General features: G+C 72.2%; 59 protein-coding genes (1 of these 59 only partly in view). 29 read left to right on the top strand and 30 right to left on the bottom strand.

Annotated features, from left to right (window positions below):
- Positions 1-107: 107 nt before the first annotated feature.
- The 3 genes from ABZ860_RS11815 to ABZ860_RS11805 form a co-directional block, all read right to left on the bottom strand.
- Positions 108-1,220 carry a polyprenyl synthetase family protein gene (locus ABZ860_RS11815; RefSeq protein ID WP_357218548.1) on the bottom strand — a complete coding sequence of 371 codons (1,113 nt, stop codon included), beginning with the start codon at positions 1,218-1,220 and terminating at the stop codon, positions 108-110.
- A gap of 149 nt (positions 1,221-1,369) precedes the next feature.
- A complete protein-coding gene (locus ABZ860_RS11810; RefSeq protein ID WP_357218545.1) occupies positions 1,370-2,224 on the bottom strand; it encodes an ABC transporter permease in 855 nt (284 codons plus the stop codon).
- On the bottom strand, positions 2,221-3,207 hold the full coding sequence (locus ABZ860_RS11805; RefSeq protein ID WP_357218542.1) for an ATP-binding cassette domain-containing protein: 987 nt from the start codon (positions 3,205-3,207) through the stop codon (positions 2,221-2,223). The genes ABZ860_RS11810 and ABZ860_RS11805 overlap by 4 nt, the downstream gene beginning before the upstream one ends.
- A gap of 74 nt (positions 3,208-3,281) precedes the next feature.
- Between ABZ860_RS11805 and ABZ860_RS11800 the strand changes: the two genes are divergently transcribed.
- On the top strand, positions 3,282-3,917 hold the full coding sequence (locus tag ABZ860_RS11800; RefSeq protein ID WP_357218539.1) for a TetR/AcrR family transcriptional regulator: 636 nt from the start codon (positions 3,282-3,284) through the stop codon (positions 3,915-3,917).
- A 3-nt stretch (positions 3,918-3,920) separates the two neighbouring features.
- On the opposite strand, the gene ABZ860_RS11795 is transcribed toward ABZ860_RS11800, so the two are convergent.
- Positions 3,921-5,243 carry an MFS transporter gene (locus ABZ860_RS11795; RefSeq protein WP_357218537.1) on the bottom strand — a complete coding sequence of 441 codons (1,323 nt, stop codon included), beginning with the start codon at positions 5,241-5,243 and terminating at the stop codon, positions 3,921-3,923.
- 177 nt (positions 5,244-5,420) lie between these two features.
- Between ABZ860_RS11795 and ABZ860_RS11790 the strand changes: the two genes are divergently transcribed.
- From ABZ860_RS11790 to ABZ860_RS11775, 4 genes are all read left to right on the top strand, one after another.
- Positions 5,421-5,933: a VOC family protein gene (locus tag ABZ860_RS11790; RefSeq protein ID WP_357218535.1), complete on the top strand. Its 513-nt coding sequence runs from the start codon at positions 5,421-5,423 to the stop codon at positions 5,931-5,933.
- Between the two features lie 73 nt (positions 5,934-6,006).
- Positions 6,007-6,429: a Zn-ribbon domain-containing OB-fold protein gene (locus ABZ860_RS11785; RefSeq protein ID WP_357218532.1), complete on the top strand. Its 423-nt coding sequence runs from the start codon at positions 6,007-6,009 to the stop codon at positions 6,427-6,429.
- Positions 6,426-7,553 carry a thiolase gene (locus ABZ860_RS11780; RefSeq protein WP_357218530.1) on the top strand — a complete coding sequence of 376 codons (1,128 nt, stop codon included), beginning with the start codon at positions 6,426-6,428 and terminating at the stop codon, positions 7,551-7,553. The genes ABZ860_RS11785 and ABZ860_RS11780 overlap by 4 nt, the downstream gene beginning before the upstream one ends.
- Complete coding sequence (locus ABZ860_RS11775; RefSeq protein WP_357218528.1) at positions 7,447-7,935, top strand: Uma2 family endonuclease; 489 nt, start codon at positions 7,447-7,449, stop codon at positions 7,933-7,935. The genes ABZ860_RS11780 and ABZ860_RS11775 overlap by 107 nt, the downstream gene beginning before the upstream one ends.
- Before the next feature lie 161 nt (positions 7,936-8,096).
- Here ABZ860_RS11775 and ABZ860_RS11770 read toward each other — a convergent pair whose 3' ends face one another.
- Positions 8,097-8,435 carry a hypothetical protein gene (locus ABZ860_RS11770; protein WP_357218525.1) on the bottom strand — a complete coding sequence of 113 codons (339 nt, stop codon included), beginning with the start codon at positions 8,433-8,435 and terminating at the stop codon, positions 8,097-8,099.
- A gap of 10 nt (positions 8,436-8,445) precedes the next feature.
- A complete protein-coding gene (locus ABZ860_RS11765; protein ID WP_357218522.1) occupies positions 8,446-8,889 on the bottom strand; it encodes a VOC family protein in 444 nt (147 codons plus the stop codon).
- Between the two features lie 88 nt (positions 8,890-8,977).
- On the opposite strand from ABZ860_RS11765, the gene ABZ860_RS11760 reads away from it, so the two are divergent.
- A complete protein-coding gene (locus ABZ860_RS11760; RefSeq protein WP_357218520.1) occupies positions 8,978-9,427 on the top strand; it encodes a helix-turn-helix domain-containing protein in 450 nt (149 codons plus the stop codon).
- A 46-nt stretch (positions 9,428-9,473) separates the two neighbouring features.
- Here ABZ860_RS11760 and ABZ860_RS11755 read toward each other — a convergent pair whose 3' ends face one another.
- Positions 9,474-9,779, bottom strand: a complete 306-nt coding sequence (locus ABZ860_RS11755) for a helix-turn-helix transcriptional regulator (RefSeq protein WP_357218518.1) — start codon at positions 9,777-9,779, stop codon at positions 9,474-9,476.
- Between the two features lie 563 nt (positions 9,780-10,342).
- Here ABZ860_RS11755 and ABZ860_RS11750 point away from each other — a divergent pair.
- Entirely contained in the window at positions 10,343-10,591 is a 249-nt protein-coding gene (locus ABZ860_RS11750) for a hypothetical protein (RefSeq protein WP_357218515.1), read from the top strand.
- Here ABZ860_RS11750 and ABZ860_RS11745 read toward each other — a convergent pair.
- Positions 10,553-10,780: a hypothetical protein gene (locus ABZ860_RS11745; RefSeq protein WP_357218512.1), complete on the bottom strand. Its 228-nt coding sequence runs from the start codon at positions 10,778-10,780 to the stop codon at positions 10,553-10,555. The genes ABZ860_RS11750 and ABZ860_RS11745 overlap by 39 nt on opposite strands.
- Before the next feature lie 62 nt (positions 10,781-10,842).
- Between ABZ860_RS11745 and ABZ860_RS11740 the strand changes: the two genes are divergently transcribed.
- Positions 10,843-12,012, top strand: coding sequence for a hypothetical protein (locus tag ABZ860_RS11740; protein WP_357218509.1), 1,170 nt, complete (start codon positions 10,843-10,845; stop codon positions 12,010-12,012).
- Positions 12,013-12,054: 42 nt separating this feature from the next.
- On the opposite strand, the gene ABZ860_RS11735 is transcribed toward ABZ860_RS11740, so the two are convergent.
- From ABZ860_RS11735 to ABZ860_RS11720, 4 genes are all read right to left on the bottom strand, one after another.
- Complete coding sequence (locus ABZ860_RS11735; RefSeq protein WP_357218506.1) at positions 12,055-13,128, bottom strand: hypothetical protein; 1,074 nt, start codon at positions 13,126-13,128, stop codon at positions 12,055-12,057.
- A 39-nt stretch (positions 13,129-13,167) separates the two neighbouring features.
- The gene (locus tag ABZ860_RS11730) at positions 13,168-13,560 is read right to left on the bottom strand and encodes a cellulose binding domain-containing protein (RefSeq protein WP_357218503.1); all 393 of its coding nucleotides are present in this window, start codon (positions 13,558-13,560) and stop codon (positions 13,168-13,170) included.
- Between the two features lie 343 nt (positions 13,561-13,903).
- Positions 13,904-16,018, bottom strand: a complete 2,115-nt coding sequence (locus tag ABZ860_RS11725; protein WP_357218501.1) for an acetate--CoA ligase family protein — start codon at positions 16,016-16,018, stop codon at positions 13,904-13,906.
- Between the two features lie 2 nt (positions 16,019-16,020).
- Entirely contained in the window at positions 16,021-17,190 is a 1,170-nt protein-coding gene (locus ABZ860_RS11720; protein ID WP_357218498.1) for an acyl-CoA dehydrogenase family protein, read from the bottom strand.
- A gap of 158 nt (positions 17,191-17,348) precedes the next feature.
- On the opposite strand from ABZ860_RS11720, the gene ABZ860_RS11715 reads away from it, so the two are divergent.
- The gene (locus ABZ860_RS11715) at positions 17,349-18,029 is read left to right on the top strand and encodes a helix-turn-helix domain-containing protein (RefSeq protein ID WP_357218495.1); all 681 of its coding nucleotides are present in this window, start codon (positions 17,349-17,351) and stop codon (positions 18,027-18,029) included.
- Between the two features lie 36 nt (positions 18,030-18,065).
- On the opposite strand, the gene ABZ860_RS11710 is transcribed toward ABZ860_RS11715, so the two are convergent.
- Together ABZ860_RS11710 and ABZ860_RS11705 are read right to left on the bottom strand one after the other, a co-directional pair.
- Positions 18,066-18,911 (bottom strand): MaoC/PaaZ C-terminal domain-containing protein, encoded by an 846-nt coding sequence (locus tag ABZ860_RS11710; protein WP_357218492.1) that lies wholly within the window; start codon positions 18,909-18,911, stop codon positions 18,066-18,068.
- A gap of 1 nt (position 18,912) precedes the next feature.
- Positions 18,913-19,836, bottom strand: a complete 924-nt coding sequence (locus ABZ860_RS11705) for an SDR family oxidoreductase (RefSeq protein WP_357218489.1) — start codon at positions 19,834-19,836, stop codon at positions 18,913-18,915.
- A gap of 117 nt (positions 19,837-19,953) precedes the next feature.
- On the opposite strand from ABZ860_RS11705, the gene ABZ860_RS11700 reads away from it, so the two are divergent.
- Entirely contained in the window at positions 19,954-21,417 is a 1,464-nt protein-coding gene (locus ABZ860_RS11700; RefSeq protein WP_357218487.1) for an MFS transporter, read from the top strand.
- Here the strand turns inward: ABZ860_RS11700 and ABZ860_RS11695 are convergent.
- From ABZ860_RS11695 to ABZ860_RS11685, 3 genes are read right to left on the bottom strand one after another with little or no spacing between them, the layout of a single operon-like run.
- The gene (locus ABZ860_RS11695) at positions 21,410-22,387 is read right to left on the bottom strand and encodes a pirin family protein (RefSeq protein WP_357218485.1); all 978 of its coding nucleotides are present in this window, start codon (positions 22,385-22,387) and stop codon (positions 21,410-21,412) included. The genes ABZ860_RS11700 and ABZ860_RS11695 overlap by 8 nt on opposite strands.
- A complete protein-coding gene (locus ABZ860_RS11690; protein ID WP_357218483.1) occupies positions 22,384-22,719 on the bottom strand; it encodes a GNAT family N-acetyltransferase in 336 nt (111 codons plus the stop codon). Before ABZ860_RS11690 ends, ABZ860_RS11695 begins: the two co-directional genes overlap by 4 nt.
- Before the next feature lie 23 nt (positions 22,720-22,742).
- Positions 22,743-23,513 (bottom strand): pirin family protein, encoded by a 771-nt coding sequence (locus ABZ860_RS11685; protein WP_357218480.1) that lies wholly within the window; start codon positions 23,511-23,513, stop codon positions 22,743-22,745.
- A gap of 96 nt (positions 23,514-23,609) precedes the next feature.
- Here ABZ860_RS11685 and ABZ860_RS11680 point away from each other — a divergent pair, with 96 nt between their 5' ends.
- The gene (locus ABZ860_RS11680) at positions 23,610-24,062 is read left to right on the top strand and encodes a MarR family transcriptional regulator (RefSeq protein ID WP_357218478.1); all 453 of its coding nucleotides are present in this window, start codon (positions 23,610-23,612) and stop codon (positions 24,060-24,062) included.
- Here ABZ860_RS11680 and ABZ860_RS11675 read toward each other — a convergent pair.
- The 5 genes from ABZ860_RS11675 to ABZ860_RS11655 form a co-directional block, all read right to left on the bottom strand.
- A complete protein-coding gene (locus tag ABZ860_RS11675; RefSeq protein WP_357218476.1) occupies positions 24,059-24,664 on the bottom strand; it encodes a CBS domain-containing protein in 606 nt (201 codons plus the stop codon). The genes ABZ860_RS11680 and ABZ860_RS11675 overlap by 4 nt on opposite strands.
- Before the next feature lie 12 nt (positions 24,665-24,676).
- A complete protein-coding gene (locus ABZ860_RS11670; protein ID WP_357218474.1) occupies positions 24,677-25,813 on the bottom strand; it encodes a CapA family protein in 1,137 nt (378 codons plus the stop codon).
- A 1-nt stretch (position 25,814) separates the two neighbouring features.
- Entirely contained in the window at positions 25,815-26,528 is a 714-nt protein-coding gene (locus tag ABZ860_RS11665; protein ID WP_357218472.1) for a hypothetical protein, read from the bottom strand.
- Positions 26,529-26,629: 101 nt separating this feature from the next.
- On the bottom strand, positions 26,630-27,442 hold the full coding sequence (locus ABZ860_RS11660; protein WP_357218470.1) for a methyltransferase domain-containing protein: 813 nt from the start codon (positions 27,440-27,442) through the stop codon (positions 26,630-26,632).
- Positions 27,443-27,466: 24 nt separating this feature from the next.
- Positions 27,467-29,623 carry an MMPL family transporter gene (locus ABZ860_RS11655; RefSeq protein ID WP_357218467.1) on the bottom strand — a complete coding sequence of 719 codons (2,157 nt, stop codon included), beginning with the start codon at positions 29,621-29,623 and terminating at the stop codon, positions 27,467-27,469.
- An 87-nt stretch (positions 29,624-29,710) separates the two neighbouring features.
- Here ABZ860_RS11655 and ABZ860_RS11650 point away from each other — a divergent pair, with 87 nt between their 5' ends.
- From ABZ860_RS11650 to ABZ860_RS11615, 8 genes are all read left to right on the top strand, one after another.
- Positions 29,711-30,328: a TetR/AcrR family transcriptional regulator gene (locus tag ABZ860_RS11650; protein ID WP_357218465.1), complete on the top strand. Its 618-nt coding sequence runs from the start codon at positions 29,711-29,713 to the stop codon at positions 30,326-30,328.
- A gap of 32 nt (positions 30,329-30,360) precedes the next feature.
- Positions 30,361-31,314, top strand: a complete 954-nt coding sequence (locus ABZ860_RS11645; RefSeq protein ID WP_357218462.1) for an ATP-dependent DNA ligase — start codon at positions 30,361-30,363, stop codon at positions 31,312-31,314.
- A gap of 36 nt (positions 31,315-31,350) precedes the next feature.
- Complete coding sequence (locus ABZ860_RS11640; protein ID WP_357218459.1) at positions 31,351-32,967, top strand: MFS transporter; 1,617 nt, start codon at positions 31,351-31,353, stop codon at positions 32,965-32,967.
- 17 nt (positions 32,968-32,984) lie between these two features.
- Positions 32,985-33,623 (top strand): helix-turn-helix domain-containing protein, encoded by a 639-nt coding sequence (locus ABZ860_RS11635; protein ID WP_357218456.1) that lies wholly within the window; start codon positions 32,985-32,987, stop codon positions 33,621-33,623.
- An 82-nt stretch (positions 33,624-33,705) separates the two neighbouring features.
- The gene (locus ABZ860_RS11630) at positions 33,706-34,275 is read left to right on the top strand and encodes a toxin-antitoxin system HicB family antitoxin (RefSeq protein WP_357218453.1); all 570 of its coding nucleotides are present in this window, start codon (positions 33,706-33,708) and stop codon (positions 34,273-34,275) included.
- Between the two features lie 90 nt (positions 34,276-34,365).
- Entirely contained in the window at positions 34,366-35,211 is an 846-nt protein-coding gene (locus ABZ860_RS11625) for a DUF4097 family beta strand repeat-containing protein (protein ID WP_357218451.1), read from the top strand.
- A gap of 27 nt (positions 35,212-35,238) precedes the next feature.
- Complete coding sequence (locus ABZ860_RS11620; protein WP_357218449.1) at positions 35,239-36,213, top strand: ATP-binding cassette domain-containing protein; 975 nt, start codon at positions 35,239-35,241, stop codon at positions 36,211-36,213.
- Positions 36,210-37,013: an ABC transporter permease gene (locus ABZ860_RS11615; protein WP_357218447.1), complete on the top strand. Its 804-nt coding sequence runs from the start codon at positions 36,210-36,212 to the stop codon at positions 37,011-37,013. The genes ABZ860_RS11620 and ABZ860_RS11615 overlap by 4 nt, the downstream gene beginning before the upstream one ends.
- Before the next feature lie 44 nt (positions 37,014-37,057).
- Here ABZ860_RS11615 and ABZ860_RS11610 read toward each other — a convergent pair whose 3' ends face one another.
- A complete protein-coding gene (locus ABZ860_RS11610; protein WP_357218444.1) occupies positions 37,058-37,882 on the bottom strand; it encodes an SAM-dependent methyltransferase in 825 nt (274 codons plus the stop codon).
- 120 nt (positions 37,883-38,002) lie between these two features.
- Between ABZ860_RS11610 and ABZ860_RS11605 the strand changes: the two genes are divergently transcribed.
- Together ABZ860_RS11605 and ABZ860_RS11600 are read left to right on the top strand one after the other, a co-directional pair.
- Positions 38,003-38,380: a VOC family protein gene (locus ABZ860_RS11605; protein ID WP_357218441.1), complete on the top strand. Its 378-nt coding sequence runs from the start codon at positions 38,003-38,005 to the stop codon at positions 38,378-38,380.
- Between the two features lie 113 nt (positions 38,381-38,493).
- Positions 38,494-39,363 carry a hypothetical protein gene (locus tag ABZ860_RS11600; RefSeq protein WP_357218439.1) on the top strand — a complete coding sequence of 290 codons (870 nt, stop codon included), beginning with the start codon at positions 38,494-38,496 and terminating at the stop codon, positions 39,361-39,363.
- Positions 39,364-39,388: 25 nt separating this feature from the next.
- On the opposite strand, the gene ABZ860_RS11595 is transcribed toward ABZ860_RS11600, so the two are convergent.
- Positions 39,389-40,252: an aldo/keto reductase gene (locus tag ABZ860_RS11595; RefSeq protein ID WP_357218436.1), complete on the bottom strand. Its 864-nt coding sequence runs from the start codon at positions 40,250-40,252 to the stop codon at positions 39,389-39,391.
- Between the two features lie 116 nt (positions 40,253-40,368).
- On the opposite strand from ABZ860_RS11595, the gene ABZ860_RS11590 reads away from it, so the two are divergent.
- The 4 genes from ABZ860_RS11590 (at position 40,369) to ABZ860_RS11575 (ending at position 45,345) form a co-directional block, all read left to right on the top strand.
- A complete protein-coding gene (locus ABZ860_RS11590; RefSeq protein ID WP_357218433.1) occupies positions 40,369-41,241 on the top strand; it encodes a LysR family transcriptional regulator in 873 nt (290 codons plus the stop codon).
- A gap of 104 nt (positions 41,242-41,345) precedes the next feature.
- Positions 41,346-41,489 carry a hypothetical protein gene (locus ABZ860_RS11585; RefSeq protein ID WP_357218430.1) on the top strand — a complete coding sequence of 48 codons (144 nt, stop codon included), beginning with the start codon at positions 41,346-41,348 and terminating at the stop codon, positions 41,487-41,489.
- A 112-nt stretch (positions 41,490-41,601) separates the two neighbouring features.
- On the top strand, positions 41,602-43,614 hold the full coding sequence (locus ABZ860_RS11580) for a glycosyltransferase family 39 protein (protein WP_357218427.1): 2,013 nt from the start codon (positions 41,602-41,604) through the stop codon (positions 43,612-43,614).
- Positions 43,615-43,740: 126 nt separating this feature from the next.
- Positions 43,741-45,345 (top strand): acyl-CoA synthetase, encoded by a 1,605-nt coding sequence (locus ABZ860_RS11575; RefSeq protein WP_357218786.1) that lies wholly within the window; start codon positions 43,741-43,743, stop codon positions 45,343-45,345.
- Here the strand turns inward: ABZ860_RS11575 and ABZ860_RS11570 are convergent.
- The 3 genes from ABZ860_RS11570 to ABZ860_RS11560 all read right to left on the bottom strand — a co-directional run bounded on the left by ABZ860_RS11570 (position 45,333) and on the right by ABZ860_RS11560 (position 47,652).
- A complete protein-coding gene (locus tag ABZ860_RS11570) occupies positions 45,333-45,974 on the bottom strand; it encodes a methyltransferase domain-containing protein (RefSeq protein ID WP_357218425.1) in 642 nt (213 codons plus the stop codon). The two genes, ABZ860_RS11575 and ABZ860_RS11570, sit on opposite strands and share 13 nt — an antisense overlap.
- Before the next feature lie 124 nt (positions 45,975-46,098).
- Complete coding sequence (locus tag ABZ860_RS11565; RefSeq protein WP_357218423.1) at positions 46,099-46,959, bottom strand: HAMP domain-containing sensor histidine kinase; 861 nt, start codon at positions 46,957-46,959, stop codon at positions 46,099-46,101.
- Between the two features lie 135 nt (positions 46,960-47,094).
- Complete coding sequence (locus tag ABZ860_RS11560; protein ID WP_357218420.1) at positions 47,095-47,652, bottom strand: cysteine hydrolase family protein; 558 nt, start codon at positions 47,650-47,652, stop codon at positions 47,095-47,097.
- 123 nt (positions 47,653-47,775) lie between these two features.
- Between ABZ860_RS11560 and ABZ860_RS11555 the strand changes: the two genes are divergently transcribed.
- A complete protein-coding gene (locus tag ABZ860_RS11555) occupies positions 47,776-48,204 on the top strand; it encodes an Rrf2 family transcriptional regulator (RefSeq protein ID WP_357218417.1) in 429 nt (142 codons plus the stop codon).
- A 73-nt stretch (positions 48,205-48,277) separates the two neighbouring features.
- Entirely contained in the window at positions 48,278-49,462 is a 1,185-nt protein-coding gene (locus ABZ860_RS11550; RefSeq protein WP_357218414.1) for an FAD-binding oxidoreductase, read from the top strand.
- 104 nt (positions 49,463-49,566) lie between these two features.
- On the opposite strand, the gene ABZ860_RS11545 is transcribed toward ABZ860_RS11550, so the two are convergent.
- Positions 49,567-50,412 (bottom strand): SAM-dependent methyltransferase, encoded by an 846-nt coding sequence (locus ABZ860_RS11545; protein WP_357218411.1) that lies wholly within the window; start codon positions 50,410-50,412, stop codon positions 49,567-49,569.
- Between the two features lie 96 nt (positions 50,413-50,508).
- Positions 50,509-51,966: a GH1 family beta-glucosidase gene (locus tag ABZ860_RS11540; RefSeq protein ID WP_357218409.1), complete on the bottom strand. Its 1,458-nt coding sequence runs from the start codon at positions 51,964-51,966 to the stop codon at positions 50,509-50,511.
- Between the two features lie 398 nt (positions 51,967-52,364).
- On the opposite strand from ABZ860_RS11540, the gene ABZ860_RS11535 reads away from it, so the two are divergent.
- Positions 52,365-53,390, top strand: coding sequence for a LacI family DNA-binding transcriptional regulator (locus tag ABZ860_RS11535; RefSeq protein ID WP_357218406.1), 1,026 nt, complete (start codon positions 52,365-52,367; stop codon positions 53,388-53,390).
- Between the two features lie 108 nt (positions 53,391-53,498).
- On the top strand, positions 53,499-53,804 hold the full coding sequence (locus tag ABZ860_RS11530; protein WP_357218404.1) for a DUF6401 family natural product biosynthesis protein: 306 nt from the start codon (positions 53,499-53,501) through the stop codon (positions 53,802-53,804).
- A gap of 73 nt (positions 53,805-53,877) precedes the next feature.
- Here ABZ860_RS11530 and ABZ860_RS11525 read toward each other — a convergent pair whose 3' ends face one another.
- A protein-coding gene (locus ABZ860_RS11525) for a hypothetical protein (RefSeq protein WP_357218402.1) crosses the window boundary here: on the bottom strand, positions 53,878-54,473 show its 3' portion. The gene runs 577 nt beyond the window's last position; only the last 596 of its 1,173 coding nucleotides appear in the window; its start codon lies beyond the right edge, outside the window; its stop codon occupies positions 53,878-53,880.

Genomic DNA, 54,473 nt, shown 5'->3' with positions numbered 1-54,473 from the left:
CACTGGGTGCATCGCGTGCCCGTGCGGCCGCACGGCCACGCGCGGAGGCGGCCGGAGCGTTCCGGCGGCGGGAGTCATGAGAGAGGCGGGCGTGCCGATCGCGCGCCTCACCGGACGCGACGGGTCAGCCGCTCGGTGAGCTCCGCGAGTGCCCGTGTCGCATCCGGGGCGATCGCGCAGTCGCGCAGCGCCTCGAGCGCCTGCCCGGCCCGCAGGGCGATGAGGTCCTCGACCTCGCCGAGGGCGCCGGTGTCCACGATGATCTGCCTGAGCTCGGCCGCCCGCCGTTCGTCCAGGTCTGGGGCGCCGTGCCAGGTCCGCAACCGATCCCGTTCCGGCCCTCGCGCCCGCGCGTACGCGTACGCCATGAGCACGGTCCGCTTCCCCTCGCGCAGGTCGTCGAGGACCGGCTTGCCGGTCACGGCGGGGTCGCCGAAGACGCCGAGGACGTCGTCGCGCAGCTGGAACGCCTCTCCGAGCGGCAGGCCGAACTGGGAGTAGGCCTCCAGCAGGGCGGGCGGGGCCCCGGCGAGCGCCCCGCCGATCTGCAGCGGGCGCTCCACGGTGTATCGGGCCGTCTTGTAGCGGATCACCGTCAGAGCCTGTTCGACGTCCGCGTCCGCGCGGGCGTGCGCCAGGATGTCGAGGTACTGCCCGGTGACGACCTCCGTGCGCATCCGGTTGAACAGCTCGCGCGCCGCCCGCCCCCGCACGTCGCCGGCGGCGGCGTCCGCGAGCAGTTCGTCCGCCCACGCCTGCGCGAGCACTCCGAGCAGGATCGCGGCGGACCGGCCGAAGGTCTCCCCGCCCGTCCACCGCGGAGTGCCGGCGAGCCCCCTGTGGATGGTCGGGCGCCCCCGGCGCAGCTCGCTGCCGTCCATGACGTCGTCGTGGATCAGCAGGCCGGCGTGGTAGAGCTCCAGCGCCGCGCCGGTGATGACGGCCCGGTCCTCGTGCGGCTCCTCGCCGCCGGCGCCCCGCCAGCCCCAGTAGCACAGCAGCGGCCGGATGCGCTTGCCGCCCTCGACCACGAACTCGCGCAGCAGCCGGTAGCCCTCGGCGACGTCCGGATCGCCGACCGGCGGTCGCCGCGCGTCGAGAAAGCCGGCGAGCAGCTCGTCGACCCGTCCCCGGACGGCGCTCGTGACGGCGGCGACGCCGCCGGTGTCACCGACGCCGGTGATCCCCTTGATGGACGTGTCCACGGTGTCCGCGGTCATGCACGGCCTCCTCGCTCGGCGAGCCGGTATCCCTTGCGGAAAGTTACTTAATGAACACGCAAAGTAGAACCGGTCGTTCCGATAGTCGGAACTTCTCGCCGAGCCGCACCCGCCCGCCCGGCTCAGCGCGCTCTGCCGGACAGGGCTCCTTAGTCGGCTTTGCCGAATTGTGCGATCGCGATCGCGAGCAGGGCGAGCCCGAGGACGGCGAGGACGGCCACCTCGACGGCGATGGGCACGTGCCACGCGCCCCACGTCAGCCCCGGCGCGAGCCGGTCGCGTACGGCGGGCGCCAGGTTCAGATGCGCGAAGACCAGCCGCCTGATGGGATCCACGGCGTACGAGAGGGGGTCGATCCGGTTGAGCGCGGTCAGCCACGCGGGCAGGTTCGAGGCGGGGAACATCGCGCCCGACATGAAGTACAGCGGCATGATCAGCAGCTGGTTGAGCGCCATGAACGACTGCATCTGCCTGACCCGCACGGACATCGCGACCCCGAAGGCCGTGATGGTGAAGGCCAGCAGCACCTGGATGCCGAACACGCCGAGCATCAGGCCCGGCGCGTACGGCACGCCCACGGGACCCGCGATGCAGATGACGACGAGTCCCTGGAAGGCCGCGACCGTGGCCCCGCCCAGGCACTTGCCGAGGACGATGGCCCCGCGGGACACCGGCGCCACCAGCATCTCCCGCAGGAAGCCGAACTCCCGGTCCCAGACGATGGAGGCGGCCGAGGACATGGCGGTGAACAGGACGGCCATGGCGAGGATGCCCGGGTAGAGGAAGGTGCGCAGGCCGAGCCCCCCGGTGCCGCCCGAGGTGAGCTGCGACAGGCCGGTGCCGAGGACGAACAGGAACAGGAACGGCTGCACGAGAGAGGTGAGGATGCGCAGCGGCCCGTTGAAGAACCGGATGATCTCGCGCTGCCAGACCACCTTGACGGCGCGCAGCTCGCTCGTCGCGCTGCGCCCGGGCACCCGGACCGCCGTGACGGGCAACGTCATCGCCTGCCTCCTCGCGCGGCCGCGAGCGCGCCCAGGCCGCGAGCGCCGCCGGTCGCCTCCGCGTCGCGGATCGACCGGCCCGTGTACGACATGAACACGTCGTCGAGGCTGGGCCGGGCCACGCTGACGGACCGGATCGGCAGCCCCGACCGGGAGAACAGCTCCGGCACGAATCGCTCCCCCTCGTCCACGTGGAAGACCACCGCTTCCCCGAAGGCGACGGCCCGGATGCCGAACCGCTCGTCCAGGGCGGCGACGGCCGCCGCGCCGTCGTCGGTCTGGATCTGGACGCGGTCCTTGCCCACACCGGCCTTCAGCGCGGCGGGGGTGTCGAGCGCGATGATCCGGCCGCCGTCCATGATGGCGATGCGGTCGCAGTGCTCGGCCTCGTCCATGTAGTGGGTGGTCAGGAAGACCGTGATGTCCTCGGCCTCCTTCAGCTCCCGGATGTAGGACCAGATGGAGCTCCTGGTCTGCGGGTCCAGGCCCACGGTGGGCTCGTCGAGGAACAGCACCCGCGGCGAGTGCAGCAGGCCGCGGGCGATCTCCAGCCGTCGTCTCATGCCGCCCGAGAACGTCGCGACCTTGGCCGCGCGCCTGTCCCACAGCCCCACCATCTCGAGCACGCCCCGCAGCCGTGGACCGACGTCCGCACGGGGCACGCCGTACAGGTCGGCGTGGAAGCGCAGGTTGCGCTCGGCCGTCAGGTAGCCGTCGAGCGTCGGGTCCTGGAACACCAGCCCGATCGAGCGCCGCACGCTGTCGCGTTCGCGCACCACGTCGTGCCCGGCCACGCGCGCCTCGCCGGCCGAGGGCGTGGTCAGGGTGCAGAGCATGCTGATCGTCGTGGACTTCCCGGCGCCGTTCGGGCCGAGGAAGCCGAAGATCTCCCCTCTGCGCACGGTCAGGTCGATGCCGCGTACGGCCTCGACGTCGCCGTAATGCTTGGCCAGGCCGGTGGTCTCCACCGCCGGATGCGTCATCCCGCCTCCCGATTGAGTACACTTGGTGTAACAGTACACCAGGTGTAACCAAGGGAGGCCGATACGCTGTGCCCATGAGTGCGGGCGGACTGCGGGAGCTGAAGAAGAGCCGGACCCGGCAGGTCATCGCCGACACCGCGAACGCGCTCTTCCGGGCCCGGGGGTTCGACGAGGTCACCGTGGACGAGATCGCGGCGGCCGCCCAAGTGTCGAAGAAGACGGTGTTCAACCACTTCCCGACCAAGGAGGACCTGGTCTTCTACCGGGCCGAGGACCGGGAGGCCATGTCGCTGGCGGCGGTCACCGACCGCCCTGCCGGGGTCTCCATCCTCGACTCCTTCCGCGCGCTGTGCCTGGCGCAGACGAGGCTCGTCGCGGGGATGCGGCGCGACCTCGTCCACCCGCGCAGCTTCTTCGACCTCGTCAGCGGCAACCCGTCGCTGGAGCGGAAGATGCACGAGGTCAACGAGCGCATCACCCGGGTGCTCGCCGACGCGCTGGCGGCCGAGGCGGGCGCGGAGCCCGGCGACCCGCTGCCCCGCATCGTCGCTTCGACGCTGGTCGGCGCGCAGCGGGCGCTCTACCGGCGGCTGCGCCAGCGAGTCCGGGAGGGCGGGCCCGACGAGGAGATCGAGCGCGCCCACCGCGCGGACGTCGAACGGGTCTTCGACCTTCTCGGCAAGGGCCTGGGCGGCTACCCGCCGGCCTGACCTCTACTCGGCCACCGCGACCCTGGCCTCCGAGCCGTCCACGGTCTCGGCGCGCTCGCGCCGCCAGGGCCCGTGGAACAGGAAGACGGCGGGCGCGAACAGCGCCAGGCACACCAGGGAGACCACCAGCCAGGTCTGCCAGCTCGTGGCCTCGACCACGTGCGGGATGACCAGCAGGCCGACCACGGCGATCGCCTTGGTGAGGAAGCCGAACAGCCCCCAGGCCGTGCCCTGCAGCCGGGGGTCGACGTCCTCGGCGTCCTCGGAGTAGTTCGCCATCCACGGCCCGTACGCGACGCCGAGCGAGCCGCCGAGCAGCGCGCCGACGATCATGAGCATGCCGCTGGAGACGTCCTGGCCGCCGAGGAGCGAGGCCAGGTAAGCGGTGACGAGTACGGCCGCCACGGTGCCGCCCAGTGTGAACGGCTTGCGCAGCTGGGTGCGGTCGGACAGGCGGCCGGCGACGATCAGGGTGATCAGGTTGAGGCTCCAGAAGCACGCCATGATCGTGGAGGCCTCGGCGGCCGTGATGCCGAGCGCGCCGACCAGCATGGTCTGGCCGAAGAGCGTGAGCGTGATGTAGAGCACCAGCCACAGCGAGATGCCGACCACGTGGGCCCAGATGTTGCGCCGGACGAACAGCGAGGTGGCCCTGGCCGGCCTGGTGAGGTCGACGACGTCGGCGGCCTGGCGCTCGGTGTGCTGGATCTGCGCGCGCAGTTCCGGCGACAGGTCGGCGATGTTGAGGGCGATCACGATCGAGATGACCAGCGAGAAGCAGCCCATGATGACGAACTGCGACCGCCAGGAGTCGTCGAAGATCGGCAGCGTCCAGCCCGCGACGGCGGCGGCGAGGAAGTTGGCTCCCACCGGACCCCAGGTCCAGAAGCCGAACGCCTGGGCCCGGCCGAGACGCGGCGAGAAGTCGCGCACCAGCGGCGCCGTGCTCGCCATCGCCACTCCGTCGACGAAGGCCAGCACGATCCTGGCGATCAGCAGGTCCCTCGAGCTGTGCACGAGCGTCATGGCGAAGCAGCACACGGCGGTCAGCAGCATCAGCGGGACCAGCAGGCGCACCCTGCCGAGCCGGTCGGTGAGCCTGCCGCCGATCGCCGACGCGACGGCCCCCGCGACCGCCGCCGCCCCGGACACCGCGCCGTACGTCGCGAGGGACATGTCGAGGTCCTTGAGGAGCAGCGGGACCACCGGGGCGATCTGCGCCTCATAGGAGCCGATGAGGACGGCCAGCACGGCCATCGTGAGGATCTTCATGCGACGCGCACCCGTGGGGTACTCGTCGAGCTCGCGTACGTAGGACAGGCCCATTGACACGCCTTTCTCGTCAGCCCCCGTCCCGGCCATGAGTTCTAGAAGTCAGCTCTAGAATTCATTTCCACGAATGCTCCGCCTCCTCACGGCCAGAGTCAAGGGGCTGTGAGCATGTGTTTCTCCGGGACCGGATGACTAGAATGAGATTCTAGGATTTCGATCGAAGGAGGACGGGTGGACATCGCCGAGGAACTGGCCGGGCTGGACGCGGCCTTCGACCACACCGCCGTCGCCGCGCCGCGCATCAGGGACCTGCTGCCGATCTACCGCGACCTGCTGGGAGGGGTCTACCTCGGCGGGGGCGACAACGTGGTGAACGGCTACCGGACGCTCCAGCTCAGGTACGCCAACGGGAGCAAGATCGAGCTGATGGAGCCGCTGGCCGGATCGTCGTTCTTCGACAGCTTCTTCGACCTCACCCGCGGCAGAGGCGGGGTCCACCACCTCAACTTCCACGTCACCGATATCGAGGCGGCCGTGGCGGCGCTGCGCGAGCGCGGCTACCGGCTGTTCGGCCTCAACCTCGCCGACCCCCGCTGGCGCGATGTCTTCCTCCACCCGAAGGAGGTGCACGGCGTCCTGGTGCAGCTCGCCCAGCCGGGGCCGCGCAACCCCGAGCCGGTGCCGTCCCTCGACGACCTGCTGGCCGGTCGAGGCCGGCGCGGCAACGGCGTCCCGAGCCCCTGACAACGACCCCTCGCCAACTTTAGATTGGAGTTCTAGAATCCGACTCTAAGACTCACTCCGCCTGAGGAGAACGATGACCGCATCGCACAAACCCGTCCCCAAGCCCACGCCGGACACCCAGCCGTTCTGGGACGGCACGGCGGAGGGATGGCTGCGGATCCAGCGCTGCCGCGCCTGCTCGCGGCACTACTTCTATCCGCGGCCCGCCTGCCCGCACTGCGGCTCCGACGACGTCGCGTGGGTGACGGCCAGCGGCAGGGCCACCCTCTACTCGTACGTGATCAGCCATCGTCCGGCTCCCGGCTTCGAGCAGGACGGGCCGTACGCGATCGCGGTCGTGGAGCTGGAGGAGGGCGTGCGGATGATGACGAACATCGTCGGCGTCGAGATCACGCCGGAGAACCTGCCCCTCGACATGGAGCTGCGCGTGGTGTTCGAACAGCGCGGCGACGTGCATGTGCCCCTCTTCGAGCCCGCCGGAGGTCCGGCCCGATGAACATCGTCATCGCGGGCGCGGCCGAGACCGACGAGCTCGGCAAGCTCCCCCACATGTCCACCGCACAGCTCCACCTCCAGGCCGCGCGCAACGCGCTCGCCGACGCCGGGATGACCAAGGACGACATCGACGGCGTCGCCACCGTCGGCATGCCCGGCCCGATCCAGATCGCCCACGCGCTCGGGATCGCGCCGGCCTGGCTCGACGGCACCGGGGTGGGCGGCTCGTCCTTCCTCTTCCACGTACGGCACGCCGCCGCGGCCATCCGGGCCGGGCTGTGCACGACCGTGCTCATCACGCACGGCGAGTCCGGGCGGTCGCGGGTCGGCGCGCCCCGGCCGGCCCTCGGCCCCGACTCGTTGATCGGCCAGTTCGAACTGCCGTACGGCGTGCTCGGCCCGCCCACCATGTTCACGCTGACGGCCCTGCGCTACATGAAGGAGACCGGGCTCACGCACGAGCAGCTCGCGGAGGTCGCGGTCGCGCAGCGCCGGTGGGCGCACCGCAACCCCCGGGCCATGTTCCAGGACCTGATCACCGTCGAGGACGTGCTCGCCTCCCGGATGGTCGCCTACCCCTTCCACCTGCTGGAGTGCTGCCTGGTCACCGACGGCGGCGGCGCGCTGATCGTGACGACCGAGGAGCGCGCCCGCAGGTCGCCGGTCCATCTGCTCGGCTCCGGCGAGTCCGCCGAGTCGCCGATCATCTCCCAGATGGAGGACTTCACCACCTCCGCCGCCTTCCGCCGCTCCGGCGAGGCCGCCTTCGCCGAGGCGGGCATCTCCCACGACGACGTCGACCACCTCATGATCTACGACGCCTTCGCGCACGTGCCCATCTACGGGCTGGAGGATCTCGGCTTCGTCAAGCGCGGCGAGGCCGGGCCGTTCATCGCCGAGGGACACACCTCCCCCGGCGGCCGCCTGCCGCTCAACACCAACGGCGGCGGCCTCTCCTACACCCACACCGGCATGTACGGGATGTTCGCCATCCAGGAGTCCGTACGGCAACTGCGCGGTGAGGCCGCCGCCCAGGTGCCCGGCGTCGAGGTCGGCGTCGTCCTCGGCAACGGCGGCATGTTCGCCTCCGCCGCCACGCTCGTCCTGTCCAGCCGTCGCCCCTGAGCGGTCGCCACCCTCCGGCCCCGCACCCTCCGGCCCGGCCGCCGGAGGGTCGACGGCGGAAGGCCATCGAGATCATCGCCGGCTAGTGGTCTACTGTCCGACTCCTCCACCTGATCACCAAACCGCCGGCAGGCGACTGGCCAACCTGCTGGAGCGACATGCCCGCGCCGCCATGAGCAAGGGGCATGAGTGTCTCACCGTCAACAACGACGTGGATCCGCGCCTGAGGGACCTGCCGTCGCTCAACCGCAGGCCCGATGTCGCGCTCCACCGGTGCCTCGACCGAGAGCGGGGCGAGCGTCTGCGCGCCGAGCACGCGCTGCTCGTCGTGGAAATCGTGTCTCCGGGATCGGAGACCCAGGACACCCGACACGCTCGGTGAGTACGCCAAGGCCGGTATCCCGCACTACTGGATCGTCCGTCACCCTCTCGAAAGACGAGCCCGGTGAGGCTCCCGTCGTGAGCAACCCGATCCCCATCACCATCGATTGGGCGGAACTGCAGTTCTGAAACAGCGATCCGGTCTCCCGTTTGGCGACCTGCTTATACAGGGAGGGCGTCTCCGGGGAAGCCGTGGCACGGGTGCACCTCGCAGCGCATCATCCCGGCTCGAACGCAGGGGTCCCCGGCCATGACCTCCGCGGCTTCTTCGGCCGGCACGGTCATGATCGCGACGCCGGCCACGGTGTCGGAGGCGACCGGGCACAGGATCGCGATCACCCCCTCAGCGCGCAGCGACACCATGCGCCGCTGGTGTTCGAGTTCGATCGCCTCCGCGCCGTCCATGGTCCGCTCCGGCCCCCACTGAAGGAGCACCAGGCTGTAGGGCTTCGCGGTCGCGGCCAGAGCCCGAATCTGTTCGTCGGTCACGGTCGTGCTCATGATGTCCTCCTTACTTCTCGATGCGCTCGGCCAACGAGACGATGATTCCTTCGGGCCCGCGGACGTAGGCCATCCGCCACACGCCTTCGTATTCGCCGATGCCTCCCACCAGGCCGTAGCCGTCGGCTGCTGCGTGGTCGATCGCGGCGTGAAGGTCGTGCACCTCGAAGGCGACGTTGCGCAGGCCCAGCTCGTTGGCCGGCGCGGCAGGCGAACCCGGCAGGTGGTCCGGCCGCGTGAAGCTCGACAGCTCCAGCGTCGTACCTCCGCCGGGCGCTCGCAGCATGACGATCTCGGTGCGGGCGCCGGTCATGCCGATCACCATGTCCAGGAACTCGCCTTCGACGGCCATCTTCGGATCGGCCTTCAGACCGAGGCCGACGAAGAACGCCGTCACAGCATCGAGGTCGGCGACGGTGATGCCGACGTGGTCGAAGCGCCTTATGAATGTCATCAGATCCCTTTCTAGGTTTCTTCAAGAGACGCCGAGAAAGGTAACACCCGGAGTTCCGTAAGGGAACCCTACTTGCTAGATTGCTGCCATGCAGCGAACGCGGTTCGGGGACATGGCGTGTTCCATCGCACGCACCTTGGACGTGATCGGCGAGCCCTGGTCTCCGCTGATCCTGCGCGACGTGTGGGCCGGGGTGCGCCGCTTCGACCACATCCAGGCCGACCTGGGGATCTCCCGCAAGGTACTCACCGAGCGGCTCAACCATCTGGTCGAACAGGGTGTGCTCGAGCGGGTGCCCTACGACGCCCGCCCCCGCTACGAGTACCACCTCACCGCCAAGGGCGCCGATCTCGTCGAGATGCTCATGGTGATGGCCCGGTGGGGTGACCGCTGGCTCGCCGGCGAGGCCGGGCCTCCCGTCCTGTACCGTCACCATGCCTGCGGGCAGATCGGCCACGTCGATCCACGCTGCAGTCACTGCGGAGAGCCGATGCACGCCGACGACGTCGACCTCCTGCCAGGCCCGGGTTCGGCCTGATGACCAAACGTCGTGACCCCCTACTCGACGTCGCGAATCACGCTTTTCACGCGCCCGGAATGGTGGTCTCGCGACTGGTTCGGTAGCGGCCCGGGGTCGTTCCGATGATGCCGGTGAACGCTGCGATGAAGCAGCTGGGGTTGGCCCATCCGCAGGCGTAGGCGGTTTGGGTGGTGCCGTGGCCGTGGGCGAGGAGCACGAGCGCGTGGTAGACGCGTAGCTGCGTGCGCCATTCGTAGAAGGTCATGCCGAGTTCGTTGTGGAACAGGCGGCTGAGGGTGCGGGTGCCGGCTCCGATCGTCTTCCCGAGTTCGGCCAGCGAGGCGTTGTCCGCCGGCTTCTCGTACAGCATCCGGGCGATGGCTTGCAGCCGGTCGTCCCGCGACTCCGGCAGGTGCAGTGGCTGGTCCCGTGCCTCGCGGAGTTCGTCGACCAGGACGCGAAGGAGGCGAAGGCGCGCGGCTGTAGGCAGGCGCGGCGTCGCCGTAGTTGCGAGGGCCGGTCAGGGCGAGCAGGACCTCACGGGCGAGGTTGGACGCCAGGAACACGACGGGGATGCTCCGGTAGGAGCCGGGCGAGGGATGGCGCGAGAAAGACGATCCGCATATCGGTGTCGCCGTGGGCGCGGTGGTAGTGCGTGAACCCGCCCGGGGTCCAGGCGACCCGGTTCGCGGGAATGATCGACGTGCCGCGCTCGGTGTGAACCGCCAAGACGCCGCTGGCCGCAAACACCAGGTGTCCGCGTGCGTGCGACTGCATTGCGCTTGTTTCGCCGGACGGCCACAGGTGGCGCCCGCCAGACGGCCAGTTATGCGAGGTCGCACCGGCAGTCCGGCGAGGTCGGCGGCGATCGGGCATCGGTGGGCATCGTATCGATGGTCGGCCACGCCGTGATCTCGTGACCACTGCCTCAAGTTGCTCACAGGTACGCTCGCCCAGGTCCCCCGCCGGGAGTTCGTCTACTGCTCGGGATGGGAGGACCGGACGCCGTTCGCCGAACTCCGCACCCGGCTCCAGGCCGATCCCGCGTGGCGGGTCCACGACCTCCCGACCGGTCACGACGCGATGCACGAGGCCCCGGAGGCGGTCGCCGCACTACTGCTCGGCGAACGCACCGCGGACGCATCACCCGATCGTCAGGGCTTCATCCCCGCCAGTTGGTGAGCGCGTCGCGCGCCTCCACGTGGGAGCCCCGCACGAGCGGGGGCTGGTCTCCAGCGACTCCGGGTCGTCGCCGAGTCCCTCGGCGAGAGCGGCGACGCGGGCCACGACCTCCGCGACGGCGTCGAGGTCGGCGGGCTCGACGTCACGCGCGCCCCGCAGCAGCGTGGCGCCGCGCAGGTCGCCCAGCACCCGAGGATGGCCGCGTCATTGATTCCGGGGACATCTCGCCGCCCCGCCCTGATCATTGGGCGATGCGACCGGAAATCACCGCGATCGGACGGCTCGCCGCGATCGGTGCGCTGAGCGCCGCCGCGATCGGATGCTCCGGCGGCGGCGTGCACGCACGCGACTCCCCGGCCTCCGTGCCGGGCACACCGACGGCGGCCGCCCGGCCCGACGTGGTCCCGTCTCTTTCCGGCGGCACCTGGACGGAGACCGGAACGGCCGCGGCCGGCGCGGTGATGTCGAGTGTCGCCGCGACCGGGCGCGGCGAGGCCTGGGCCGTGGGCAGCCCCGGAGAGAACAGGCAGAACGGCCCGGTCCTGCGCTGGGACGGCCGCGCCTGGCGGCCCCAGTCACCGCCGCCCGGCCTGCGCTATCCGCGAGTGGTGTCCGGGACGTCCCCCGGCAACGTATGGGTCTTCGACAAGGACGCGAACGCATGGCAGTGGGACGGCCGGCGGTGGTCGGCCCGGGGACGACCACCCTGGAAGCTCCCGGTCCTCCTGGATGACGCCGTGGTCACCGGCCCCGGGGACGTGTGGGTCGCCGGAGGGCAGGACGACGGCACCGCCGGAGATCCTCCCTGGCGTCCCGGGCTCGCGCGCTGGTCCCCTTCCGGCTGGGCCGTCGTGCCGTCCCCTCGATCCACCTGGCCGGGCATCCGCCGCTTCGGCGTCACCCCCTCCGGGGGCCTGTGGGCGCTGACCGGCGACGGGGACACCGGATCAACCGTGGAGCGCTGGGACGGGCGCCGCTGGACGGTCGTGTCGGCACCGCCGTGGCCCGCAGGCGCCAAGGTCGACTTCAGGGACCTGGCGGTGGTGTCGGAACGGGAGGTCTGGGTCGCCGGTTCGATCCAGTTGCCCGGCCCCCGCCAGGCCGCGCTGCTGATGCGCTGGGACGGCGACCGGTGGAACCCGGCTCGTGACCTTCCGGCGGGGGCGATCTCGTTCAATGCCGTAGCAGCGGACGGCCACGGCGGGGTGTGGCTGGGCGCGTCCAACTACTCCTACGACAACCATCGCATTCTGCTGCACTTCGATCCCCGCTCCTGGACGTACGAGAAAGCCCCGAGGGTCCACAACGATCCGGAGGTGTTCGACCTGGTCAGGATCCCGGGAGAGGACCGGGTGTTCGCGGTCGGCGGCAACCCCTCATACGACGAGGACAGCCAGGCCTGGATCTGGACGAGGTCCTGAGCCGAGTCCGCAACGGTCGCGCCGGGTCCGGCGCCGTTCCGGTCAGATGGCCGACGTGTAGGTGACGAAGGTGCGCTGCTTCGTGAACGCGGTGCCATTGAAACAGGCCACCTTGTCGACGTCCACGAGCGTGCCGCTGACCGACCAGAGCCCGCCGAGCTGGCAGTATTCCGGGCCGGGACCGAAGCCGGTCACCTGGACGTCGTCCGGCAGGACCCCGACGCCCTGGAACTTCACCCAGCGGAACGGAAGGGCGTCCCGCACCGTGTTCGGCATGATGACGGGGTTGTAGCTCCAGGCGGACGACGGCGGGTACGGCCCGGGCGTGGTCGGGGACTCGTCCATCGTGTACGCGAAGTACTTGGGCGGCTTCGCACCCCCGGTGACGGCCCGCTGCCGGGTGTAGCTCAGGGTCCAGCCGGTCTTGAGAGGCTTGCTGGTGGCGTCGAAGCAGCGCACCTCGACCACCTGCCCGGCCGCGCTCGGAGTCCAGTTGCCGACCTTGCACCGCGCGGGCTGCGCCGGATCGACCGCCGTCACCTGCAGATTCCCCGTGGGTGTCGTGGGCAGCCCGGGCAGGGTGGCCGTCCAGACCCCCACGGGCCCCGCCGCGACGCCGTTCACTCCGGCCGTCGAGTTGTACGAGGAGACCACCGAGGCGCCGTCGTAGTAGAGGGAGGCGACGGCCTCCGGCGGGGAGAGAGTGCCGCTGCTCTGCTCGTACACGATGGTGAACGGCACGTACGCCGGGGCGCCGCCGTACTTGTAGCACTGCACCAGCACCGACAGGTTCGCGACGATCGGACTCCACTTGACGACCTGACACCATTCGGGATTGGGCGACACGGCCGTGACGTGCACCACCCCGTCCGCGAACGGCATCTTGGGGAACGTGACCTCGACCAGGCCGGGGGGCCCCACGATCGCGCTCGTGATGACGCCCGGCGTCCAGAGGCCCTGGCGGGCGGCCGGTGGAGGCCCCGCGAGCACGTTGACGTAGGCGAACCCCCACACGTTCGGGACGGCCGCCCGAGCGCCCGTGGCCGCCGGGACGAGCCCCGCCACCATCATGAGCGTCACGCAGAGCCGGAGAACCGTCTTTCTGATCCGATGCATCTCGTCACCCGTTCGCCGTGGACGCCGAACCGCGCGCCATCAGTAAGGCCCGTAGGTCACCGCGCAGGGGACGCCGTTGAGCGTGAAGCCGGTGGGGTGGTCGTCGGCCCCGTTGGCGGTGAAGCCGATATCGAAGCTCGTGCCAGGAGAGATGCTCGTGTACCAGCTACTGGCGGCCTGAACGCTCGGCGGGGTCGCGGAGAAGGTCGCGTTCCATCCTTGCGCGATCGTCTGGCTTCCGGGGAAGACGAACTGCAGGATCCAGGGGCTGAACACCCGGGTCCCGGTGTTGCGGATCGTCACTCTGGCCGTGAAACCCGTGACCCACCCGACGCTGGCGTAGGTCACGGCGCAGTCGTAGCCGGCCGGCACGTCCGCGAGCGCCGCCTGGGCGGGAGTCGCGAACAGCGCGGCCAGGAGAATCCCGGCCATACCGATCCCCGATGAAGCGCGCGGAAAACGCATCGGTCCCCCTCCGGAGTGGCTTTCTTTGAAACCGATTTCACTGTGATCGTGAGCCACCCGGCATGTCCTGTCAAACAATCCTCGGAGGGTATTTCGCGATTCTCGGCCCAGGCGTGCGTCCATGCACCGCTCCAGGTCGGCCGAGCTGGGAGTTTCACCGACGGCCACACAGCGGTCACCCGATAAAGGCCGGCGGAGGGCTTTGCCCGGCGTCGCGAATTGCGCTTTTCAGACGCGCCAGAATATGCCCGAATATGTTCGTCGTCCGTCCGCGTACGGCGGGAACCGGACACGGACGGACGACCGGGCTTCACCCCCGCCAGGTGATGAGCGCGTCGAGCGCCTCCACCTGGGATCCGCGGACGAGCAGGGGGTTGATCTCCAGCGACTCCAGGTCGTCGCCGAGGCTCTCGGCGAAGGCGGCGACGCGGGCCACGACCTCGGCGACGGCGTCGAGATCGGCGGGCTCGGTGCCGCGCGCGCCCCGCAGCAGCGCGACGCCGCGCAGCTCGTCCAGCGCCCGCCGCACCTCGGCCGCGTCCACCGGCAGGACGCGCAGCGCCGTGTCGCGCAGCGCCTCCACCCAGATCCCGCCCAGGCCGACGGCCAGGGTGAGCCCCCACGCAGGGTCCCGTACGACGCCGGCCAGCAGCTCCACGCCGCCGCCGCGCTGCGGCTGGACGAGCGCGCCCACCCGGCCGGCGCCGGGCACCGCCGCAGCGGCGGCCACGACCTCGCGGTAGGCCCGCTCGACGTCCCGCGCGTCGGACAGGCGCAGCCGGACCCCGCCGATGTCGCTCTTGTGCCCCAGCCCTTCGGCGGCGGCTTTCAAGACGACCGGGTAGCCGAACCCGACCGCCGCCGCCACCGCCGATTCCTCGTCGTGAACCAGCTCGCCGGGCACGACCGGGATCCCGGCGGACGCCAGCAGGGCGGCGGCGCGGTGCTCGGCCCACACGCCGGTCCCCGGCTCGGCCGCCGGGGCGCGCACCGCGGCCTCGGCAGGGACGGCCGCGTCCGCCGCCTCGACGGCGGCACGGTAGGCCCGGGACCACCGGACCGCGGCGCCGATGGCGTGCATGCCGTGCTCGATGCCGCCCGCGACATACGGGAAGCCGGCCTCCCGCTGGACGTCGCGGCCGAACTCGGTGACGTCGGTCAGCACGTTGCTCACGACGACGACCGGCATCGGGGCCGCGGCGATGCGCTTGGCGCTCGCCGAGAACATCGCGTACACGGGCGCGGGGTCGGGCGGGGCGGCGCGCGGGAGGTCCGACAGCAGCATGACCGCGTCCACACCGGGGTCGGCGGTGACGGCCTCCAGCGCGCGGCCGAGCAGCGTGCGGTCGATGAGCACGTATCCGGTGACGTCGAGGGGGTTCTGCACGGTCCCGAAGGCAGGCACGATCTCCCGCAGCCGGGCGACGGTCTCCGGCGCGAACGCCGGCAGCTCCAGCCCCTCGTCCTCGGCCCGGTCGGCGATGATCTCCGACGCGCCGCCCGAGGGCGTGACGACACCGATCCGCGGGCCCGGCAGCGGGCCCACCTCGGCGAGCAGGCCTGCGGTGATGATGAGGTCCTCAAGGGACCGCACCCGCACCACCCCGAGCTGCCGGAACGCCGCGTCGATCACGTTGTCGTCGCCCACGAGCGCGCCGGTGTGGGCCTGGGCGGTGCGCGAGGCGAGCCGGCTGCGCCCGATCTTCAGCGCGACGATCGGCTTGCCCGCGAGCAGCGCCCGGCGCGCCGCCCGGGAGAACGCGGCCGGGTCGCGGACCGACTCCAGGAACAGCGCGATGGCCTTGGTCGCCGGGTCGTCCACCAGATAGTCGATCACGTCGGTGACGGTGACGAGCGACTCGTTGCCCATCGAGGTGAGCAGGCTGATCCCGACGTTGCGGGCCTGGGCGAAGCCGAGCACCGAGCTGGCCAGCGCGCCGCTCTGCAGCACCACGCCGACCGACCCGCGCAGCAGCGGGGACGGGATCGGCAGGCCGTACGGCGTGACGTCCGCGGCGGCGTTGATGAAGCCGTTGCCGTTGGGGCCGAGCACGGTGAGGTCGTTCTCGCGGGCGAACTCGACGATCTCCGCCTCCAGGGCGGCGCCCTCCGGGCCGGTCTCGCCGAAGCCCGCGGTGAGGATCACATAGTGACGGATGCCGAGCTTGGCCCCCTCGCGCAGCACGGGCAGCACGGCGGTCGTCGGCACCATCACGTACGCGAGGTCGACCTGGCCGGGGATGTCGGACAGGCTGCGGTGGGCCTGCTCGCCGTGCACCACGCCGCCGCGGGGGTTGACCAGGTGCACGGGCCCGCGGAAGCCGTGCGTACGGAGGTTGGTCAGCGTGCTGATCGACCAGCCGGACTTGTCGGTCGCCCCGACCAGGGCGATCGACCGGGGGTTGAACAGCTCTCCTACCGGCATCCTCACTCCCCGATCGTGCCGAGGCGGGCGTGGCCCTTGAGCAGGTTGCGGGCGATCGTCCGGCGCTGGATCTCGTCGGTGCCCTCGAAGATCCGCAACAGGCGCAGCTCGCGATACCACCGCTCGATGGGCAGTTCCTTGGTGTAGCCCATGCCTCCATGGATCTGCAGCACGCGGTCGACGACCTGGTTGGCCATGACCGCGCCGTTCAGCTTGGCGATCGAGGAGGCGTGCCGGGCGTCCATGCCCTGCTGCACGCGCCAGGCGGCGTGGAGCGTGAGCCACTTGGCCGCCTCGATCTCCACCTGCGAGTCGGCGATCATCCACTGGATCGCCTGGTATTCGGCGATCGGCTTGCCCATCGACACGCGGATCCTGGCGTAGTCGATCGCCATCTGGAGCATGCGCTCGGCCGAGCCGACCGCCCGCGCGGGGATCATGTAGCGGCCCTGGCCGATCCACTGCATCGCCAGCTCGAAGCCTCTGCCGAGCTCGCCGAGGATGTTCTCCTCCGGCACCCTGACGTCCTCGAACACCAGCGAGGCCGGGCCCCACTGGCCCATCGTCGGGATCGGCTCGGACTTCCAGCCCATGTCGCGGTCGGCCAGGAAGCAGGTGACGCCGCCGTTCGCGCCCTTGTCGGGGTCGGTCACGGCGAACACCATCACGAAGTCGGCCTCGTTGCCGCCGGTGATGAAGGTCTTCTCGCCGTTGATGACCCAGTCTCCGCCGTCCTTGACGGCACGCGTACGGATGTTGCGGGCGTCCGAGCCCGCGCCCGGCTCGGTGATGGCGAAGCAGGAACGGCGCTCGCCCTCGATGGTGGGGATCAGGTAGCGCCGCTTCTGCTCCTCGGTGCCGGCGTAGAGGATGTTGTCGGCGGACCCGCCGAAGCTGAACGGGACGAACGTCCGGCCCATCTCCATGGCGATGATCGCGGACATGACCGGGCCCAGCGCGGCTCCGCCGTACTCCTCGGGGGTGTTGATGCCCCAGAAGCCCATCTTCTTCGCCTTGAGCCGCAGATCGCGCAGGACCTCGGGATCGAGCCCAGGGCCGCCGGCGCGTTCGCTGCGCAGCACCTCGGGTTCGAGCGGCATGATCTCCCGCTCCACGAACGCGCGGATGGTGTCACGGATCTGCAGTTCCTCTGGGCTCAGGGAGAAGTCCATCGACGCGACTCTTTTCTAGAATTGCTCTCTAGGAATCGGCTCCAGCCTGGTTCCCCGCCGAAGGGGTGTCAAGAGGTCTGGAATCACTTTCTAGAATTCGACCGACTACGATGGCGTCGTCCCTGGAAACGCGCCGTCCCCGGAAACGAGGAGCCCAGATGGCACGCAAGCCCGGCGGCAGGAGCGGCTCGTGGGAGTGGAGCCGCACCGCCCAGACGCGCAAGAGCATGCTTCAGGCCGCCCGCGAGGTCTTCTCCGAGCACGGCTTCGCCGACGCGAACGTGGCGGACGTCGTCGAGCGCGCGGGCTCCAGCGTCGGCAGCCTCTACCACCACTTCGGCGGCAAGACCGAGCTGTTCCTCGCGCTGTGGGAGGAACACCAGGCCGCCCACGAGGAGGCGGCCGCCTCCAGCGTCGCCGCGGCGAAGCAGGCGGGCGTGAAGGACCCCGTCGAGCTGTTCATCGCCGGGGCCAGGGCGTTCCTCGAAGGGTCGTGGCAGCGGCGCGACCTGGCGCGGCTGTTCATGGACGGCGACGGCCCGCCGGGGTTCGAGCTGATGCGGCGCACCCGCGGCCGGGAGTGGGTGCGGCAGAACGCCGTCCTGCTCGGCGCGGCGAACACGCCGACCGACCGCCTCACCGTCTCGGTCCTCACCAGCGTGATCGGCGAGGCCGGACGCGAGGTCGCGACGAGCGAGACCGAGGAGGAGGCCGAGGAGGTCGTCGATGCGGCGATCGCGCTCATCCGCCGCTTCGGCGATCCCCTGGCCACCCACGAGGACGACACCACCACCGACGCGGCAGGTGCGGCGGACGACGCCGGGGCGGCGCCGAACTGACCCCCCGCGAGCCGACCCCGGCGCCGCACCCGCGGGTCAGGCGGGGCGGAAGGCGGCCCTGCCCCGGTCGATCACGACGGTGCCGTCGTCCTTCGCCGTACGGAACAGCGCCGTCGCGCCGTCGCCGGACGTCCAGATCGACACGGTCAGCGTCTCGCCCGGGAAGACCGGCTTGCTGAACCGTCCCGACATGGCCGCGAACCGGGCCGGGTCGGACCCCGCCACCGCGTGCAGCAGGGCCCGCCCGGTGATCCCGTACGTGCACAGCCCGTGCAGGATCGGCCGGGGGAAGCCGGCGCGGGCGGCGAAGGCCGGGTCGGAGTGCAGCGGGTTGCGGTCTCCGGACAGGCGGTACAGCAGCGCCTGGTCAGGGCGGGTCTCGTAGGTCACGATGTGGTCCGGCGGCCTGCCGGGCTCGGCCCACTCGTCGCGGGGGCCGCGCTCGCCGCCGAAACCGCCCTCGCCCCGGATGAACACCGAGCTCCGGCTCGTGATCAGCAACTCGCCGCTTTCCGCGTCGGCCGCCCTGGCCTCGGTCGTCACCAGCGCCCCCGAGCCCTTGTCGTAGATGCCGGTCACCGTCGAGGTGGTCCGCACGCGACCGGCGGGCGGCAGCTCGCGGTGCAGTTCGAAGGCCTGCTCGGCGTGCACGAGCATGGCCGGGTCGAAGTCGCCGAGCCGCCGTCCCGTCGGGGCCTGGGCGGCCAGCACCGCGAAGGTCGGCAGCACCCGCTGCCGGAGCCCCGCCGAGTTCTCCGTGGTGAAGGCGAGCTCCTCGGTGCCCGCCCCGACGCCCAGCGCGTACAGCAGGGTGTCGGCGGACGTCCAGGACCGCTCGTGCGGCTCGCTCTCCAGTCCGATCAGACCGTGGTCGAGCGGCATGTCAGTCCTCCCCGCCCGGGATGCGCCCGCTGGTGAGGGCGTTCGGCGCGGCCTTGTCCACCAGGGCGGGAATCACCTCGCCCAGTTCGGCCGGATCCCACCGGGCGTCCTTGTCCACGCCCGGCCCGGCGTGCCAGCCCTCGGCGACGCTGATGTGCCCGCCGCGCACGTTGAAGACCCGGCCCGTGATCCCCCGCGACTGGGCGCTCGCCAGCCACACCACCAGCGGCGCGATGTTGTCCGGCGCCGCCGGATCGAAACCGCCCTCGGCGGGCCGCCTGCCGCCCGGGATGAGGTTCTCGGTCATCCGGGTGAGCGCGGCGGGCGCGACCGCGTTGACCGTCACGCCGTAACGCGCCAGCTCCTTGGCCGCGATGATCGTCAGCGACGCGATTCCCGCCTTGGCCGCGCCGTAGTTGCCCTGGCCGGCGTTGCCGTAGATGCCGGACGACGACGTGGTGTTGATCACCCGGGCGTCCACCGGCTCGCCCGCCTTGGCCCTGGACCTCCAGTAGGCGGCGGCGTGCCGCAGCGGGGCGAAGGTGCCGCGCAGGTGCACCCGGATGACCGCGTCCCACTCGTCGGCGGTCATGTTGACGAGCATCCGGTCGCGCAGGATGCCCGCGTTGTTGACCAGGACGTGCAGGTCGCCGAAGGTCTCCACGGCCCTGCTGATCATGCGCCCCGCGCCGTCGAAGTCGGAGACGTCCTCGCCGTCGACCACGGCCTCGCCTCCCATGGCCCTGATCTCCTCGACCACCTCGCCCGCGGCTCCGGTGGACGACCCGGTGCCGTCGACCTCCGCGCCCAGATCGTTGACGACGACCTTGGCGCCCTGGCGCGCGAACTCCAGCGCGTGCCCCCGCCCGATGCCCCGCGCGGCGCCGGTGACGATCACGACCCGGCCTTCCACGATTCCGCCCATGCGCAGCTCCCTGACTCGACCTTGACCCATCCTCGCGTGAACGGGATTCTAGTAATGGAATCTAGAATTTGATAGGGAGGAGCCGGTCATGATCCAGCTCGCCGAACGATGACGGCCGTGCCGCAGACCATCGCGGCGGACCCCGGCGAGCGGGAGCGGCTGCGCCGCGCCTGGCGGACGCTGTCGGTCGTGAGCATGGCCAGCGTCCTGACCGCGCTCGGCGGCAGCGCGCTCAACGTGGCGCTCCCCCAGGTCGTACGGCAGACGCACGCGAGTGCGGACGCCGCGAGCTGGATCCTGCTCGCCTTCCAGCTCACGACGACCGTGCTCATGGTCGTGTTCGGCCGGCTCGCCGACCTGTTCGGGCGGCGGGCGATGTACCTCGGCGGCCTGGCCACCTACACCGTCGCCAGCCTGCTGGCCGGGCTCGCGCCGGACGCGTGGGTCATCGTGGCGCTGCGGGTGGTGCAGGCGGCGGGCGGGGCCATGCTGCTGACCAACAGCGCCGCTTTGGTGACCGCCGCCTTCCCCAAGTCGCGGCTCGGCGAGGGGATGGGCGTCTACACCGCGTCGTTCTCCATCGCCCAGCTCGCCGGCCCGGCGCTCGGCGGCCTGTTCACCGAGCACCTCGGCTGGCGCTGGGTGTTCTGGTACAACGTGCCGCTCGGCGTCGCGTGCCTGGTCTGGGGCGCGGTGGCCCTCCGCCCCGGTCCGCCGCAGGGCCGCGACCGGGGGCTCGACCTGTCCGGCAACGCGCTCGTGCTCGCCTGTCTCGGCGGCCTGCTACTCGCGCTGTCGGAGGTGACCAGGCTCGGGTGGGGACATCCGATGGTCGTCTCCGGGCTCGTGGTGTTCGCGGTGACGCTTCCGCTGTTCGTCGTGCGGGAGCTGCGGGCCCGTCATCCCGTGGTGGACATCCGGATGTTCCGCGATCTCACGTTCGCCCTCGGGACGCTGGCGTCGTTCCTCAACTCGACCGCCCGGGTCGGGGTGGTGCTCCTCGTGTCGCTGTTCTTCCAGGCCGTCCGCGGGGAGGACCCGGTGCGCGCGGCGGTGAAGGTGCTGCCGCTCTCGATCGCGGCGATGGCCGCGTCGGTCGCGTCGGGCTTCCTGCTGCGCCGCCTCGGCCCGCGCACGGTGGCGGTCGCCGCGACCTCGTTGACGACGGCGGGCCTGGCCGTCCTGCTGTACCTGATCTCCCCCGGCATGTCGCCGGCGTCGCTCATGGCCGCCCTCGTGCTGATCGGCGTCGGCTCGGGCATGTTCCTGCCCTCCAACACCACCGCGATCCTGGACGGGGTGCCGTCGCACCGGCTGGGGATCGTCAACGCCATGCGCCTGATGCTGCAGAACACCGGGGTGGTGGTCGGCACCGCGCTGGTCCTGTCGATCATCACGGTGCCGCTGCCGGCCGGGCTGCACGACGCCGTCTTCGCGGGAACGCTGTCCCACGTCTCGTCCACGGCGGTCGAGCAGCTCGTGACCGGCTACCGCTGGGCTCTGGCCTGCATGACCGCCGTGTCCGCGCTGGCCGTGCTGACCTGCTTCACCAGAAAGCGAGCCGGCTCACCCGTCAGCTGAGGACGCGGCCGTGGCGGTCGCGGGCCTTCAGCCGCACGGTGGGCATCTCGGGCGCCGGAAGGGGCTCCTGCCCGCCCGGGACGACGCCGAAGCGGCCCCCGCGCATCCAGTCGTCGCGCGCCCGCGCGATCTCCTCGTGCGAACGGCCGACGAAGTTCCACCACATCACCAGGGGCTCCTCGAACGGCGTGCCGCCCAGCACGAACAGCCGGGCCGGGCCGGCCGCCTCCATCGGCACCGCCGTACGGCCCTGGCCGAGATAGAGCAGCGAGCCCGGGGCCAGCGCGACCCCGGCCACGTCGGCCGTGCCCGACATGACCAGCACCGCCGTCTCGTACGCGGGATCGACCGGCAGCCGCTGTCGTCCCGGACCGGCGAACAGCACCTCGGCTCCGAGCAGCGGGGTGTGCACGCGGGCGGGCGAGCGCAGCGGCCCTGCCTCGCCCACCACGACCGTCACGGTGACGTCCCCGTCGCGCAGCACGGGCAGCGCCGCGTGGTGCTCGAACCGGGCCTCGCCGTGCCGGGCCTCCTCCGGCAGCGCGACCCACAACTGCAGCCCGTGCATGCCCGGCGGGTGCTCCGGCGGCGACTGCTCCGAGTGGGCGATCCCGTGGGCGGCGGTCATCAGGTTGAGCTGCCCGGGCACGATCGACTGGACGTTGCCGAGGCTGTCGCGGTGCAGGATCTCGCCCTCGGCGAGCCACGTGACCGTCTGCAGGCCGGTGTGCGGATGCGGCGGCACCTGCATGCCCGGCCGGCCGCTCACGTCGTCGGGCCCGAAGTGGTCGACGAAGCACCACGCGCCGACCATCCGGCGCGGGCGCTGCGGGAGCAGCCGGCGCACGGTCGTGTAGCGGCCGAGCGGCACGTCGTGGCCGGGCAGGAGCACGCTCTCCGGCACCGTCTCGTCCGCCACCGTGCAGCCGTACAGCGCCGGCTCTCCCTGGTCGAGGGGCCCGCCGGTCACTCGGCCGTCTTTCCGCCGTCGAGGGAGAACCTGGCCCGCTGATCGGCGGGCACCAGGTCGAGGTAGTCGGGGTGCCGCTCGATGTACCGCTTCACGAACGGGCAGAACGGCAGGACCGACAGCCCGGCGTCCCGGGCGGCGTCGAGCGCCGCCCGGACCAGCGTCGAGCCGAGGCCCCGGCCTTCGAAGGCCGGGTCGATCTCGGTGTGGGTGAAGGAGATCCTCGGCCCGTTGAGCCGATAGTCGGCGAAGCCGGCGAGGGCGCCATCCACGGTGATCTCGAAGCGGCTCGCCTCCGGGTTGTCGGCGACCTGCGGTTCTGACTGCTGCATCGGGTTTCCTTCCAGGATCGTCGTCAGGCGGCGATCGTCGCGTGCATCTCCCACACGAGGATCTCGGCGGGCTCCGTCGCGGTGACCTTCTGCCCGCCGGTGGCGGTGAACCGCACGGCGTCGCCGGTCTCCAGAGTGCCCGCACCCTCCAGGGTGACGGTCCCCCGGGGTACGAACAGGTGCAGGAACGGCGCCTCGGGCAGCTCCACGCTCTCGCCCGGCTGGAGACGGGCGGCGTACAGCGCGGCGTACCGGTTCTTGATGCGGATGGCCGCCTCGCCGGCGTGCTTGTCCATGCCGCTCGCGACCGGCACCAGGCCGCCGGCCAGCAGGTCGTTCTCGATCTCCAGCTGCTCGTAGCCGGGGGTGATGCCGGGCTCGTCGGGGACCACCCACATCTGGACGAAGTGCACCGGCTTGTCGTGCGTGTCGCCGCCGGTCAGCCGCCAGGAGTCGTTCTTCTCCGAGTGCAGGATGCCGGTGCCGGCGCTCATGCGCTGGGCCAGGCCCGGGTAGATGACGCCGGAGTGGCCCTCGGAGTCCTGGTGGACCAGCGAGCCCTGGAGCACCCAGGTGACGATCTCCATGTCGCGGTGCGGGTGCGTCTCGAAGCCGGTGCCCGGGTGGACGACGTCGTCGTTGTTGACCAGCAGCAGCCCGTGGTGGGTGTTGTCGGGGTCGTAGTGGCCGCCGAACGAGAACGAGTGCTTGGAATCCAGCCAGGAGATGCGGGTGGCGAAGCGCTCGGCCGCCCGGCGGATGTTCACACGAGGGGTCAGCCTGGTCGTGGTCATGGGTGCCCTTTCCTCATCGCCATGTAGATGATGCGTCATCTACTGGTGCCCCACAACATACATGACGAGTCATTGATTCCCGCTAGCCTGGGGACCATGAACAGCCCTCGGTGGCTCGACGCGGACGAGCAGCGCGCCTGGCGAGCGTACCTGCGCATGCAGGGCCGCCTGACGGCCCGGCTCAACCGGCAGCTGCAGGCGGACTCGGGTCTGTCCCTGGCGGACTACGAGGTCCTCGTGCACCTCACCGACAGGCAGGAAGGGCGGCTGCGGCCCTACGAGCTGCAGCGCGACCTCCAGTGGGAGCAGAGCCGGCTGTCCCACCACCTGACCCGGATGCAGCGCCGGGGGCTGGTCAGCCGGGAGGAGTGCGCGGACGACGGCCGCGGCGCGTACGTCGTGATCACAGAGGAGGGCCGCCGGGCCATCACCGCCGCGGCCCCCGGGCACGTGGAGACCGTGCGCCGCCTGTTCTTCGACGGCCTCACCCGCGAGCAGGTCGCCGCGCTCGAACGGCTCTCCACAGACGTGCTCGACCGGCTCGGCTAGCTGACCAGTCCCTCGGGGAAGACGACGTCGGCCACGCCGGGGACGGTCCTGGCGACCAGCTCGGCGATGCGGGCCGACCGCTCGTCGCCGGGGCCGTACAGTTCGACGACGCCGTCCCGCACGGCCGCGCCGAAGGACGCCGTGTCGGCGCAGTCGCGCAGCGCCGCGAGCACGTCCTCGCGGATCCGCTCGTCTCCCTGGGCGAGCAGGCCCATCAGGTCGCGGCGGCTGACGATCCCCACGAGCTCGTCGTCGCGCAGGACGGGGACGCTCTTCACCCCCGTCGTGATCATCAGCTCGACCAGGTCCATGGTGTCGGCGCCGTCCCCGACGGTGGCGACGCGCGGCGTCATGACCTCCTCGACGAGCGCGGACGGCCTGCCGGTGGGCAGGGCCTCGGGCCGCAGGAAGGCCCGGGGGTTGGCCCCGAACTCGCCGCGCAGCAGGTCCATCTCGCTGACGATGCCGACCATCCGCCCGGCCGCGTCGACCACCGGCGCGGCCGTGATGTCCTGCTCGTACAGCAGGCGGGCGGCCTGCTTGATCGTCGCCGTGCGCCGGACCGTCACCACCGGCGTCGTCATGATCTCGCGGACCAGCATCGTGACCACCTCCTACGCGGCCGGCGCGAGGGCGAGCGTGCCGCCGGGCGCCGGTGCGACCCGCGCGCCGAACTCTCGGCTGATCTCGTCGAGCGTCGTCCGCAGCCACTCGCGGTCCTCGCCGCAGGCCTGCCGCAACCGCATCCGCACGGCCCGCATCGGCGCCATCCGCAGCTCCAGCAGCCGCCCCGACCCCGCCTCGGCCGTCGCCTCGACGGTGACGAAGTACAGCAGCCGCAGGTCGTCGCGGAACTCCTCGTAACCGGTGATGCCCTCGTAGTCGTCGACGAAGTCCCCGCAGCCGTAGAGGATCAGCCGGTCCCGGTACACCTCCAGAGGACGGGGATGGTGGGAGGAGTGGCCGTGGACGAGATCGACGCCGCCGTCGACCAGCGCGTGCGCGAACTCGACCTGGTCGTCCTCGACCTCGTAGCCCCAGTTGGAACCCCAATGGAGGGAGACGACCACGATGTCCCCCGGCCGTCTGGTCTCCCGGACACGGTGGACCGTCTCCGCGGCGGCGTCGCGGGACGCCTCCGGCAGGAAGGCCACTCCGGGCCGGTCGCGGCGCGCCGCCCATCCGCCGGGGACGCCGCTGGACGGCATGGCGACCGCGAACACCAGCACCCGCCCGCCGCCCGGGAGCGCCACGACCGCGGGCCGCCACGCCTCGTCCTCGTCCCGTCCCGCGCCCGCCTGGTCGAGTCCCGCCTCCCCCAGCGCGTCCAGCGTCTCCGTGAGGCCGCGTACGCCGAAGTCGAGCACGTGGTTGTTGGCCAGCACGCACACGTCGGGCCGGGCCACGGCCAGAGCGGGGAGGTTGGCCGGGTTCATCCGGTAGTGCACTTGCTTGCCCGGCGCGAAGTCGCGGCTGCGGGTGACGCTCGTCTCCAGGTTCAGCACGCGCACGTCGGGGGCGACCTCGTCCAGCACCTCCAGGGCGTCGCCCCACGGCCAGGAGTAGCCGGCCGGCCGCGGGATCGGGCCGTTCGCCTCCTCCGCCAGCTCGACGTACGCGCGGGCGTCCCGGAGGCACGGCTCCTCGAGCGCGGGATCGCCGGGGTGCGGGAGGATCTGGTCGACGCCTCGGCCCAGCATGACGTCGCCGCACAGGAACAGCGTCACCGGATCCCCCGCCGCCGACCGCATCTCACCCCTCCTCGGTCAACACCGCACAACGGGCGCCGCCCGGACAGCGAGGGAAGTCCTTGTGGTGGCGCAGCCAGAGGCGGACGAGGGCGGCTTCGAGGTCGCGCACGTCCAGCCCCGCCTCGCCGGCGATCTCCCGCAGCCGGTCGAGGGGGTGGTGTCCCCCGCCGAGCAGCCCGGCGTGCCGCCCGGCTTCCACCGCCCGGTCGTCCGGCGGCGGGTCCACCCCCGGCCAGACGCCGCGCAGCTCGCGCAGGAACAGCGCGACCGTCACCGGGCCCCAGCCGGGCAGCGCGTCGAGCGCGGCGCGGGTCTCGTCGAGGCCGCTCCCGCGCAGCGCGCCGACCTCGCCGCCCACCGCCTCCGCCAGGCGGAGCAGCCGGGTCGCCGTGCGGTAGTCGTAACGGGCGTATCCGCCGCGGTCGAGGATCTCGACCAGCTCCTCCCAGGTGCGGCCTTCGACGTCGGAGAGCCCCCGCACCCCCGCCTCGGCCATCGCCCGGTAGGTCCGTACGGCGATCGCGGCGGAGATCCGGGCGCCGAACAGCGTCGCCGCGAGCAGCCACCGCTCGACCTCGCGGTCCCCCCGGTCGACGTCGATGCCCATCTCCCGGGAGAACCGGCCGCCCAGGGCCTCGACGAGACGGCACGCGCGGTCCGGCAGGCGGGTCAGGTCCCTGTCCGCCGCCGTACGGCTCCGCGTCCTGGACGTCACATCTCCATCCTCCCCCCTGGCCGCCCGCCGTCATCGGGCGGCGTCAGGCGCCGGACGAAGCACGGTCAGGGCACGGGTCAGGGCACGGGTCAGGGCACGGGTCAGGGCACGCGGCAGAGGATCTCGCCGTGCAGGACGCTGAACCAGGCGTCCTCGCTCGCGGCCCACTCCCGCCAGCCGTCGGCGATTCGCCGCAGGTCGTCCTGCGTGGCGTGGCCGGCCTCGATCGCCCGGTCCGCGTAGGAGGACTGGACCGTGCGGTCGGCCCACAGCCCGCCCCACCAGTCCCGCTCCTCCGGGGTCGCGTAGCACCAGGTGGACGACGACGAGGTGACGTCGGCGAACCCGGCCTCCCTGGCCCAGGCGCGCAGGCGGCGCCCGGCGTCGGGCTCGCCGCCGTTGGCGCGGGCCACCTTGCGATAGAGGTCCAGCCAGTCGTCCAGAGCCGGAATCTGCGGATACCACACGAAGCCGGCGTAGTCGGAGTCGCGCACCGCGACGATCCCGCCCGGCTTGGTCACCCGCCGCATCTCGCGCAGCGCGCCCACCGGGTCGCCGACGTGCTGGATCACCTGGTGGGCGTGCACCACGCAGAAGGAGGCGTCGGGGTAGTCGAGCGCGTGCACGTCGCCGGTCGTGAAGCTCACGTTGCCCAGGCCGCGCCCCTCCGCCTCGCGACGCGCCTGCTCCAGGATGCCGGGCCCGGTGTCGAGCCCGATCACCTCGCCCTGCGGCACCAGTTCTGCCAGGTCCGCGGTGATCGTGCCCGGACCGCAGCCGACGTCCAGGATCCGCATGTGGGGTTTCAGCGCGCCCAGCAGGTACGCCGCCGAGTTGGCGGCCGTACGCCAGCGGTGGGAGCGCAGGACGGACTCGTGAAAGCCGTGGGTGTAGACGGCCGTTTCTTGTGCCATGCGGATACTCTTCCATGCGTCTCGTTATTTGAGCAATAACGTCTCATATTCAGAGACGCCAAGTCGCCGATGCAGGCGGCGCAGCGGCGCCGGGGCCCACCAGTTGGCCGGACCCGCCAGCCGCATCAGCGCCGGCACGAGCACGCCGCGGATCAGCGTCGCGTCGACGGCGACCGTGAGCGCCATCCCGACGCCGAGCTGCTGCAGGAACACCACCCGTCCCGTGGCGTACGCCGCGAACGAGGCGGCCAGGATGGCGGCGGCCGCGGTGACCAGCGGCGCGCTGCGGGCGATGCCCGCGGGCACGGACGCCACGGCGTCGCCCGTCCGGTCCCACTCCTCTTTGATGCGCGCGAGCAGGAAGACCTCGTAGTCCATCGACAGCCCGTAGGCCACGCAGAACATCAGGATGGGGATGCTCGGCTCGATGGACCCGGTCGGCGTGAAGCCGAGCAGCCCGGACAGATGGCCGTCTTGGAAGACGAACACCAGCGCACCGAACATCACCGACAGGCTCAGCAGGTTGAGCGCCGACGCCTTCAGCGGCGCCACGACGCTGCCGGTCATGACGAAGAGCACCGCGAACGTGACCAGCACGATCAGCAGGCCGATCAGCGGCAGGCGTGCGGTCACCCCGTCCCGGTAGTCGGTCAGCTCGGCGGGGTAGCCGCCCACCTCCACCGCGAAGGGCGCGGGGACGGCCCGCACCCGGCGCACCAGCCCGGGCGCGTCGGCGTCGAGACGGTCGCTCGCCGCCACCACCGACAGCCAGGTGCCGCGCGCGGCGGCGAAACGCGCATCCGCGGGCCCGGGGACCGGCCGGCCGGCCGCGTAGGACCCGGCGGCCGAGTCCACCCGCACGACCCCCTCGATTCGCGACAGCGCGGCGGCGTACGGCCCCGCCTGGGCGGCGTTCCCTTCCGGCGCGACCACGTGGACCGCGTCTGCCTCCTCCTGCGAGAAGCCGGCTCTGATCTGGTCGTACATCTGCCGCACGGGCGCCGACGACGGCAGCACCCGGTCGTCGGGCAGCCCGAAGCGGACGCCGAGGAAGGGCGACCCGAGCAGCAGCACGACCGCCAGCGCCGCCCCGCCGAACGCCAGCGGACGGCGCACCACGCGCAGGGCGAGACCGTGCCAGAACCCTCGGCGCTCGCCCCGGGCGGAGCCGGCACGGGCGACCGCGTGACCCAGCAGGACCAGCGCGGCCGGGAGCACGACGGTCGCGCCGATCACCGCGGCGACCACGACCGCGACCCCCGCGTACGCGAAGGAGCGCAGGAACGGGAAGGGGAAGGCGAACAGCACCGACAGCGAGGCGGCGACGGTGACCCCGCTGAACAGCACCGTGCGCCCGGCGGTGCGGACGGTCCGCGTCACGGCCTCGGGCACCGGCAGGCCGCGCCGCAGCTCCTCGCGGAACCGGAAGATCACGAACAGCCCGTAGTCGACCCCGAGCCCGACGCCCATGACCAGGGCGATGTTCGAGGCGAACGTCGAGACCTCGGTGAGGAGCACGACGCCGCGCAGCAGCGCCAGCGACCCGGCCACCGCGAAGATCCCGACGCCGAGGGTGACCAGGGCCGCCGCGATCCGCCGGTACACCAGCCACAGCAGCAGCAGGACCATCGGCAGCACGACCAGCTCGGCCCGGACGAAGTCCTGCCGGGCCTGTTCCATGACGGCGCGGAAGACCTCGTCCGAGCCCCCTGCCCGGACGTCGATCACGGCGTCGCTCCGGGTGAACCGCGGGGTCAGGGCCGGCAGCACGGCGCGACGCACCCTGTCGGCGTCGCCGGGCACCCAGGCGAGCACCATCGCCTGCCGCCCGTCGCCGGAGCGCAGCGTCGCGGGCGCGTCTGTCGTCCAGTACGACCAGGCGTCGCCGACGCCGGGATAGGCCGCGAGCTCCCGGGTCAACGCCCGCCCGGCGGCCTGGACGGGGCCGCTGTCGACCGTCCCCCGGCGGGCGGTGACCAGCAGCGCCACGTTGGGGCTGCCGGTGCGGAACAGCCGGGCGAGGTCGTCGCGCGCCCGCGCCGACTCCGAGCCCGGCGCCTCGAACCTGTTGAGGGACAGCGCGCCGATGGTCCCGGCGCCCACGACCCCGGCGACGAGCGTGATCAACACGCTCACCACGACGACCCACCCCGCTCTGCGTACGACGATTCCGGCCGGCACGAGCCCCCCTGATAGTTTTACGAGCGATCATTCGTGTTTGAGGCGAGAGAATACGAGCAATCACTCGTATTCGCAATGAGGGGTGCCATGGAGAGCGAGGAGGCGCGGCCCCGGCGGCGGCAGGCGCGCGGCGAGCGGCGGATGAGCGAGATCCTCGACGCGGCGGCGGCGGTGTTCGCCGAGCAGGGCTACGAGAAGACCACCACGAACGCCGTCGCGGCGGCGGCCGGGATCTCCCCCGGGTCGCTCTACCAGTTCTTCCGCAGCAAGGAGGCCGTCGCGCAGGCGCTCGCCGACCGGTTCACCGCCCAGATGCGCGAGGCGCACGGGGAGGCGTTCGCCCCGGCCGACCTGGCCGCCATGGACCTGGACGACCTGATCGACCGGGTCGTCGATCCCCTGGTGGCGTTCAACGTCGCCAACCCGGGGTTCAAGGCGCTGTTCGCCCGCCCGGACATGCCGCCGGGCCTCGCGACGGCGGCCGGGCCGATCCAGTCGGCGCTGCTCGGCCGGGTCGAGGCGATCCTCGCCGTACGGGCTCCCCGCCTGTCCGCGCCGGAGCGGACCCGCAGCGCGCGCGTGCTCGTGCAGATCTTCCAGGCGATGACGCCGGTCGTGGTCGCGGCGACCGAGGAGGAGCGGGAGGCCGAGGTGCGCGAGCTGAAGAAGGTGCTGCGCGGCTACCTGGCCCCGCTGGACGGTTGATTCCCCGGCCCGAGCGCGGGCATGGTGATGCGATGACCAGCGATGAGGCGCGCGACGGAGTCACACTGACCAACCTCGACCAGCCGCTGTTCGACGGCGCGGGCGCGACCAAGCGCGACCTGGTCGACTATCTGGACGCGGTCCGCGACCGCGTCATCCCGGTGCTGCGCGACCGGCCGCTGTCCGTGGTGCGGGTGCGGCAGGGCCAGGCGCCGTTCATGCAGAAGAACGTGCCCTCCTACGCCCCGGACTTCGTGCGGACGGTCACCCTCTGGGCCGAGTCGTCCCAGCGGCGGGTGTCGTACGCCCTGTGCGACGACCGACGCACCCTGCTGTGGCTCGCCAACCAGAGGGCGGTCGAGTACCACCCCGCCCTCGTCCTCGCAGGGGACTGGGACCGCCCCACCCATCTCGTGCTCGACATCGACCCGCCGTCGGCCGAGGCGTTCCCGCAGGGCGTCGCCGCCGCCCGCCTGGTCGGCCGGGCGCTGGCCGACGCCGGCCTGTCGGGGGCGGTGAAGACCAGCGGCGCCAAGGGCCTGCACGTGTTCGTGCCGCTGGAGGCGCACACGACGGAGGACGTCGCCGCGGCCACCCGCGCGCTCGGCGTACGCGCCGAGCGCCTCGACCCCGCCCTCGCCACGACGGCGTTCATCAGGGAGGACCGCGGTGACAGGGTGTTCATCGACTCGACCCGGTCCGGCGGGGCGACCGTGGTGGCGGCCTACAGCCCGCGTGTACGGCCCGGCGTCCCCGTGTCGTTCCCGGTGGCCTGGGAGGACCTGGACCGGGTCACCCCCGGCGACTTCACCGTCCACACGGCGGCGGAGCTGCTGCGGGACGGCGACCCGTGGGCCGCGCTCATGCCGGAGCCCCAGCGGCTCCCCCGCGACCTGATCGAGGAAGGCCACACGATCCCGGTCGCCCGCGTCCAGGCGATGCACGAGGGCAAGCGCCGCGCCCGCGCCCGCCGCGCCACGTCGTGAGCAAGTTGGCGACAGCATGTTGCTATAGTTCGCGACATGCCGTCGCCAACATCGCGCCAGAGCTGGATCCCCCTCGTCGTGCTCGCGACGGGCGTGTCGATGGTCGTCATCGACGCCACGATCGTGAACGTGGCGGTGCCCGCGATCATCTCCGACCTGGGCCTCGGCGCCACCGACGTGGAGTGGGTCAACTCCATCTACTCGCTGATGTTCGCGGCGCTGCTCATCCCCTTCGGCCGGGCCGGTGACCGGTATGGCAGGCGCCGCCTGTTCGCCCTGGGTGTCGCGGTCTTCCTGCTGGCCAGCGTGCTGGCGGCGGCGTCGGTGAACGGGCCCATGCTCATCGGCGTACGAGCCGTGCAGGGCGTGGGGGCGGCGATGGCCGTCCCGATGACCCTCGCGATCATCAACCGCGTCTACGCGGGCCGCCGGCGGGTGATCGCCTTCGCGGTCTGGGGCTCCATCATCGGCGGCATGGCCGCCGTCGGCCCGCTGGCGGGAGGCTGGCTGGTCACCGAGCACGGCTGGCGGGCCGCGTTCTGGATCAACCTGCCCATCGGCGCGTTGCTGCTGCTCGGCTCGCTGCGCGTGCCAGAGTCTCGGGACGGCCACACGGCGGGCGGCGACCTGGCCGGGCTCGTCCTCGCCGTGCTCGGCACGACCGGCGTCGTCTTCGCCCTGATCGAAGGCCAGAAGTACGGCTGGCTGGAGCCGCGGCGGACCGCCGACCTGTTCGGCCTGCGGTTCGAGAGCGTCTCCCCCGTGCCGTTCGCCTTCGGTGTCGGCGTCCTCGCGCTGATCGCCCTCGTCGTACGCGAACGGCGGCGCGAGCGCGCCGGCCGGCCCGTGCTCGTCGACCTGACGCTGTTCGAGCTGCCGAGCTTCCGTTACGGCGCGATGGCGGCGGTGATCGTGGCGCTCGGCGAGTTCGGCCTGATCCTCGTGCTGCCGCTCTTCCTCCAGTCCGCGCTCGGCTACACCGCCTTCCGGGCCGGCCTCGTCATCGCCGCGCTGGCCCTCGGCACCTTCCTCGCGGGCGGGCTGGTCCCCCCGCTGTCGAAGACGCTGTCGCCGCGGACCATCGTGCGGATCGGCCTGGGCTTGGAGGCCGTCGGCGCGGCCGGCATCGGCCTGTCCCTCGCGCCGGACATGGGCGCCTGGCGGCCCGTGCCGTGGCTGCTCCTCTACGGCGCGGGCATCGGCTTCGCCACCGCGCAGCTCACCGGCGTCCTCATGGCCGACGTGCCCGCGCGTCTGTCCGGCGGCGCGTCCGCGCTCCAGAGCACGGTCCGCCAGCTCGGCGCGGCGCTCGGAGTCGCCATCCTGGGCGGGGTGCTGGTGGCCGGGCTCGGCTCGGCCGTCGAGCGCGGGCTCGCCGACCGGCCCGAGCAGGTGCGCACGAGCGCGGCGCGCGCGGTCGAGGAGAGCGCCGGCGCCGCCATCCCCGCGCTCCGCGACCCGGTGATCCACGCGGCGGCGGTCGAGGCGGCCGCCGAGGCGACCCGCAGGGTCACGTTCATCACGGCGCTGACACTGCTGGCCGGCGTCGGCGTCACCCTCCTGCTTCCCCGCACACCGGTCGTCGAGGACGAGCCGCCGGAGCCGGTCGCGGCGGGCGGGCCGGATACTGGAGGTCGCGACCTGGACATGTAGCGACCCTGGAGGGGGTAATGCCGAGGATCAGCGCGGCGACCGTCGCGGATCACCGGGCCAACCAGCACGCCGCCCTGCTGGAGGCGGCGCGGGAGATCCTGGCCGCAGAGGGCGTGCACGCGCTCACCCCGGCCGCCGTCGGCGCCCGGATCGGCCTGGCCCGCTCCAGCGTCTACCGCTACTTCGCCTCCACCGCCGACATCCTGGCCCAGCTCGTGGAGGACGCCTTCCCCCGCTGGTCGGCCCGCCTGCGCGCCGCCATCGCCCCCGCCGGCCCGGACGGCTCGCTGCCCGCCAGGATCCGCGTGTACGGCAAGGCCGCGCTCGACTTCGTCGGCAGCCCCGACTACGCGCTGATCCCGGCGCTGCAGGCGGTCGGGCTGCCGGGCGAGTGCCGGGTCCGGGTGGACGAGCTGCACGGCGCGCTGATCGCCCCGCTCGCCGACGCGCTGCGCGAGACCGGGACCGACCATCCGGAGCTGCGGGCCGAGCTGGGCTGGGGCGTGCTGCGGGCGGGAGCCCGCCGCCTCATGCCACCCGACGCGCCACCCGACGTGCCATCCGACGGGGCGGCACACGACCGGGAGCCCGCGGACGCGGACCCCGAAGAGATCATCGAGATCACCCTCGACGTGCTTACCCGCGCCCTGCGCTGACCCCTGCCCCATGACATCATCGCGATGCCACATGACGTCATTCTTGATTGACCTGACGTCAAAGTGACGTCATAGTAGGGGCATGGACCTGCTGCCGTATGTCGAGAACCTTCGCCGTCAGCTCGCCGTCGCCGCCGAGGCGGGGGGCCCGGACGCCCGCGCACTGGCCGAGCGCCTCACCGGCGCCCTCGAATCGGCCACCAGGCTCACCCTGCTGGAGGCGCTGTCGGCGGCGGCGGACGAGATCACCCGTGATCTCGCACCGGGTTCTGTGGACGTGCGGCTACGCGGCGGCGACCCGGCGTTCGTGGTGACGCCACCGCAACCGGGGCCGTCTTCTGGAGGCGCGATGGGCGGGGCGGAGACCACGCCGCCGGCCGCGGCGGAGGCCGTCCCTCCCGCCGGGCCCCTGTCCGGGTCTCTGTCCGGGTCTCCGTCCGGGGAGGAAAGCGGCACCGCGCGGGTGACCCTGCGGCTGCCGGAGCACCTCAAGGTGCGCGTGGAGGAGGCGGCCGCCCGGCAGGGGATCTCGGTCAACGCCTGGCTGGTCCGCGCCGTCTCCGCCGCGTTCGAGCCGGGCGCCGGGAGTGGTCCCGCCGACCGGCCGCAGCAGCCCCGCAGCGGGCGCAGCTACACGGGCTGGGTGCGCTAGCCGCGCCCGCCCGGTCTCATCACCCGTCACCGCTCTTCGCCCGGCCCCGAGGCCGGGATGTTCCACCGGACCCGTGAGGAGGGCTCCGCCATGCCTGCTTTCGACACCCCCGACCCGATCACCGCCGACATCCAGATCTACCTCGGCCAGGTCCGCGTCCACGCGAGCGACCGTGCCGACACCGTGGTGGAGGTGCGCCCCAGCGACCCGTCCAGCGAGGCGAGCGTGCAGGCCGCCGAGCGGACGATCGTCGAGTTCTCCGGCGGACGGCTGCTGATCAAGGACCCCAAGCCCAAGGCCCTGAGATACCTGCTGCCCTGGCGCGGCTCCATCGAGGTGACCCTCGAACTGCCGGCCGGCTCCCGCGTCGAGACCCAGGGCGCCGCCGACCTCATCGCCACCGGCCCGCTCGGCCAGACCGTCCTGCACAGCTCGTACGGCGACCTGCGCCTGGAGGAGACCGGCCCCCTGGAGGTCAAGGTGTCCTACGGCGACGTCTCCGTCGACCGGGTGACCGGCCCCGCCGAGGCGACCACCTCCACCGGGGCGATCCGGATCGGAACCGTCGACGGCCCCGGCACGCTGAAAACCTCCACCGGCGCCATCACCCTCGGCGAGGCGACCGGTGACCTGCAGCTGAAGACCGCCCACGGCGACATCGTCGTCGACCGCGTGCTGGCCGACCTCACCGCCAGGACCGCGCACGGCGGGATCCGGATCCACGCGGCGGTGAGCGGCACCCTCCACCTGGAGACCGGCTACGGCAAGGTCGGCGTCGGCATCGCCGAGGGCACGGCCGCCTGGCTGGACCTGCACTCCAAGAACGGCGTGGTGCGCAACGCCCTCGACGCCGCCGAAGGCCCCGAGCCCACCGACACGGTCGTCGAGGTGCACGTGAACACCAACTGGGGCGACGTCGACATCCACCGGTCCTGACCCCCGAACACCAGCAAGGAGACCCCCATGAGCGACGCGATCACAGCCGAAGGACTGGTCAAGAGATACGGCGAGGTGACCGCTCTGGACGGGCTGAGCTTCTCCGTCCCGCACGGGACGGTGCTCGCCCTGCTCGGCCCGAACGGCGCCGGCAAGACCACGACGGTGCGGGTCCTGACCACGCTCCTGCGCCCCGACGGCGGCCGCGCCACCGTCGCCGGATGCGACGTCGTCGGCGACGCCCGGCGGCTGCGCTCGTCCATCGGGCTGTCCGGCCAGTACGCCGCCGTCGACGAGCACCTCACCGGCGCCGAGAACCTGGAGATGATCGGGCGGCTCTACCACCTGGGCGCCAGGCGCAGCAAGGCCCGCGCCCGTGAGCTGCTCGAACGCTTCGACCTCACCGACGCCGCGGACCGTCCGGTGAAGGGCTACTCCGGCGGCATGCGCCGCCGCATCGACCTGGCGGGCGCCCTGGTCGCCGACCCTCCGGTGCTGTTCCTGGACGAACCCACCACGGGCCTGGACCCCCGCGCCCGCGCCGCGCTGTGGGAGACCATCTCGGAGCTCGTCGCGGCCGGAAGCACGCTGCTGCTCACCACCCAGTACATGGAGGAGGCCGACCACCTCGCCGACCAGATCATGGTGGTCGACCACGGCCGCGCCATCGCCCGCGGCACCGCCGACGAGCTCAAGGACCAGGTCGGCGGCAACCGCGTCGAACTGACCGTGACCGACGCCGCCGAGCTGGAGACCGCCCGGCAGACCCTCGCCCCGTTCGCCGTCGGCGCCGTGCGGACCGTGCCGGACTCGCTCCAGATCACCGCCCCGGTCAGCGACGGCCCCGAGGCGCTCCGCCAGGTCCTCGGCATGCTCGCCGACGCCGGGGTCCGGGTGCGGGACGCCGGCCTGCGGCGGCCCACCCTCGACGACGTCTACCTCACCCTGACCGGACACCAGGCGTCCGGCACCGACCCCCAGGCCCGGGAGGCCACCCGATGAACGCGCTCACCATGCCCCTCGCCGACGGCTGGACGATCGCCAGGCGCAACACCCTCAAGATCAGGCGCTCGCCGGACCTGCTCGGCTCCGCGATCATGTTCCCGATCGTGTTCGTGCTGATGTTCGCCTACGTCTTCGGCAGCGTCATCGACATCCCGGGGATGTCGTATCGGGAGTTCCTGCTCCCCGGCATCTTCGTCCAGGCCGTGCTCATGAGCGCGCAGATCACCGGCTACACCCTGACCCTCGACCTGCAGAAGGGGATCTTCGACCGGTTCCGCTCGCTGCCGATGGCCCCGTCCGCGGTGCTGATCGGCCAGACCGTCAGCGACCTGCTGATGAACCTCGCCAGCCTGGTCGTCATGGCGGCGATGGGGCTGATCGTCGGCTGGCGGGTGCACACCTCGCCCTCCGAGGCCGTCCTCGGCTTCGGGCTGCTGCTGCTGTTCGCCTACGCGTTCTCCTGGTTCACCGCGGCCGTCGCGCTGGCCCTGCGCACCCCGGAAAGCTTCAACAACATCGCCACCACGGTCTCCTTCCCGCTGATGTTCGTCTCCAACGCCTTCCTCGACAGCTCCGAACTGCCCACGCCCCTGCGCGTCGTCGCCGAGTGGAACCCCGTCTCCACCATCACCCAGGCCGCACGGGAGCTCTTCGGCAACACCAGCACCGCCATGAAGACCTCGGACGCCTGGCCCCTGCAGCACGCCGTCCCGGCGTCGCTGCTCTGGATCGCCGTCATCCTGGTCGTGTTCATCCCGCTGGCGACCCGCCTGTACAAGAAGGCGGTCAGCGCCTGACCCGCGCGCGCCCCAGCCGGCGACGGGCCCGGGCCCGGGCATGATCAGTGCTTGCGGCCGACGGCTCCCACGATGCCGGACCGGCTCGTGTCGGCCGGCACCTCCCAGGGGACGTCGGGCCGCCACGCCTGCACGGGGACCAGGCCCGGCTCCAGCATCTCCAGCCCGTCGAAGTAGGACGCGATCCGCGCCAGCGGCCGGCCCGCGAGCCCGCCGGAGGAGGTGGCCGAGTAGACCTGCTTGCTCGCCTCGACCACCTCTTCCTGGACGTCGCCCTTGTGGATGTGCGACAGCACCAGGTGCCCGCCCGGGACCAGCCGTTCGCGGACGCTCGCCGCGATCCGGTCGGCGACCTCGTCCTCCGGGACGAAGTGCAGCACCGCGACCATGAGCACGGCGAACGGCCGGGTGAAGTCGATGTGGGCCCGCACCGCCGGGTCGTCGAAGATGGCGTCGGGATCGCGCAGGTCACCGCTCATGACCATGGTGTCCGGATTGTCGGCCAGCAGCGCCCGCGCGTGGACGAGGACGACGGGGTCGTTGTCCACGTACACGACCCGCGCCCCCGGGGCGTGCCGCTGCGCGACCTGGTGGACGTTCTCCTGCGTGGGCAGCCCGGCGCCGATGTCGACGAACTGGGTGACGCCCGACTCGGCCAGGTGCCGTACGGCCCGGCCGAGGAAGCCGCGGTTCTCCCGGGCGATCTCCCGCCCGTCGTTGCCCATCTGGCGGCCGATGGCGAGCATCTTCTCCGCGGCCTCCCGGTCGGCCGGGAAGTTGTCCTTGCCGCCCAGGTAGTAGTCATACATCCGGGCGACGCTGGGGACGGTGGGATCGATGCCCGCCGGTGCCTGTCCGAAGTCGTCCAATGCGTCCGCTCCTCGCCGATGGGATCGCTCCCACGGATTCCATGACCTTGAAGATCATCCCCTGGGATTCATCTCGGGGCAACCGGGCAGCGGCACGGTGACGATCTCACAGGAGGACTCATGACGCCGCGCATGACCCTGACGGCGGCGGTGCTCGACGCACCCGACGCCCGCGAACTGGCGGTCTTCTACCAGCGGCTGCTGGGCTGGCCGATCGACGACGACGAACCCGGATGGGTGACGTTGCGCCCGCCCGGAGGCGGCACGGGCCTGTCGTTCCAGACCGAGAAGCTGTACGAGCGGCCCGTGTGGCCCGCGGCACCCGGCACGCAGCGGATGATGCTCCACCTGGACATCGAGGTGGACGACCTCGACGCGGCCGGGGCCCACGCCGCCGAGGCGGGCGCGACCCTCGCCGGCCACCAGCCGCAGGACGACGTGCGGGTCTACCTCGATCCGGCGGGGCATCCCTTTTGTCTGTGGGTCAGGACGGACTGACCGGCGCGCTGATGATCTGGCGGCGAGGACGACGGGCGTGTGAAAGCGGATTAATGCGGGCGACATTCCACGGACGGTGATCGCGTAACAACGTCTGGTCAGACTTCCGGGATATGAGCGAACCGAGAAATGCCGCCGGCGGGGGCGGGCACGCGTCTCCCGGCCCGCATCCCCGTGACCCGCATCACCGGGACCCGCATCACCGGGACCATGGCGTCCGGTCCTGGCGGCGGGAGATCGCGGAGCTGGCCGCGCTCTTCCTCGCCGTCGGCCTCGCCCACGTGCTCACCACCTTGCTCGGCCACCGGGACCCTGGCCCGGTGGTCCTCGTCGGCCTCGGCCTGGCGCTGATCCTCGGCTCGGCCGTGCACCGGCGGCTGTCGGCCTCGGGAGGCGTACGGCTGCGCGCCCGGGTGAGGGCGGAGCAGCCCACGAGCCTGTGGCGGGTGCGGGCCAGGGTCGCCGAGCGCCCCGGCCGCCTCGCCGCGCTCGCCGGGGCGTTCGCCCGGCTGCGCTGCAACATCCTCGCCCTGCAGATCGCGCCCGCCGGGAGCGCGTCGATGATGCCGGGGGGCTGCGACGCCCTGGACGAGTTCATCGTCGAGGCCCCGGCCTCGCTGACGCCCCTCGACCTGTGGCGCGCGGTCGACCGGGCCGGCGGGGCGGACGCCGTCATCGTCCCCGCCCAGGTCAGGGACCTCATCGACCCCGGCATCCAGGCGCTGCTGCTGGGTCAGCGCGTGCGCGACGACCCGGGCGAGCTGGTCGCGGCCATGACCGAGTTGCTGCGCACGGCGGACATCAGCAGGTGTGGCCCCGGCGAGCCCGCTCCCGAGGGAGAACCGACCGTGATGGCCGTTCCCGTGCCCGCCGGCGGCGTGCTGGTGGCGCGGCGGCCAGGCCTGCCGTTCACGCCGACCGAGACGGCGCGGGCCGCCGCGCTGGCCGCGGCGGCCCGACACCGTCAGTGGGCGGACGAGTGAGCCGGTCCGGACGAGTGAGGCAGCCTCAGCCCGCAGCGTCGAGCCGGCCGAGCTCCTCGGGCGTCAGCTCCAGGTCTGCCGCCTTCACCGAGTCGAGGATCGTCTCCGGCCGCGACGAGCCGGGGATCGGGATCACCACCGGCGCCTTGGCCAGCATCCAGGCCAGGCACACCTGCTGCGGGCTCACGTTGTGGGCCCGCGCCACCTCCGCGAACGGCGCGAAGCGCGAGCCCAGCTCGCCCGCCCTGGAGATGCCGCCGAGCGGGCTCCACGGCAGGAACGCGATGCCGAGCTCCGCGCACAGCTCCAGCTCCGGCTCGCTGGAACGGAAGGCCGGGGAGAACTGGTTCTGCACGCCGACCAGACGGCCGCCGAGGATGTCGTTGGCCTGGCGGATCTGCTCGGGGTCGGCGTTCGAGATGCCGGCGTAGCGGATCTTGCCCGCGTCCAGCAGGTCGCGGATCGCCCCGACCGAGTCCTCGTACGGCACCCGCGGGTCGGGCCGGTGGAACTGGTAGAGGCCGATCGCGTCGACGCCCAGCCGCTTGAGCGAGGCGTCGCACGCCTGCTTGAGGTAGTCGGGCGAGCCGTTGAGCGTCCACGAGCCGTCGCCCGGGCGCAGGTGCCCGCCCTTGGTGGCGACCAGCACGTCCGAGGTGTCCCCGTCGTAGCTCGCCAGAGCCTTGGCGATCAGCGTCTCGTTGTGGCCCACCTCGTCCGCGTGCAGGTGGTAGGCGTCGGCCGTGTCGATGAGCGTCACCCCGGCGTCCAGTGCCGCGTGGATGGTCGCGATCGAGCGCTGCTCGTCGGGCCGCCCCTCGATGGACATCGGCATGGCCCCGAGACCGATCGCGCCGACCTGCACGTCGCCGATGCGGCGAGTCCGCATAAGAAGATCCCCCTTCGAAGGACACAGATCAGAGTTCTGTGTCCTATCCTGCGAATCCGGCATTAAGCCGTCCAACAGAAGATTTCGATCGCATTGAGCAGCGTGGGTGATGAACGGTGGAGCTGCGGCAGCTCAGGTACTTCGTGGCGGTGGCCGAGGAGAGCCACTTCACCCGGGCGGCCGAGCGGCTGCACATCGCGCAGTCCGGCCTGTCGGCGTCCATCCGCGCGCTCGAACGTGAGCTGGGCGCCGACCTGTTCCGCCGCAACACCCGGCAGGTGCGGCTCACGCCCGAGGGCCGGGCGTTGCTGGCGGAGGCCAGGCGGGCGCTCGCGGCGAGCGACGCGGCCCGTGACGCCGTGGCCGCCGTCCAGGGCCTGCTGCGCGGATCGCTGTCCATCGGCTCGCTGCAGTGCCTGCACGCGGTGCACCTGCCGACCGTGCTCGCCGGGTTCGTGGCCGCCCATCCCGGCCTCGACATCCGGCTGCGCCACGGCGGCTCGGGCGAGCTGGTCGAGCAGGTGCGCGAGGGCCGCCTCGATCTCGCCCTGGTGTCCCGCCCGGCGCGCGAACCCGACGACGTCGTGATGGCCCCTCTCGCGGCCGAGCCGCTGGTGCTGGCCTGCGCGCCGGGACACCCGCTGGCCGCGCTCGCCAGGGTGAGGCTGGAGGCGCTGCGGGGCGAGCGGTTCGTGGACTTCCCGCCGGACTGGGGCACCCGGACGCGGGCCGACGAGGCGCTCGCCGCCGCCGGCGTCGACCGGCACGTGGCCCTGGAGGTCACCGACGTCCACTCCCTGCTCGATCTCGTGGGGAACGGCCTCGGCGTCGCCCTGGTCCCGCGATCGTTCTCGGCGAAGACCGCTCGCGTGCGCTTCCTGGAGCTCGCCGACCCCGTGCCGATGTGGGAGACCGTGACGGTGAGCGGGGCACCCGGCGGCGCCGCCGCGGCGGCGCTGCTCGACGAGATCCACCAGGCCATTCAATGACTTTCTAGTCAAAAACCACCCAAGTTGGTATATAACACCTCGTAAGGCTTTCGGGGTTCGGCCCCAGGGCCGCCGAACAGCCGACGACCACGAAGGCGACTCCTATGAGCGTGCACGTCCACGTCCGCCTCAACGACGGTTACGCCGTCACCGAGGACGGACAGCTGCTTGAGCGGAGCAGTTGCCACTGCGGCGCCTCGTGGGAGACGACCTACCGGGTGGACGAGGGCGAGCCCGAAAGCAGCTGAGCCCCACCGGCATCCCGGGCGGCTTCATCAGATCCTCATGGAGATCTCAGCGGAGGCCGAGACGCGCTTCCTAGCGTCGTGAGACGACGACACGACGCGAAGGACGATCCCGGTGACCGTTGACACACTCCGCCCGCCCGGGCCGGCCGTGGGAGCCGCACCCCGCCGGGCGCCCGCCCGGCTCGCCCCGGCCGTGCTGCTCGCCGCCACGGCGGTGCTGTACGTCTGGGGCCTCGGCGCCTCCGGCTGGGCCAACTCCTTCTACTCGGCGGCCGTCCAGGCGGGCAGCGCGAGCTGGTCGGCCTTCTTCTTCGGCGCCTCCGACGCGGCCGGCGCCATCACCGTGGACAAGACGCCCGCCGCGCTGTGGCCGATGGCCCTCAGCGTGCGGATCTTCGGGCTGAACTCCTGGAGCATCCTGGTCCCCCAGGCACTGATGGGCACGGCCGCCGTGGGCGTGCTGTACGCCACCGTCCGCCGCCACTTCCCCGTCTGGGCGGCGCTGCTGGCGGGCGCGGTCATGGCGCTGACCCCGGTGGCCGTGCTGATGTTCCGGTTCAACAACCCCGACGCGCTGCTGGTGCTGCTGCTCACGCTGGCGGCGTACTGCCTGGTGCGGGCGCAGGAGCGGGCGGACACCCGCTGGCTCGTCCTCGCCGGGCTCTGCGTCGGCACCGGATTCCTGGCCAAGATGCTGCAGGCGTTCCTCGTGCTGCCGGGCTTCGCCCTCGTCTACCTCGTCGCGGCTCCGGCGGGCCTGCGCCGGCGGATCGGTCAGCTCGCCCTCGCGGGGCCGGCCGTTCTCGTGTCGGCCGGATGGTGGCCGGCGATCGTCGCGGCGATTCCCTCGGGCTCCCGGCCGTACATCGGAGGGTCGCAGGACGACAGCGTGCTGGAGCTGGCGCTCGGTTACAACGGCCTCGGCCGGCTGAACGGCGACGAGGCCGGCGGGCTCGGCAACACCAACCAGCAGGCCGGACCGCTACGCCTGTTCGACACCGAGGCGGGCGGGCAGATCTCCTGGCTGCTGCCCGCCGCGCTCATCCTGCTGGTGGCCGGGCTGTGGCTGCTGCGCCGCGCGCCGCGCACCGACCCGGCCCGGGCCGCCCTCGGCCTGTGGGGCGGCTGGCTGCTGGTCACCGGCCTGATCTTCAGCCTGATGCAGGGGATCTTCCACGCCTACTACACGGTCGCGCTGGCCCCGCCCGTCGCCGCGCTCGTGGGCATGGGCGCGGCCCTGCTCTGGGAGCGCAGGCACCGCCCCGGCGCCGTCGTCACGCTCGCGGCGACGGTGGTGGTGACCGCCTGGTGGGCGTCGGTGCTGCTGTCGCGCGCCTCCGGCCGGTTTCCCTGGCCGGCGCCGGCGGTCCCGGCCGCCGGCGCGGTCGCCGCCGTGGCGATCCTCGCCCTGCGGCGGGCGCGCGTGCGGCTGCTCGCCACGGCCGCCGCCGCCGGGCTCGCGGCCTGCCTGGCCGGCCCCGCGGCGTACGCCCTGGAGACGGCGGCGACCCCGCACACGGGCGCCATCCCGTCGGCGGGCCCGAGCGCCTCCGGCGGCCCCGGCGGTTCCGGCGCGCGCGGGGCCTTCGGGCGGGGCGGCTTCGACGGCGGCCCGCGCGGCGCGTTTCCCGGCCGGCCCGGTCAGGGCGCACTCCCCGGCGGGTTCGGCGGCGGGCGGGGCATGGGCGGCCCCGGAGGTGGCGGCCCGGGCGGCGGCCCGGGTGGTGGTGCGGGTGGCGGGCTGCTGAACGCGGCGACGCCCGGCGCCGCGCTCACCGCGCTGCTGTCCGCCGGCGCGGGGCGCTACACCTGGGTCGCGGCGACCGTCGGCTCCAACAACGCCGCCGGATATCAGCTGGCCACCGAGGAGCCCGTCATGGCCGTCGGCGGCTTCAACGGCACCGACCCCGCGCCCACGCTGGCGCGGTTCCGGCAGTACGTCGCCGAGGGACGGATCCACTACTTCATCGGCACGGGCATGGGCATGGGCCGCGGCCCGGCGACCGGCGGCGACGAGGCCACCCGGATCGCCGCGTGGGTGCGGGAGACCTTCGAACCGCGGACCGTGGACGGCGTCACGGTCTTCGACCTCACCGCCGCGGCCACTGCGGCGACGGCCGCCTGACCGTGCTCGCCGGTCACCACGCATCCCGCCGCCTGGCACACCGCGATCCCGCGGGCTCTCCCCAAGGCGACCGGTTCTCACTAGGCTGATCCAGAAGTTTCCTCTGTTCAGGTGCTGGAGCCGCCCATGTCCCCCGCCTCGCCGGATGTCGCCCTCGCCCGCCGCCAGTCGCTCGCGGACCTGCTCAGGCGCTCCGCCCGGCGGCACCCCGGCCGTCTGGCCGTGGCGGACGCGGCCCGCTCCCGTACGTACGCGGAGCTCGACGAGGACGTGACGCGGGTGGCGGGCGCGCTGGCCGCCCGGGGCGTGCGTCCCGGGGACCGCGTGGCGGTGCTGTCGCGCAACAGCGTGGACTACGTGCGGACCATCTTCGGCGTGGCCCGCGCCGGGGCCGTCCTCGTGCCGGTCAACTTCATGCTCGGCGCCGACGAGATCGCCTACGTCCTGTCCCACTCCGGCGCGGTCGCGCTGATCGCGCAGGACGCCCTGCTGCCGGTGGCGCGGGACGCGGCCAAGCAGGCCGACGGGCTGCGGCTGCGCATGGTGTACGGCCCGGCGCCCGAGGAGGGCTGGGAGCCGTTCGACTCGCTGCTGCAGGAGGACGCGGCCGAGCCGGTCGTGCCGATCGGGCCCGACGACCCCGCGCAGATCCTCTACACCTCGGGCACGGAGTCACGCCCGAAGGGCGCCGTGCTGTCGCACGCCGCGCTGATCGCCCAGTACGCGAGCTGCGTCATCGACGGCGGCATGACCCGCGACGACGTCGAACTGCACGCGATGCCGCTGTTCCACTGCGCCCAGCAGCACTGCTTCCTGGTGCCGGACATCCAGCTCGGCGCCTCCAGCCACATCCTCCCCGGGGCCGACCCCGCCGCCGTGCTGGAGGCGATCGAGCGCCACGGGGTGACCAAGTTCTTCGCGCCGCCCACGGTGTGGATCTCGCTGCTGCGCCACCCGGACTTCGACCGGCGCGACCTGTCCTCGCTCCGCAAGGGCTACTACGGCGCGGCGATCATGCCGGTCGAGGTGCTGAGGGAGATCGCCGAGCGGCTGCCGGACGTGCGCCTGTGGAACTTCTACGGCCAGACCGAGATGGCGCCGGTCGCGGTGATGCTCCAGCCGGAGGACCAGATCCGCAAGGCGGGCTCGGCCGGCCAGGCCGCCCTGAACGTCGAGACCCGGGTCGTGGACGCCGACGGGAACGACGTCCCTCGCGGGGAGATCGGCGAGATCGTGCACCGCAGCCCGCACGCGATCCTCGGCTACCTGGACGACCCCGAGAAGACCGCCGAGGCGTTCCGGGGCGGCTGGTTCCACTCGGGCGACCTCGGAGTGATGGACGAGGAGGGCTACCTCACGGTCGTCGACCGGATCAAGGACATGATCAAGACCGGTGGGGAGAACGTCGCCAGCCGCGAGGTCGAGGAGGTCGTCTACGAGCACCCGGCGGTCGCGGAGGTGGCCGTCGTCGGGGTCCGCCACCCGAGCTGGATCGAGGCGGTCGTCGCGATCGTGGTCACCAAGCCGGGCGTGACCGTCACCGAGGAGGAGCTGCGGGCCCACGTCCGGGCGCGGCTGGCTCCGTTCAAGGTGCCCAAGGCCGTCGCGTTCGTGGACGCGCTGCCGAAGAACCCGAGCGGCAAGATCCTCAAGCGCGAGCTCCGCGACCGCCACGCCGCCCTCGCCGACCGCATCCCCGGCGTGCGGCTTCCGGGACGTCAGGAGGGGTAGCCGTAGCGGCCGTGGAGGCGGACGAAGCGGGCCAGCGTGAGGACCTGGCGCGGTTCGAGGCCGATGACGGTGCGCTCGAACAGCACGACCTCCTCCCGGCCGCCCGTGCCGATGGGCTGCACCAGGCGTCCGCCGAGCCGCAACTGCTCGACCAGCGGCGCGGGGACCGTGGGAAAGGCGGCCGAGACGATGACGGCGTCGTAGGGGGCGTGCTCGGGCACCCCCCGGCCGCCGTCGCCGACGAGCACCTCCGCGTTGCGGATGCCCTGCCGGGCGAGGTTGCGGCGCGCTCCGCGTACGAGGTCGGGCCACAACTCGACGCTGACCACGTCGGCGGCCGTGCGGGCGAGCAGCGCGGTCTGGTATCCGAGGCCGCTGCCGACCTCCAGCACGTGCTCCCGGCCGGTGAGCCCCAGCCCCTCGATCATCGTGGCCGACAGCGACGGCTGGGTGGTCACCTGCCCGTGCGCGATGGGGATCGGCACGTCCTCGTAGGCGTGGGCGATGTGTTCCGCGGGGACGAACCCGGCACGCGGGGTCGAGCGCACGGCCTGGAGCAGGCGCTCGTCACGCACGCCCACCGCCCGGACGGCCCGGACGAGGTCTTCGGGACAGGCGGCTGCGCTCACGTCCACCACGCTCACGTTCAGACGGCGAGCGGCGCCGTCCCCCACCGCGGCCCGCTCACCCCGAGTGATGCCCCCTCAGCCGCGCCGGAACCCGGCGGCGCACCCGGGACGCGCCCGCGGTGCCTCAGGTCACACGTCTCGTGAAGCCCGCGAGGGGCAGCTCGACGACGAAGCATGCCCCGCCGCTGCCGGAGGTCTGCACCCACACGGCTCCGTGGTGCGCTTTGACGATCTCCCGGGTGATGGCCAGGCCGAGCCCCGCGCCGGCGTCGTCCTGGCCAGGAGGACCCTTGAGCCGGACCAGCCGCTCGAATATCCGCTCCCTTTCCTCCTCCGGAACGCCCGGGCCGTCATCCGACACCGTCAGCCGCGCGACGCGGCCCTTGCGGCCGACCTCGACGTGGACGTGGTGCCTGGCGTGCCGCTGGGCGTTGTCCAGCAGGTTGGTCAGGACCTCACACATCTGGGTGCGGATGACCTCGACCGGCACGCCGGGAACGCACGCCACCGACACAGGGATGGGGTCGGCTCGGTCGGCGACTTCCTGCCTGACCAGCTCGCACAGGTCGAGCCGTTCCCATTGCACCTGTACGAAGCGGCTGCGGGCGATCAGCAACAGGTCGTTCGCCAGCGCTTCCAGTCGATCGACCCCGCGGAGCACGTCGTGAAGCGGACGGCGACCGGGCTCCCCCGGATGGGAGAGCGCCTCCTCCACCGTGACCCGTATCCCGGCCAGTGGAGAGCGGATCTCGTGCGCGACGGTGGAGGCGAACCGGCGCTCGCGTTCCAGCATGTCCAGGCTGACGTTGATGTTGCCGACCAACTGGTCCACCTGCGTTGGGTCCCGCCGCCGGACTATCTGGGCGTACTCGTCCCTGACGTTGATGTCGGCGAGATCGCCGGAGATGACGCCCAGACGGTGCAGCAGCCGATGGACCACGACCGTGCCGGCCACCAGGGCGGCCGGCACCAGCCAGTTCCACAAGCGCCTCCATACGACGACGTCACCCGTAGGCGCCGCCCCGTCGTACCGTCTGCGCGGCCTGGGCATGACCCCAGCGTATTCCGCAGGATCTCCCGGCAGGGCGGCGAGCCCGGCCTGCAGCCGACAGGGCCGGTGTCAGCCCCCGAAGGTCACCTCCGCCGTGCCGACGGTCCCCCCGCGGCGGCCGGGGGCGCTCTGCCACTGCCAGTAGAGGTTCGTGTGCGCGATCACCTGCTCCGGGGGCGGCGCGCCGTAGGCGGTCAGGTCCTCGGTGGTGTGCGCGTCGCCGACCAGCGTCACGTCATACCCCCGGACGAAGGCCCCGTGGAGGGTCGAGCGGATGCACGCGTCGGTCTGGGCGCCCGTGACGACGAGCCGGCCCACCCCGCGCTCGGCGAGCAGCGCCTCCAGGTCGGTGTCCTCGAACGAGTCGCCGTACCTCTTGTGCACGAGCGGCTCCGCCTCGCGGCGGACCAGCTCAGGCACGTACTGCCAGTTCTCACTGCCCTGCTGCAGATCGTGGTCGTCGGAGTGCTGCACCCAGATGACCGGCACGTCCTGCGCGCGCGCCCTGCCGACCAGGGTGTCGATGTTCGCGATCACGGTGTCGCGGTGGGGCGCGCCCGCCATCACCCCGTTCTGGACGTCGATGACCAGCAGTGCGGTGTTGGGGCGATCGGCAAGAGTCGTCATGGGTTCCCGTTCTCGTCGCGGATCCTGTGCCGCCTCACCCTAGAACCGGCCACCGACAACTTCGGCCTGCGCACGAAGCACCCCAAATTGGAGTGCTAAATACCTATTTGCTAGCGTCAGGGTGTGCGGTTGACGAAGTTCACGGACCTGGCCCTGCGCGTCACCATGCGCCTGGCGGTCCTGGAACCGGGGGCGTCGCTCACCACCCGCCAGGTGGCCGACGCGATGGCGATCCCCTACAACCACACCGCCAAGGCCATCGCCCGCCTGCAGCACCTCGGCGTCGTGGAGGCCCGCCGGGGACGCGGGGGCGGCCTGGAGCTGACCGAGTTCGGCCGCAAGGCCTCGATCGGCTGGCTGGTCCGCGAGCTGGAGGGAGAGGAGGAGGTCGTCACCTGCGAGGGGGAGATCCCCTGCCCGCTGCGGGCCGTCTGCAGCCTGCGCGGCGCGCTGCGCGCGGCACAGCAGGCCTTCTACGCCTCCCTCGACCCGATCACGGTGGATCAGCTGGCCTCCGCGTCGACGAGGCCGGTGCTGCTCAGCCTCTCCTGACCTGCACAACGGGAAGCCCCGGCAGGTTCGTGGCATTTAAATTTGCCTATCACATACCAATTTGGAGGATGTCATGCTCTCCCCGGAGTCGGCCGCGACCGTCCGCACCACCCTGCCCGTGATCGCGGGGGCGATCCAGGACATCACCGCCCGCTTCTACGACACGATGTTCGCCGACAACCCGGAGCTGCTGCGCGACCTGTTCAACCGCGGCAACCAGGCCAACGGTGACCAGCGCGTCGCGCTGGCGGGCTCGATCGCCGCGTTCGCGACCGCGCTGGTGGAGCGCCCGGGAATGCGTCCCGGCACGATGCTGTCCAGGATCGCCAACAAGCACGCCTCCCTCGGCGTCACCGAGGAGCAGTACGCCGTGGTGCACAAGTACCTGTTCGGCGCGATCGTCGATGTGCTGGGCGACGCCGTGACGCCCGAGGTCGCCCGGGCGTGGGACGAGGTCTACTGGCTCATGGCCGAGACGCTGATCGGCCTGGAGCGCGACCTCTACCGCGAGGCGGGCCGGGGCTGGACGCGGGCCACCGTGATCGAGCGCCGCGACGAGACGGCGGACGTGGTCGCCTTCCTCCTGCGTCCGGACACCCCGATGTCCTTCCGGCCGGGTCAGTACGTCAGCGTCCAGGTGACGCTGCCCGACGGGGCGCGGCAGATCCGGCAGTACAGCCTGTCGAACGCCCCGGAGCGCGGCGACTGGCGGATCACGGTCAAGCGGGTGCGCGGCGAGGGCGCCCCCGAGGGCGAGGTCTCCGCCTGGCTGCACGAGCACGTCCGGGCCGGTGACGTGCTCGCGGTCTCCGCGCCCTTCGGCGACCTGACCCTGCCCGAGGGCGACGGCCCGCTGCTGCTCGCCTCCGCGGGGATCGGGGTCACCCCCATCCTGTCGATGCTCGACCACCTCGCCGCCACCGGGTCGGACCGGCGCGTGCTGGTCGTGCACGCCGACCGCTCGCCGGACGCGCACGTCCACCGCGAGGAGCTCGCGGACCTGGTCGCGGCCCTGCCCGGCGCCACCCTGCACCGGTGGTACGAGGATCTCCCGGAAGAGCATGCCGCCGGCCATGTCGCCGCCGTGGGCCGGGCCGACCTGGCGGCGATCGACCTGCCCGGAGACGTCGTGGCCTGCCTGTGCGGGCCGCTGCCGTTCATGCGTGCCGTGCGCGCGCAGCTGGTCGAGCTGGGCGTGCCCGCCTCCGGCATCCACTACGAGGTGTTCGGCCCCGACCTGTGGATCGCGGCCGCGTGATCCCCTGACCGGCCCGCCGCCCGCCCGCGGCGGGCCGGTCCGCCGACGACACCGTCAGCGTGAGAACCCCGCCGACGTGAGAACCCCGCCGGTGTGGAGATCCCTCAGCGCAGCAGGCCGACGCCGGCGTAGCCGTCCACGCCGGGGATCCTCGGCAGCTTCGGCTCGTCGGGCTCGGGCCGCCACTGCTCGGTCACGACCAGGCCCGGCTCCACCAGGTCGAACCCGTCGAAGAACCGCAGCAGTTCGGCGTGGGTCCGCGGGGTGACCGCCCCGGCGGAGGTGTTCTTGTACAGCTCGCGTCCCTCGCGGATCTTCTCCTCGTCGAGGTCGCCGTACGACAGGTGGCTGATGGCCATCGCGCTGCCGGGGGCGAGCCGGTCGCGCAGCGTGGCGACGATGCGCTCGGCGTCCTCGGTGCCGGGGACGAAGTGCAGCACGGCCACCATGAGCAGGCCCACCGGCTTGCCGAAGTCGATGTGCTCGTTGATCCGGGGGTCGCCGAGGATGGCCTCGGGCTCGCGCAGGTCGCCGTCCACGACGATCGTCTGGCTGTTGTCGGCCAGCAGGGCCCGGCCGTGCGCGAGCACGATCGGGTCGTTGTCGACGTAGACCACCCGCGAGTCGGGGGCTTCGCGGAGCGCGACCTGGTGGACGTTCTCCTGCGTCGGCAGCCCGGCGCCGATGTCGAGGAACTGGCGGATGCCTTCCCGGGCCATGAGGGTCACGGCCCGGCGGATGAAGCGCCTGTTGGTCCGCACGCCTTCCCGCGCGTTCGGGGTCAGCTCGATGAGCTTTTCGGCCGCCGCCCGGTCGACGGCGAAGTTGTCCTTGCCGCCGAGGAGGTAGTCGTAGATCCGGGCGACGCTGGGGACCGTCACGTCGATTCCCGGCGGGCCCTGCTCCTTCTTCATCCCGTCCTGCCCCTGATGCGCTCGTACGTTGATCACAACGTAGCTGATGGATCAGGATTCGGCGCATCAAAAGGGAAAGCGACCGGCACCGCCTGGGCACGGCCGGTCGCTCGGATCACCGTCGCGGACCCCTCAGTCCCGCGCCGGGCGCTCACCCCCGGGGGTGCCGGCGACCAGGATGTCGACCGGACCCGTCGTGACAGGAGCGGTGACGACCGGGTCGGCGATGAAGTCGCGCATCCAGTGGAAGCTGGCCTTTGGCGTGCGCACCTGGGTGTCGTAGTCCACGTGCACCAGGCCGAACCTGGCGGAGTAGCCCCGGGCCCACTCGAAGTTGTCCATCAGCGACCAGCAGAAGTAGCCCCGCACGTCCGCGCCCGCGCTCATCGCGTCACGGGTCGCGGCCAGGTGGTCGCGCAGGTAGTCGATGCGCCCGCTGTCCTCGAGCACGCCGCTGTCGCCGTACCCGTTCTCGGTGATGTAGACGGGCGGCAGGTCCGGATAGCGGGAGGTCAGGCCGACGAGGGTCTCGTACAGCCCCTCGGGCTCCACCACCCAGCCGAGCCCGCTGGTGCGCGCGTCCTCCGGCGTGACGGTGCGCACGCCCAGGTCGAACGCCGAGCGCCGGGCGGGGTCGGGCTCCTCGTACGGCGCGGCCTCCACGTGCAGGCGGTAGTAGTAGTTCACCCCGAGGAAGTCCACCGGCGCGCCGATGACGTCCAGGTCGCCGTCCCGCCGGAAGGAGAAGTCGGTGATCCGGCCGAACGTCTCCGCCATGTCGGCGGCATAGGCCCCGCCGAAGAGCGGTTCGGTGAACTGCCGGTTGACCAGCAGGTCCATCCGTCGCGCGGCCCGGACGTCCTGCGGCGAGGAGGTCACCGGCACGGTCGGCGACATGTTGAGCGTCACCCCGATCTGCTGACCGGGTCTGGCCATCTCCCGCAGGCGCGCGACGGCCAGGCCGTGGCCGAGCAGCAGGTGGTGGGCCGCGGCCAGCGCGCCGTGCCCCTCCTTGGCGCCCGGCGCGTGCCGGCCCTCGCCGTAGCCGACGATGGCCGAGCAGTACGGCTCGTTGAGCGTGATCCAGTTCGAGACCGAGTCGCCGAGGGCGTCGTACATCACCTCGGCGTAGTCGGCGAAGCGCTCGGCGGTGTCGCGGACCCGCCAGCCCCCGCGGTCCTCCAGCGCCTGCGGCAGGTCCCAGTGGTAGAGGGTCACGTACGGCTCGATCCCGCCCTGGCGCAGGGCGTCCACGAGCCGCCGGTAGAAGTCGAGCCCGCGCCGGTTCACCGGTCCGCGGCCGTCGGGCAGCACCCGCGGCCAGGCAACGGAGAATCGGTAGGCCCCCGCCCCGAGGTCTTTCATGAGATCGACATCCTCTTGCCAGCGGTGATAGTGGTCGCAGGCGAACTCACCCGACTCGCCCCGTGCCACCGCGCCGGGCACCCGGCAGAAGGTGTCCCATATCGAGGGCCCCCGGCCGTCGGTGTCGACGGCCCCCTCGATCTGGTACGCCGCGGTGGCCGTGCCCCACACGAAGCCGGCGGGAAAGGTCCGCGGCATGGCGAGGCGTTCGTCGGTCGCCGTCATTCCGTCTTTGCTCCAGGTTCCGTGCCCGCTCCGGTGAACAGCCCGGACACGGCGGCCGGCCGTGCGGGCGATGGGACCGTTCCCCCGAAGGCTGCGGGACCCGCCGAGCCGTACGGCGGGCACATATGCGGGCAGACGGAGTTCCGCAGCGGACACCTGAACTCCCTCGCAGGAGAAAGGGAAGCGGCTGCGAGACACGACGGCGGCCGAGCCCGTGGCAACGAGAAAGCTCCGGCCGATGCCCGCCATCACACATAAGGGGGCTGGAGGTTGTCAAGTCACGAAAACGTGACGGGAGGAAATTCCGATTACTGGTTGACGGGCCTCCCGGCTGTTGCCTATTTTGGGGAAACCGGTTGCATGAAACCGGTTACACGAGATGCGATAGCGTTTGGTCCGTGGCAACGATCAGAGAGCTGGCGCGCCTGTGCGGCGTGTCTCCGGCGACCGTCTCCCGCGTGTTCAACAACCCTGAGGTGGTGAACGCGAAGACCAGGGAGCAGGTCCTGCGGACGGCCCGCCAAATCGGCTACCTGCCCAACGAGTCCGCCCGCACCCTGGCCACCAAGAAGTCCTTCATGGTCGGCCTGGTGTGGGATACCGACCACCGCCGGCCCGGCTGGCGGCACCCGTTCTTCCAGGAAATCCTCATCGGCCTGAAGACGGCGCTCAGCGGGCGCGGATACCACCTCCTCATGCTCGCCACGAGCGGGGACACGAGCGGCGAGAGGACCGAGGACGCCTACGTGCGCGCCGTGCGCAGGCACAACCTGGACGGCGTCGTGATGATCGACAGCGGCACCTGGGATCCCTCCCTGCAACGGCTGTCCGAGTCGGGGGTGCCCTGCGTCAGCCTCGACCGTCCCGTGGAGGGATCCCGCGCCACGTACGTGACCTCGGACAACGCGGGCGGCGCCCGCCTGGCCGTGCGGCACCTGCACGAGCGGGGGCGGCGGGCGATCGCCACGATCACCGGCCCTGCGCACACGCGTCCTGGCGCCGAGCGTCTGCGCGGCTACCAGGACGAACTGTCCCGGCTGGGGTTGCCGCGCCGGCCCGAGTTCGTGGTCGAGGGCGACTTCTACCTGTCGGGCGGTCACGCCGCGATGCGCCGCCTGCTGGAGGCCGACGAGCGGCCCGACGCCGTGTTCGTCGCGGGCGACGAGATGGCCGTCGGCGCGCTGCGCGCGATCGGCGAGGCCGGCCTGAAGGTGCCCGAGGACATCGCCCTGGTCGGGTTCGACGACATCGAGGTGGCCGCGCTCGTGCCGCCGGGCCTGACGACCGTCGCCCAGGACAAGGCCGGATTCGGCACCGCCGCCGCGGAGGCCGTGGTCTCCATGATCAACGGTGCGGACACCCCGCCGCCCCGGATCCTGCCGACCACACTCGTCGTACGCGGCTCCAGCACGCCCCTGCTCTGACCCGCTCCCGCTGGTCCTGTACGGCGATGAGCGTTCTGGAGCGTTGTGCTCCCGGAGGCGCTTATCGTGATGAGGCACCCATCACCCTTGACCCTCCGGGGGACTTCTGTGTCCGAGCAGTCCTGGCCTGCCCGCATCCGTGCCGATTTCGCGCAGCGCGTGCTGGACCTGCGGCTCCAGCACCCGGGGGTCCTCGCCTCGCTGGACCAGCACACGACCGCCGTCAGGCACGCCATCGCGGAGCTGGGCGAGCGGGTCGGGCCGGCCTCCCTGCTCGCCTATCTGATCGGCTACTGGGACGGCGCGCGGGAGAAGGGCTGGCGGGCGCCGGGACCCGGCCAGCCGCTCGACTTCGCCACCCTGCGCATGAGCGCGGTCTGCCTGATGCTCGACGCCGCGGCGGAACCCGCCTGACTCCACACCGCCTCCGGCACGGCGGCGGGGCGCCCCTCCCGGTGAGGGACGCCCCGCACGGCCGAAGGTGGGCTCACCGGCGCGGCGACGGCGGCTCCTCCGGGGGATTCGGCCGGGACGAGGTGGGCCGCGCCACCTCACCCGGCGCGTCCTGCGGCATCGGGTCACCCAGGGCACCCGGGGCGCTCGGGGCGCCCGGGGGGACCATGCCCGCCGGGGGGATGGGCGTCGTGGCGGCGCCCGGAGCGGCAGGCGGGGTGCTCTCGGGGTAGGCCGGCCGGCTCTCCCGCGCGTCCCCGGCGCCCTGCGCACCCGGGATGTTCCCGCCGGCGTTCTGCGGCCGCGCGACGTTCTCCGGCTGTGCCGTGCCCTGGGGCTGTGCGGTGCTCTGGGGCTGCGCCGTACCCTGGGGCCGTGCGGTGCCCTGCGGCTGCGCCGTGCCCTGCGGGTACGCGGTGGAGGGGGCCGGCTGGGCGAAGGCCCCCACCCGCTGCCGCGGCTGCTCGGCCCGCGGCATGGCGGCGGTCTCCATCGCGTCGGCGCGGCCCCGGCTGTAGGCCGCGGCCTGGGCGCGGATGGTGTCGGTCTCGGCCTCCGCCCGGTTCAACCAGTGCTCCCAGCGCTGCTGCATCGGCCGGACCAGGCCGCCGCCGACGCCGACGATGAGGA

This window comes from Microbispora sp. NPDC046973 (assembly GCF_040644495.1).
Classification (GTDB): Bacteria; Actinomycetota; Actinomycetes; order Streptosporangiales; family Streptosporangiaceae; genus Microbispora.
Note: the sequence above shows the minus strand (reverse complement) of the source record. Positions and strands in the feature narration are given on the sequence as shown.

Bases quoted from the DNA above. Each gene is read 5' to 3' on its own strand.
- ABZ860_RS11710 (WP_357218492.1), bottom strand. From the start codon at position 18,911: ATGCCGCTCGACCACGGTCTGATCGGACTGGAGAGCGAGCCGCACGAG.
- ABZ860_RS11795 (WP_357218537.1), bottom strand. From the start codon at position 5,243: ATGGGCCTGTCCTACGTACGCGAGCTCGACGAGTACCCCACGGGTGCG.
- ABZ860_RS11805 (WP_357218542.1), bottom strand. From the start codon at position 3,207: ATGACGCATCCGGCGGTGGAGACCACCGGCCTGGCCAAGCATTACGGC.
- ABZ860_RS11770 (WP_357218525.1), bottom strand. From the start codon at position 8,435: ATGAGCACGACCGTGACCGACGAACAGATTCGGGCTCTGGCCGCGACC.
- ABZ860_RS11620 (WP_357218449.1), top strand. From the start codon at position 35,239: ATGAGCGACGCGATCACAGCCGAAGGACTGGTCAAGAGATACGGCGAG.
- ABZ860_RS11780 (WP_357218530.1), top strand. From the start codon at position 6,426: ATGAACATCGTCATCGCGGGCGCGGCCGAGACCGACGAGCTCGGCAAG.
- ABZ860_RS11725 (WP_357218501.1), bottom strand. From the start codon at position 16,018: ATGCCGGTAGGAGAGCTGTTCAACCCCCGGTCGATCGCCCTGGTCGGG.
- ABZ860_RS11730 (WP_357218503.1), bottom strand. From the start codon at position 13,560: ATGGCCGGGATTCTCCTGGCCGCGCTGTTCGCGACTCCCGCCCAGGCG.
- ABZ860_RS11625 (WP_357218451.1), top strand. From the start codon at position 34,366: ATGCCTGCTTTCGACACCCCCGACCCGATCACCGCCGACATCCAGATC.
- ABZ860_RS11650 (WP_357218465.1), top strand. From the start codon at position 29,711: ATGGAGAGCGAGGAGGCGCGGCCCCGGCGGCGGCAGGCGCGCGGCGAG.
- ABZ860_RS11720 (WP_357218498.1), bottom strand. From the start codon at position 17,190: ATGGACTTCTCCCTGAGCCCAGAGGAACTGCAGATCCGTGACACCATC.
- ABZ860_RS11645 (WP_357218462.1), top strand. From the start codon at position 30,361: ATGACCAGCGATGAGGCGCGCGACGGAGTCACACTGACCAACCTCGAC.
- ABZ860_RS11630 (WP_357218453.1), top strand. From the start codon at position 33,706: ATGGACCTGCTGCCGTATGTCGAGAACCTTCGCCGTCAGCTCGCCGTC.
- ABZ860_RS11740 (WP_357218509.1), top strand. From the start codon at position 10,843: ATGCGACCGGAAATCACCGCGATCGGACGGCTCGCCGCGATCGGTGCG.
- ABZ860_RS11760 (WP_357218520.1), top strand. From the start codon at position 8,978: ATGCAGCGAACGCGGTTCGGGGACATGGCGTGTTCCATCGCACGCACC.
- ABZ860_RS11670 (WP_357218474.1), bottom strand. From the start codon at position 25,813: ATGCGGTCGGCGGCGGGGGATCCGGTGACGCTGTTCCTGTGCGGCGAC.
- ABZ860_RS11640 (WP_357218459.1), top strand. From the start codon at position 31,351: ATGCCGTCGCCAACATCGCGCCAGAGCTGGATCCCCCTCGTCGTGCTC.
- ABZ860_RS11810 (WP_357218545.1), bottom strand. From the start codon at position 2,224: ATGACGTTGCCCGTCACGGCGGTCCGGGTGCCCGGGCGCAGCGCGACG.
- ABZ860_RS11755 (WP_357218518.1), bottom strand. From the start codon at position 9,779: ATGCTGTACGAGAAGCCGGCGGACAACGCCTCGCTGGCCGAACTCGGG.
- ABZ860_RS11635 (WP_357218456.1), top strand. From the start codon at position 32,985: ATGCCGAGGATCAGCGCGGCGACCGTCGCGGATCACCGGGCCAACCAG.
- ABZ860_RS11815 (WP_357218548.1), bottom strand. From the start codon at position 1,220: ATGACCGCGGACACCGTGGACACGTCCATCAAGGGGATCACCGGCGTC.
- ABZ860_RS11685 (WP_357218480.1), bottom strand. From the start codon at position 23,513: ATGACCACGACCAGGCTGACCCCTCGTGTGAACATCCGCCGGGCGGCC.
- ABZ860_RS11585 (WP_357218430.1), top strand. From the start codon at position 41,346: ATGAGCGTGCACGTCCACGTCCGCCTCAACGACGGTTACGCCGTCACC.
- ABZ860_RS11705 (WP_357218489.1), bottom strand. From the start codon at position 19,836: ATGGGCGGAATCGTGGAAGGCCGGGTCGTGATCGTCACCGGCGCCGCG.
- ABZ860_RS11690 (WP_357218483.1), bottom strand. From the start codon at position 22,719: ATGCAGCAGTCAGAACCGCAGGTCGCCGACAACCCGGAGGCGAGCCGC.
- ABZ860_RS11600 (WP_357218439.1), top strand. From the start codon at position 38,494: ATGAGCGAACCGAGAAATGCCGCCGGCGGGGGCGGGCACGCGTCTCCC.
- ABZ860_RS11675 (WP_357218476.1), bottom strand. From the start codon at position 24,664: ATGCTGGTCCGCGAGATCATGACGACGCCGGTGGTGACGGTCCGGCGC.
- ABZ860_RS11595 (WP_357218436.1), bottom strand. From the start codon at position 40,252: ATGCGGACTCGCCGCATCGGCGACGTGCAGGTCGGCGCGATCGGTCTC.
- ABZ860_RS11560 (WP_357218420.1), bottom strand. From the start codon at position 47,652: ATGACGACTCTTGCCGATCGCCCCAACACCGCACTGCTGGTCATCGAC.
- ABZ860_RS11550 (WP_357218414.1), top strand. From the start codon at position 48,278: ATGCTCTCCCCGGAGTCGGCCGCGACCGTCCGCACCACCCTGCCCGTG.
- ABZ860_RS11660 (WP_357218470.1), bottom strand. From the start codon at position 27,442: ATGGCACAAGAAACGGCCGTCTACACCCACGGCTTTCACGAGTCCGTC.
- ABZ860_RS11605 (WP_357218441.1), top strand. From the start codon at position 38,003: ATGACGCCGCGCATGACCCTGACGGCGGCGGTGCTCGACGCACCCGAC.
- ABZ860_RS11540 (WP_357218409.1), bottom strand. From the start codon at position 51,966: ATGACGGCGACCGACGAACGCCTCGCCATGCCGCGGACCTTTCCCGCC.
- ABZ860_RS11680 (WP_357218478.1), top strand. From the start codon at position 23,610: ATGAACAGCCCTCGGTGGCTCGACGCGGACGAGCAGCGCGCCTGGCGA.
- ABZ860_RS11715 (WP_357218495.1), top strand. From the start codon at position 17,349: ATGGCACGCAAGCCCGGCGGCAGGAGCGGCTCGTGGGAGTGGAGCCGC.
- ABZ860_RS11765 (WP_357218522.1), bottom strand. From the start codon at position 8,889: ATGACATTCATAAGGCGCTTCGACCACGTCGGCATCACCGTCGCCGAC.
- ABZ860_RS11735 (WP_357218506.1), bottom strand. From the start codon at position 13,128: ATGCATCGGATCAGAAAGACGGTTCTCCGGCTCTGCGTGACGCTCATG.
- ABZ860_RS11615 (WP_357218447.1), top strand. From the start codon at position 36,210: ATGAACGCGCTCACCATGCCCCTCGCCGACGGCTGGACGATCGCCAGG.
- ABZ860_RS11575 (WP_357218786.1), top strand. From the start codon at position 43,741: ATGTCCCCCGCCTCGCCGGATGTCGCCCTCGCCCGCCGCCAGTCGCTC.
- ABZ860_RS11785 (WP_357218532.1), top strand. From the start codon at position 6,007: ATGACCGCATCGCACAAACCCGTCCCCAAGCCCACGCCGGACACCCAG.
- ABZ860_RS11800 (WP_357218539.1), top strand. From the start codon at position 3,282: ATGAGTGCGGGCGGACTGCGGGAGCTGAAGAAGAGCCGGACCCGGCAG.